48 protein-coding genes and 3 pseudogenes (2 of these 51 cut by a window edge) are annotated in these 57671 nt (G+C 40.2%); 40 read left to right on the forward strand and 11 right to left on the reverse strand.

What is annotated here, in order from left to right; genetic code table 11:
- From hdcC to JCM15074_RS10745, 3 genes are all read right to left on the reverse strand, one after another.
- Positions 1-885, reverse strand: the 5' portion of a protein-coding gene (hdcC, locus tag JCM15074_RS10735; protein ID WP_025821205.1) for a histidine-histamine antiporter. It extends 480 nt beyond the left edge of the window; only the first 885 of its 1365 coding nucleotides appear in the window; it begins with the start codon at positions 883-885; the stop codon falls past the left edge of the window.
- Positions 886-1969: 1084 nt separating this feature from the next.
- Positions 1970-2470, reverse strand: coding sequence for an arginine repressor (locus tag JCM15074_RS10740; protein ID WP_025821206.1), 501 nt, complete (start codon positions 2468-2470; stop codon positions 1970-1972).
- Between the two features lie 84 nt (positions 2471-2554).
- Entirely contained in the window at positions 2555-4006 is a 1452-nt protein-coding gene (locus tag JCM15074_RS10745) for a YfcC family protein (RefSeq protein WP_025821207.1), read from the reverse strand.
- A gap of 684 nt (positions 4007-4690) precedes the next feature.
- Between JCM15074_RS10745 and arcA the strand changes: the two genes are divergently transcribed.
- The 6 genes from arcA (at position 4691) to JCM15074_RS10775 (ending at position 12227) form a co-directional block, all read left to right on the forward strand.
- Positions 4691-5911: an arginine deiminase gene (gene arcA / locus JCM15074_RS10750; RefSeq protein WP_025821208.1), complete on the forward strand. Its 1221-nt coding sequence runs from the start codon at positions 4691-4693 to the stop codon at positions 5909-5911.
- A gap of 56 nt (positions 5912-5967) precedes the next feature.
- The gene (gene arcC, locus JCM15074_RS10755; RefSeq protein WP_025821209.1) at positions 5968-6879 is read left to right on the forward strand and encodes a carbamate kinase; all 912 of its coding nucleotides are present in this window, start codon (positions 5968-5970) and stop codon (positions 6877-6879) included.
- A gap of 47 nt (positions 6880-6926) precedes the next feature.
- Entirely contained in the window at positions 6927-7931 is a 1005-nt protein-coding gene (gene argF / locus JCM15074_RS10760; protein ID WP_025821210.1) for an ornithine carbamoyltransferase, read from the forward strand.
- Between the two features lie 92 nt (positions 7932-8023).
- On the forward strand, positions 8024-9436 hold the full coding sequence (locus JCM15074_RS10765; protein WP_025821211.1) for a basic amino acid/polyamine antiporter: 1413 nt from the start codon (positions 8024-8026) through the stop codon (positions 9434-9436).
- A 513-nt stretch (positions 9437-9949) separates the two neighbouring features.
- A complete protein-coding gene (locus tag JCM15074_RS10770; RefSeq protein ID WP_025821212.1) occupies positions 9950-10900 on the forward strand; it encodes a DMT family transporter in 951 nt (316 codons plus the stop codon).
- 16 nt (positions 10901-10916) lie between these two features.
- Positions 10917-12227 carry an MFS transporter gene (locus JCM15074_RS10775; protein ID WP_025821213.1) on the forward strand — a complete coding sequence of 437 codons (1311 nt, stop codon included), beginning with the start codon at positions 10917-10919 and terminating at the stop codon, positions 12225-12227.
- A 3-nt stretch (positions 12228-12230) separates the two neighbouring features.
- Here the strand turns inward: JCM15074_RS10775 and JCM15074_RS10780 are convergent, their stop codons facing one another.
- Entirely contained in the window at positions 12231-13079 is an 849-nt protein-coding gene (locus JCM15074_RS10780; RefSeq protein ID WP_159105282.1) for an AraC family transcriptional regulator, read from the reverse strand.
- A gap of 217 nt (positions 13080-13296) precedes the next feature.
- Between JCM15074_RS10780 and JCM15074_RS10785 the strand changes: the two genes are divergently transcribed.
- The 4 genes from JCM15074_RS10785 (at position 13297) to JCM15074_RS10800 (ending at position 15128) form a co-directional block, all read left to right on the forward strand.
- Positions 13297-13638, forward strand: a complete 342-nt coding sequence (locus JCM15074_RS10785) for a YkvA family protein (RefSeq protein WP_025821215.1) — start codon at positions 13297-13299, stop codon at positions 13636-13638.
- Between the two features lie 23 nt (positions 13639-13661).
- Entirely contained in the window at positions 13662-14252 is a 591-nt protein-coding gene (locus JCM15074_RS10790) for a hypothetical protein (protein WP_037469597.1), read from the forward strand.
- A 162-nt stretch (positions 14253-14414) separates the two neighbouring features.
- Complete coding sequence (locus tag JCM15074_RS10795) at positions 14415-14684, forward strand: hypothetical protein (protein ID WP_025821217.1); 270 nt, start codon at positions 14415-14417, stop codon at positions 14682-14684.
- Between the two features lie 114 nt (positions 14685-14798).
- Positions 14799-15128: a 50S ribosome-binding protein YggL gene (locus JCM15074_RS10800; protein ID WP_025821218.1), complete on the forward strand. Its 330-nt coding sequence runs from the start codon at positions 14799-14801 to the stop codon at positions 15126-15128.
- 69 nt (positions 15129-15197) lie between these two features.
- Here JCM15074_RS10800 and JCM15074_RS10805 read toward each other — a convergent pair whose 3' ends face one another.
- The 3 genes from JCM15074_RS10805 to JCM15074_RS10815 all read right to left on the reverse strand — a co-directional run bounded on the left by JCM15074_RS10805 (position 15198) and on the right by JCM15074_RS10815 (position 18496).
- A complete protein-coding gene (locus JCM15074_RS10805; protein WP_025821219.1) occupies positions 15198-17255 on the reverse strand; it encodes a S9 family peptidase in 2058 nt (685 codons plus the stop codon).
- A 339-nt stretch (positions 17256-17594) separates the two neighbouring features.
- Positions 17595-17975, reverse strand: a complete 381-nt coding sequence (locus JCM15074_RS10810) for a nitrous oxide-stimulated promoter family protein (protein WP_025821220.1) — start codon at positions 17973-17975, stop codon at positions 17595-17597.
- 161 nt (positions 17976-18136) lie between these two features.
- Positions 18137-18496, reverse strand: coding sequence for a DsrE/DsrF/TusD sulfur relay family protein (locus tag JCM15074_RS10815; protein WP_025821221.1), 360 nt, complete (start codon positions 18494-18496; stop codon positions 18137-18139).
- A gap of 159 nt (positions 18497-18655) precedes the next feature.
- On the opposite strand from JCM15074_RS10815, the gene JCM15074_RS10820 reads away from it, so the two are divergent.
- The 7 genes from JCM15074_RS10820 to JCM15074_RS10850 all read left to right on the forward strand — a co-directional run bounded on the left by JCM15074_RS10820 (position 18656) and on the right by JCM15074_RS10850 (position 24123).
- Positions 18656-19585 (forward strand): hypothetical protein, encoded by a 930-nt coding sequence (locus JCM15074_RS10820; protein WP_025821222.1) that lies wholly within the window; start codon positions 18656-18658, stop codon positions 19583-19585.
- A 57-nt stretch (positions 19586-19642) separates the two neighbouring features.
- Entirely contained in the window at positions 19643-19930 is a 288-nt protein-coding gene (locus JCM15074_RS10825; RefSeq protein ID WP_025821223.1) for a hypothetical protein, read from the forward strand.
- 38 nt (positions 19931-19968) lie between these two features.
- Positions 19969-21408: a protein adenylyltransferase SelO gene (locus JCM15074_RS10830; RefSeq protein WP_025821224.1), complete on the forward strand. Its 1440-nt coding sequence runs from the start codon at positions 19969-19971 to the stop codon at positions 21406-21408.
- A 7-nt stretch (positions 21409-21415) separates the two neighbouring features.
- The gene (locus JCM15074_RS10835; RefSeq protein WP_025821225.1) at positions 21416-21712 is read left to right on the forward strand and encodes a DUF3630 family protein; all 297 of its coding nucleotides are present in this window, start codon (positions 21416-21418) and stop codon (positions 21710-21712) included.
- Entirely contained in the window at positions 21705-22727 is a 1023-nt protein-coding gene (locus JCM15074_RS10840; protein ID WP_025821226.1) for a serine/threonine protein kinase, read from the forward strand. Before JCM15074_RS10835 ends, JCM15074_RS10840 begins: the two co-directional genes overlap by 8 nt.
- Before the next feature lie 170 nt (positions 22728-22897).
- Entirely contained in the window at positions 22898-23515 is a 618-nt protein-coding gene (locus tag JCM15074_RS10845; RefSeq protein WP_025821227.1) for a thiol:disulfide interchange protein DsbA/DsbL, read from the forward strand.
- Between the two features lie 386 nt (positions 23516-23901).
- Positions 23902-24123, forward strand: a complete 222-nt coding sequence (locus tag JCM15074_RS10850) for a DUF1107 domain-containing protein (protein ID WP_025821228.1) — start codon at positions 23902-23904, stop codon at positions 24121-24123.
- On the opposite strand, the gene JCM15074_RS10855 is transcribed toward JCM15074_RS10850, so the two are convergent.
- A complete protein-coding gene (locus JCM15074_RS10855) occupies positions 24120-24323 on the reverse strand; it encodes a cell division protein ZapB (RefSeq protein WP_025821229.1) in 204 nt (67 codons plus the stop codon). The two genes, JCM15074_RS10850 and JCM15074_RS10855, sit on opposite strands and share 4 nt — an antisense overlap.
- A gap of 216 nt (positions 24324-24539) precedes the next feature.
- Here JCM15074_RS10855 and JCM15074_RS21825 point away from each other — a divergent pair.
- From JCM15074_RS21825 to JCM15074_RS25400, 3 genes and pseudogenes are all read left to right on the forward strand, one after another.
- Positions 24540-25981 (forward strand): annotated as a pseudogene (locus tag JCM15074_RS21825) (Na+/H+ antiporter NhaC family protein).
- A 13-nt stretch (positions 25982-25994) separates the two neighbouring features.
- Positions 25995-27293 (forward strand): alpha/beta fold hydrolase domain-containing protein, encoded by a 1299-nt coding sequence (locus tag JCM15074_RS10865; protein ID WP_234400213.1) that lies wholly within the window; start codon positions 25995-25997, stop codon positions 27291-27293.
- A 65-nt stretch (positions 27294-27358) separates the two neighbouring features.
- Positions 27359-27916, forward strand: coding sequence for a type II secretion system protein (locus tag JCM15074_RS25400; RefSeq protein ID WP_025821231.1), 558 nt, complete (start codon positions 27359-27361; stop codon positions 27914-27916).
- Between the two features lie 71 nt (positions 27917-27987).
- Here JCM15074_RS25400 and JCM15074_RS10875 read toward each other — a convergent pair whose 3' ends face one another.
- The 3 genes and pseudogenes from JCM15074_RS10875 to JCM15074_RS21835 all read right to left on the reverse strand — a co-directional run bounded on the left by JCM15074_RS10875 (position 27988) and on the right by JCM15074_RS21835 (position 31002).
- Positions 27988-28728 carry a cupin domain-containing protein gene (locus JCM15074_RS10875; protein ID WP_025821232.1) on the reverse strand — a complete coding sequence of 247 codons (741 nt, stop codon included), beginning with the start codon at positions 28726-28728 and terminating at the stop codon, positions 27988-27990.
- A gap of 384 nt (positions 28729-29112) precedes the next feature.
- Entirely contained in the window at positions 29113-29481 is a 369-nt protein-coding gene (locus JCM15074_RS10880; RefSeq protein WP_025821233.1) for a cytochrome c3 family protein, read from the reverse strand.
- Positions 29482-29485: 4 nt separating this feature from the next.
- Positions 29486-31002, reverse strand: a pseudogene (locus JCM15074_RS21835) (flavocytochrome c).
- A gap of 250 nt (positions 31003-31252) precedes the next feature.
- Between JCM15074_RS21835 and JCM15074_RS21840 the strand changes: the two are divergent.
- The 20 genes and pseudogenes from JCM15074_RS21840 to JCM15074_RS10985 all read left to right on the forward strand — a co-directional run.
- A pseudogene (locus tag JCM15074_RS21840) lies at positions 31253-32058 on the forward strand (TetR/AcrR family transcriptional regulator).
- A 726-nt stretch (positions 32059-32784) separates the two neighbouring features.
- Positions 32785-33291: a type VI secretion system contractile sheath small subunit gene (gene tssB, locus JCM15074_RS10895; protein WP_025821234.1), complete on the forward strand. Its 507-nt coding sequence runs from the start codon at positions 32785-32787 to the stop codon at positions 33289-33291.
- A gap of 22 nt (positions 33292-33313) precedes the next feature.
- A complete protein-coding gene (gene tssC, locus JCM15074_RS10900; protein ID WP_025821235.1) occupies positions 33314-34786 on the forward strand; it encodes a type VI secretion system contractile sheath large subunit in 1473 nt (490 codons plus the stop codon).
- Positions 34752-35225: a type VI secretion system baseplate subunit TssE gene (tssE, locus tag JCM15074_RS10905; protein WP_234400214.1), complete on the forward strand. Its 474-nt coding sequence runs from the start codon at positions 34752-34754 to the stop codon at positions 35223-35225. The genes tssC and tssE overlap by 35 nt, the downstream gene beginning before the upstream one ends.
- Positions 35226-36992 (forward strand): type VI secretion system baseplate subunit TssF, encoded by a 1767-nt coding sequence (gene tssF, locus JCM15074_RS10910; protein WP_025821237.1) that lies wholly within the window; start codon positions 35226-35228, stop codon positions 36990-36992.
- Positions 36956-38002: a type VI secretion system baseplate subunit TssG gene (tssG, locus tag JCM15074_RS10915; RefSeq protein ID WP_025821238.1), complete on the forward strand. Its 1047-nt coding sequence runs from the start codon at positions 36956-36958 to the stop codon at positions 38000-38002. Before tssF ends, tssG begins: the two co-directional genes overlap by 37 nt.
- 10 nt (positions 38003-38012) lie before the next feature.
- A complete protein-coding gene (gene tagH, locus JCM15074_RS10920) occupies positions 38013-39413 on the forward strand; it encodes a type VI secretion system-associated FHA domain protein TagH (RefSeq protein ID WP_025821239.1) in 1401 nt (466 codons plus the stop codon).
- Between the two features lie 2 nt (positions 39414-39415).
- Positions 39416-39889 carry a type VI secretion system lipoprotein TssJ gene (tssJ, locus tag JCM15074_RS10925; RefSeq protein ID WP_025821240.1) on the forward strand — a complete coding sequence of 158 codons (474 nt, stop codon included), beginning with the start codon at positions 39416-39418 and terminating at the stop codon, positions 39887-39889.
- Between the two features lie 2 nt (positions 39890-39891).
- Complete coding sequence (tssK, locus tag JCM15074_RS10930) at positions 39892-41223, forward strand: type VI secretion system baseplate subunit TssK (protein ID WP_025821241.1); 1332 nt, start codon at positions 39892-39894, stop codon at positions 41221-41223.
- Positions 41224-41226: 3 nt separating this feature from the next.
- Positions 41227-42012 (forward strand): type IVB secretion system protein IcmH/DotU, encoded by a 786-nt coding sequence (gene icmH, locus JCM15074_RS10935; RefSeq protein ID WP_025821242.1) that lies wholly within the window; start codon positions 41227-41229, stop codon positions 42010-42012.
- Between the two features lie 14 nt (positions 42013-42026).
- A complete protein-coding gene (tssH, locus tag JCM15074_RS10940; protein ID WP_025821243.1) occupies positions 42027-44645 on the forward strand; it encodes a type VI secretion system ATPase TssH in 2619 nt (872 codons plus the stop codon).
- Between the two features lie 3 nt (positions 44646-44648).
- The gene (locus JCM15074_RS10945; RefSeq protein WP_025821244.1) at positions 44649-46184 is read left to right on the forward strand and encodes a sigma-54 interaction domain-containing protein; all 1536 of its coding nucleotides are present in this window, start codon (positions 44649-44651) and stop codon (positions 46182-46184) included.
- Positions 46184-46858, forward strand: a complete 675-nt coding sequence (gene vasI / locus JCM15074_RS10950) for a type VI secretion system-associated protein VasI (RefSeq protein WP_025821245.1) — start codon at positions 46184-46186, stop codon at positions 46856-46858. The genes JCM15074_RS10945 and vasI overlap by 1 nt, the downstream gene beginning before the upstream one ends.
- An 8-nt stretch (positions 46859-46866) precedes the next feature.
- On the forward strand, positions 46867-48282 hold the full coding sequence (gene tssA / locus JCM15074_RS10955) for a type VI secretion system protein TssA (RefSeq protein ID WP_025821246.1): 1416 nt from the start codon (positions 46867-46869) through the stop codon (positions 48280-48282).
- Positions 48283-48285: 3 nt separating this feature from the next.
- Positions 48286-51831 carry a type VI secretion system membrane subunit TssM gene (tssM, locus tag JCM15074_RS10960; protein ID WP_025821247.1) on the forward strand — a complete coding sequence of 1182 codons (3546 nt, stop codon included), beginning with the start codon at positions 48286-48288 and terminating at the stop codon, positions 51829-51831.
- Between the two features lie 13 nt (positions 51832-51844).
- Positions 51845-53128 (forward strand): type VI secretion system ImpA family N-terminal domain-containing protein, encoded by a 1284-nt coding sequence (locus tag JCM15074_RS10965; RefSeq protein WP_025821248.1) that lies wholly within the window; start codon positions 51845-51847, stop codon positions 53126-53128.
- A gap of 162 nt (positions 53129-53290) precedes the next feature.
- Positions 53291-53806, forward strand: coding sequence for an Hcp family type VI secretion system effector (locus JCM15074_RS10970; RefSeq protein ID WP_025821249.1), 516 nt, complete (start codon positions 53291-53293; stop codon positions 53804-53806).
- A 95-nt stretch (positions 53807-53901) separates the two neighbouring features.
- Positions 53902-56007, forward strand: coding sequence for a type VI secretion system Vgr family protein (locus JCM15074_RS10975; protein WP_025821250.1), 2106 nt, complete (start codon positions 53902-53904; stop codon positions 56005-56007).
- On the forward strand, positions 56004-56789 hold the full coding sequence (locus JCM15074_RS10980) for a DUF4123 domain-containing protein (protein WP_025821251.1): 786 nt from the start codon (positions 56004-56006) through the stop codon (positions 56787-56789). Before JCM15074_RS10975 ends, JCM15074_RS10980 begins: the two co-directional genes overlap by 4 nt.
- Positions 56776-57671, forward strand: partial view of a toxin VasX gene (locus tag JCM15074_RS10985; protein ID WP_025821252.1) — the start only. 2584 nt of this gene lie beyond the right edge of the window; 896 of the gene's 3480 nt are visible here — the first part of the coding sequence; its start codon is at positions 56776-56778; the stop codon falls past the right edge of the window. Before JCM15074_RS10980 ends, JCM15074_RS10985 begins: the two co-directional genes overlap by 14 nt.

Here is a 57671-nt window from a genome sequence, read left to right on the forward strand (position 1 = left end):
ACCAGAGATAGAACCGAAACATGCAATAATACTTAGTGCAGAAGCAACGTTACCCGCAGTATCACCAAACATATAGCGTGCTGCATCAGCAAATGGAGCGGCAGATTTGATTAGTACTTCGTGTGGCACAATACCCATGATTACAGTACAGCTACCTACATAACAGATAGAGGCAATAAGCAAACCATATACAGTTGCTTTAGGTACTGTTTTTTCAGGGTCTTTTACTTGGCCTGAAGAAACTACAGCAGATTCAACCCCTAAGAAGCCCCATAATGCGATTGATGCAGCAGAAAGGATTGCGTGAGTGTCACTTTGACCTGTTGCGTTATAAACAGTGTTATAAGTTGTTGGGTCAAACCAGAACCAGCCTAGAACACCCACACCTAAGATAACAACAAGGCCACAAATAGCAGTGAATGATTGTGAGCGGCTAGCAACTTTAGCACCGAAGCTTGCTAACATTACAAAGCCCCAAAGGATTGCAATAGCAACAATCGAACCTACAGATGGGTTTTTCAATGCAGGGAAGAAATAGCTTAAGTAACCGATACCTGCAACAAGAAGTGCAACGTTACCTACCCAAGCACTGATCCAGTAACAAATAGTACTTTGGAAACCGATAAATGGACCAAATGCATCATTTGCATAAGCCACAATACCACCGTTTCTTGGGTTAACTAGGCTTGTTTTGGCGAAAACCAATGCCAGAGCCATTACACCGATGATGGTAAATATCCAACCCCATAACGAGATTGAACCGACACCTGCCAAGTTAGTTGGCAGCATAAACACGCCAGAACCCATCATATTTGATGCGGTCACTAAGGTGAGGGCGATAACCCCCATCTTATGGGCTTGACTAGCACTCATTGTTGAAGACATAAAATATTCTCATTGTTAATGCGCTACAATTTAGTCGCTAATAAATATCGCTATTAAGACTAATATTTGAATAAGGCTATGTTATTAGTGGCAACAATTAATACGCGAAGCAAATCAACAATGAAATATTGAAATAGTTAATTCAATTTATAAGAGTAGCTAATTATTGAGTGAGTATAAAACATCCAATAGATAACCCAATTTAAATTGAAGACAAATTGGCTTAATATAGTTAAATCACAAAAAGTATATTAACTTTATTTAGACAACCTTATCTTTTTAACCTTAGCTTGCATTAAATGCTGCAATATTTTGCTATTGCTAGCGTAAATTCTCATTACAACAATAAAAGTAAAGAGAATAATGAAAATAACTTCTATCACAGGGTTTTAAATTACAAAGCGTAAGCATTGTACTTTGACAAAGTGCGATACTTTTATTCATAACCTAGCCTCCAATAGAAATTAAAAAAACAACTTACCTTTTGTTTTCGAAATCAGTGTAGGCCTCTAAAGTAAGAAAATTTTTGAACTAGGTCATACTTTTATGCAAGAAGAATGAATAAAAATTTAATTATTGCGTTGTTGATACGTAAAGGTTAATGGTAAACAATCAATGGGTTATGAATGATATTGCAATGTTTTTTGATGGTCTTCTTGATGTGATTTATTGTTTTTTAAATGAATACATGTACTGCTAAATGATGTGCAATGTGAACCTATGTGGGTAAAAGACGCATAAGTGTGTTGTCATTGCAGTAGATGTAACTCTTTATATTTTATTGGTTTTACGTGTGGCCTTTGAGTTTTTCTTTTATTTTAAGTAAGTAGGCGGTCTTGTTAGACTTGGATTGTATTTACGAAATAGCCGATAGAGGCATTAGTATCGTAGTGGGTAGTGAACTTCAGCGCCCTTAAATTGTAGCGTCAAGCGGTGAAGGATTCGAAGTTTATGCTGAATTGCATAAATCTACTATTATTGTGAGTGGGTTATGGTACTAGGGGGATGTCGTAGCTTTCACAAGGTGCTCTTTATATGTAAAGCACCTTGAATATTCGATTTTTAAGGGCAACAATCGTAATTGTTAACTTTGTATATTGCTCATAATTTTTAAATACCGCCTAATTTGCTGTTCACATTTTTTTGATGATGTATTTTTTGCTGGGAGCACTAACAGAGAATTAAAACCACTAATGCAAGCTAAAATAAAATCTTGGCAGTTATGTTTAAAAAATTGTTCTACGGGTTGAGCAAAGCCCTCTTCGGTTTTAACGATAACATACAAACTATTATGACTAATGCTGAGTATTTGGTGTTTGAGTGGTTGATTAATTGAATAAGATGGCAATGTATTCACCAGGGTATAAATTTTCTCACCTGTCGCATTATCTACCTTAGCGGCACCAAGACTCGTCAATAATTTTGAAACTAAAGATTGATTAATGTGTTCAAATCCTTGTTGTTCAAGTAAGTCTTTAAGCTGAATTTGGTTTGTAATTTTTTGCTGTTCTAATAAAAATAAGCAAGTGTCAGACAACGATCTATGATTAAGCTTTTCACCAGTGAATTCGACTTCAGTAATCATATAAACCTTCTCTTTTATTTAAAAATAAAAGCCTATATTCGATAAAGTGAGTAATAGGCTTTCTTTGTTTTTAATGACAAGCTTTTAAATCAATGCACCAATAGATAGCATAATCATGCTGATGATAGCGAGAACAGCAAGGAGTGGTGCCACCCATTTTATCCAACGAATATAAGATACGTGACCAATTGCCAATCCTCCCATGACGACAGCAGAGGTTGGTGTCATTAAGTTAACTAAACCAGAGGCAGACTGATAGGCTGTAACAACTAAATCTCTACCTACTCCGGCAAAGTCTGCAAGCGGTGCCATAATTGGCATTGATAGCACTGCTAAACCTGAAGATGAGGGTACAAGGAAAGATAATGCAATTTCAATCCAGTACATCACATTTATGAATACGACTGATGAAAGACCAGTAACTGCTTGTTCTGCAGCATTAAGGATAGAGTCGGTAATCATACCTTTATCCATAATGACGACAATACCACGAGCGATACCAATAATTAAGGCTACTCCCAGGAGATCTCTCGCACCATCGATAAAGGTACCAGTAAATTCTTCTTCACTCATTCGCGCAACAAAGCAAATAACAATTGAAGATGCTAAGAACATGGCTGAAATTTCTGCCATCCACCAACCATTAACTGATACTCCATAAATCATAATGGCGAATGAGATTAAGAAGATCCAAAGAACCGCTTTACGAGTTTTAGTAAACTCTAAAGCAATATCAGAGCGTTGACTTAAAAAGTGTGCTTGGTTTGCTTCATATTGGTCATAAACAATTGATTGTGTTTTGTCGGCACGTACTTTTTTAGCGTAACGCATGACGTAAGCGACACAGATCACCCAACCAATGACTAAAATAGCAAGCCTTAAAGCAATACCATCTGAAAATGGAATACCTGCAGCGTTGGCGGCGATTACCGTTGCAAAAGGGTTAATTGTTGAGCCTAAAGTACCAATACCAGCACCTAATAATACTGTCGCAACAGCTACTACAGGGTCAAAGCGTGCGGCAATCATGATGGGAACTAAGATTGAGTAAAAGGGCAATGACTCTTCTGCCATGCCATAGATGGTGCCGCCGGCGGCAAATAATGCCATTAATATTGGGATCATTAATTCTTCGCGGCCTTTTAAACGGCCAATAACTCGCTCAATACCAGCATCAATCGCATTAGTTTTATTGACGACGCCTAAGAAGCCACCAATAACTAAAATAAATAAGCAAACATCAATAGCACCCGCTTCATTTGTTTCATGATTATAAAAGCCATCAATAGGTGCAAATAATACGTCTACCCAAGTTTGTGGATTGGCTTCAACATGATGATAGGTTCCAGTGACAGGAACTTCTTTTCCAAGAGCATCATTCATTTGCCGATCATATTGGCCAGCAGGAATAATCCACGTTAAGGCTGCAATTATAATGATTAATAGAAATAGAATAGTGTGTGCTGAAGGAAATTTTAATCGACTAAAAAATCCTTTATTTTCTTTATTATCAGGTTTAACAGTTTCAGTGCTCATATAAAGCCCTCTGTATTTCAATATATTGGTGATTATTGAACTTAAATTAGATAAATAGAGTTTGATGTTGCGTTAGTTTAATTTTAAATAAAGTTAAACTTGATTGTGTGAAAAAGTGTATCAACCGAATTGTTACTATTCTTTGTCATTCATCACGTTTTTTAGAATAGGCAAATTTGTAAAAATATATTTTATTTCAAATGTAATATCATTAAAAAACAGTAGGTTACGTTGCTCTTAAAAATAAAGTAATCAATATAGTGATTAACTATTCAAATATTTTTTAAATATAAATATCAAAAATATTTGTTTTAATTTGAATATTTAAATGTGTGATCTCGATCAAACATGGGTATCAATTTAAATGTATTATTTATTTAGGATTTGAAACGAAGTAAATTATGTTGGGGTTAATTAAATTCTAACTAAACATTTTAGGTAATAATATTTGTTTTCATAGTGACTATTGTTTTAATAGCTGTTGGCTTTTATTCATGTTAACCATGTGGTTATTAGTGATTTTTGTTCTTATTTAAATATCTGAGACGCTAACTATATATTGGTAGTTTTGGGTATCATTAAATTAATCATTGAGTTATTGAGAATGAATATTTATTAATTTTGTATTGATGAAGCGTATTTCATACGCGTTCTTCTGTAATTTCTGATAATGAGAGAGTAAATATGAGTGATTTTTATGTTGGTTCCGAAATTGGACAATTACGTAAAGTTATTTTACATCGTCCAGGTAGAGATTTAGAACATTTAACACCATCTAACTGTCAAGATTTGTTATTTGATGACGTACTGAATGTTGAAGACGCACAGAAAGAACATGATGTTTTCTCCAATTTACTCAGAAATAACGGGGTTGAGGTCTTTCTATTACATAACCTGTTAACTGAAACATTAGCGATTCCAGCAGCTAAAGATTGGTTGCTAAGCAAACAAGTATCTAACTACCGTTTTGGCCTTACTTTTGCCAATGATCTTCGCTGTTATTTAGGTGATTTACCTAATAGTGAACTTGCAGATATTTTACTTGGTGGTTTGTCTTATTCAGAAATGCCATTGCCATCGTCTTCAATGATCCGCGCAATGCATAACCCGACTGATTTTATTATTAAGCCATTACCAAACCATTTGTTTACTCGTGACACCTCTTGTTGGGTTTACGGTGGTGTATCAATTAACCCTATGGCTAAAGAAGCTCGTCGCCGTGAAACTAACCATTTACGTGCTATTTATCAGTGGCATCCAATGTTTGCTAATAAAGATTTTGTTAAGTACTACGGTGATAAAGAATCTATTTATGACCACTCAACTATCGAAGGTGGTGACGTATTAGTCATTGGTCGAGGCTCTGTGCTTATTGGTATGTCAGAGCGAACTACGCCACAAGGTGTTGAGCATTTAGCGGCGAGTTTATTTAAACATGGCCAAGCAAAACAAGTGATTGCAATGGAACTGCCTAAACTACGTTCTTGCATGCACTTAGATACAGTGATGACACATATGGCAGAAGATACTTTCTCTGTTTATCCCGATGTGATCCGTAATGATATCAAGTGTTGGAGTCTAACCGGTTCTCAAACTGGTGATATCCATGCCAAACAAGAAGCTAGCTTTATTACCGCCATTGAAAAAGCCTTAGGTGTCGATCAGCTTAATTTAATTACGACTGGTGGTGATGAGTTTGAGGCTGAACGTGAGCAGTGGAACGATGCGAACAACGTCTTAACTGTCCGTCCTGGTGTGGTTGTAGGTTATGAACGCAATACTTACACCAATGAAAAATACGATAAAGCGGGTATTACCGTACTGCCTATTATGGGTGATGAGTTAGGCCGCGGTCGTGGTGGTGCTCGTTGTATGAGCTGTCCAATTCAACGTGATGATATCTAAATCCGTTTATTAGCCCCAGCATTTTTGATGCTGGGGAGTAAAGAGAGAATTTTTAAATGTCTAAAAAAACCGTTGTTGTCGCACTAGGTGGTAATGCGCTATTGCGTCGTGGTGAGCCTTTAGAAGCTGAGACTCAACGCCAAAATATTATTACTGCAGCAAAGACTATTGCTGCAATTGCTGAAGAATACAATGTGGTGTTAGTGCATGGAAATGGCCCGCAAGTTGGCTTATTAGCACTGCAAGGACTTGAATATAAAAAAGTCAGTCCGTATCCACTTGACGTATTGGGTGCAGAAACTCAAGGAATGATTGGTTATATGTTGATGCAAGAGTTAAAAAATATTTTGCCTCAGCAACAAGTTTCATGCGTATTAACCCAAATGAAAGTTGATCCTAACGATCCTGCATTTATTAATCCAACTAAACCGATTGGTCCTGTATATGCGGAGGCTGAAGCACGTCAATTAGCTGAACAATATCACTGGACTGTTAAGCCTGATGGTCAATATTTCCGCCGTGTAGTACCAAGCCCTCAACCTATTGGTATTGTTGAAAAAGAGACTATTGAGACCTTGATTGCTAATAATCATTTAGTGATTTGTACTGGGGGTGGTGGTATCCCCGTTAAGTGTGAAAATAACCAAATAATAGGGATTGAAGCTGTTATTGATAAGGATATGTCTTCGGCTTATTTAGCTCGCCAAATTAAAGCGGATGCTTTGCTTATTTTAACTGATGCCGATGCTGTTTATGTCAATTGGGGTACCGCTGAGCAACGCGCATTAAGTCGTACTACCCCCGCTGAACTTGCCCAAATTACTTTTGATGCAGGCTCTATGGCACCCAAAATTGAAGCTTCTTGTGATTTTATTAAGCAGGGCGGCGAACTGGTTGGTATTGGTGCATTACATGACGGTTTGCAGATCTTAAAAGGTCTTGCTGGAACCAATATTGTTGCAGATTAAAAATTGATAAACGTTTATTCAAATTTATAGTATAGAGGTAAATAATCATGGCTTTTAACTTACGTAACCGTAATTTTTTAAAACTACTCGATTTTGCACCACGTGAAATTCAATTCTTTTTAGATCTAGCTGCTGACTTAAAAAAAGCAAAATATAATGGCACAGAACAGCCAAGATTAACGGGTAAAAATATTGCGTTAATTTTTGAGAAAACCTCTACACGTACTCGCTGCGCATTTGAAGTTGCGGCTTATGATCAAGGCGCTAAAGTGACCTATATCGGTGCTTCAGGTTCACAAATTGGTCATAAAGAATCAATGAAAGATACTGCTCGTGTGCTTGGTCGTTTTTATGATGGTATTGAATATCGTGGGTTTGCTCAAAAAACAGTAGAAGAGCTTGGTGAATTTGCTGGTGTACCCGTATGGAATGGTCTAACGAATGAGTTTCATCCAACTCAAATTATCGCTGACTTTATGACGATGTTAGAGCACGGCCAAGGCAAACGTCTTAATGAAATTAAATTTGCTTATCTAGGTGATGCTCAAAATAATATGGGTAACTCTTTGATGGTAGGTGCAGCTAAAATGGGTATGGATATTCGTCTCGTTGCGCCACAAGATTTTTGGCCAGAAGCTGAATTAGTGGCTGAGTGTCGTGAAATCGCTGCATTAACTGGCGCTAAAATTACACTTACTGAAAATGTGAAAGAAGGCGTACAAGGTTGCGACTTCCTTTATACCGATGTTTGGGTTTCTATGGGTGAAGCCAAAGAAAAATGGGATGAGCGCGTTAAACTTATGACCCCATACCAAGTCAATATGGATGTGATTAAAGCGACGGGTAATCCAGCGGTTAAATTCCTACATTGTCTACCTGCTTTCCATAATGATGAGACAGTAGTGGGTAAAGAAGTTGCTGCTAAATATGGTATGAAAGGCCTTGAAGTGACTGAAGAAGTGTTTGAATCAGCATACTCTATTGCATTTGATGAAGCTGAAAACAGAATGCACAGCATTAAAGCTATTATGGTTGCTACGTTAGGTCAGTAAAAGCGAATTAATTGATTTAAGCGAGTTGATAGTCATGCTAGCAACTCGCTTTTTTTTAGCCAATTTTTGGCTGTTGGATAAGAAGCTATATTATGAAAGCAGAAGCGAAAGTCCCAACAAATAATAAATTAGGTTTAGGGGCGTTAAGTGCCCTAGTAATTGGTTCAATTATTGGTGCAGGTGTATTTAGCTTGCCGCAAAATATGGCTTCAGTCGCAAGCCCTTTAGCTGTTGTGATTGGTTGGATTATAACGGGTATAGGGATGATTTTTCTCGCGTTAACATTTCAACGGTTATGTATTTGTAAGCCCGAAATTAATACAGGTGTATTTGGCTACGCGAAGGCTGGATTTGGTGATTTAATCGGTTTTTTTTCTGCTTGGGGTTACTGGTTATGCGCCGTTATCGCCAATGTTTCATATTTAGTTATTATTTTTAGTACACTCGGATTATTCTTTGATACCCCTCAACATGTGATTTTTGGTGAGGGCAACAATATACTTTCTATCGGCTTGGCGTCGGTGTATGTCTGGGGCATTCATTTTTTATTATTAAAAGGGATAAAAACAGCCTCTGTTATTAATATTATTACGACAATTGCCAAGTTAATTCCCATCTTTATTTTTATTGTCGCTGCTCTTATCGCTTTTAAAGCCGATACATTTACCTTGGATTTAACGGGGGTATACTCCCATGCGGGTAAATCATTAATGGATCAGGTGAAAGACACTATGTTATTCACTGTGTGGGTCTTTATTGGTATTGAAGGGGCGGTGATCGTTTCTGGTCGAGCCAAAACGCAAAAAGAGGTCGGTACGGCGACAGTATTAGGGTTACTGACCACATTAGCGATTTATGTACTGATCAGTTTATTGTCGATGGGGGTGATTAGTACACCAGAGCTTGCTGCAATGCATAATCCATCAACCGCTAAAATACTAGAACACATTTTAGGACCTGTTGGGTTAGTGATCATTGGTATTGGTTTACTTATTTCAGTGTTAGGTGCCTATTTGAGTTGGACACTGCTTACTGTTGAGTCTCCTTATATTGCAGCTAAAGAAAAAATGTTTCCGCAAATCTTTGCCAGAACCAATAAAAATGGCACTTCACAATACAGCTTAATCATTTCAACCTTGTTTGTTCAGTTTGCATTAATCGCTATTATTTTCTTTGGCGGCACTTACACAACACTGTTAAATATTGCTTCGGTAATGGTCTTAGTACCTTATTTACTTGTGGCGGCATATGCGTTAAAAGTCGGTTTAGCGACTAAGAATAATACGACGATTTTTATCGGCACCATGGGAACTATTTATGGTTGTTGGCTAATTTATGCCGCGGGTATACACAACTTAATGGTGGCGTGTTTACTTTATTTACCGGGCATTATTTTCTTTATTATCACTAAACGTCAGCATGGTGAAAAATGGTTTTATGGTAAAAATCAGGCAATTATAATTTGTTTAATGATATTAAGCCTTCTTGGTTTTTGGTTATATTAAAAATAATATATCGAAATGGCTAGGCAGTTAATTGTCTGGCTATTTTTATGTTTCAAATAAATACTCTTCCTCAAACATATTATAAATAATTATATTTTTTATACTGTTGATTCAATGCATTACTTTATAGCGTTTAATTATTTTGTTTAAATATGCTTGTATTTTGCATATTTAGTCGATACGTGCTTTGTTATTATCATTGTTATGATATTTATTGTTATTTATCAATATCTTATTATTCATCCATTGTGTTGCAACTACACTGTTTAACCTCGTATGTAGGAATTTAAGTGACCTCTATAAATAATAAATTAATACGCTTGTTAATGTTAGGTTAATTAATTTTTTTTGAATTAAATTTGATATTTGTTAACCCTTTTATGGGAGTTAGCAAATTTATTGTCGTGTATAACTTAACTATCAAAAAATATAGATTCCAGAGTGATGGAGGAACCAAACCGCTTACTTGTAATGAAAATATTAGCTGTTGATATTTTAATATAAGGATATGTAATGAAATTTTTCGAGAATGCTAAATATGTAGGTTTTGCAAGTGCTTTTGGCGCCGCTACCCTGATGGGATTAGTTGGTTTTTTTGCTCGCCATATCAATGCTCAAGGAGATGTCATCGCTTTTTCTAGAATGTTATGTGGTGCAGTACTATTTTTTATTATTTTAAAATCGATGAATCGCGTCGGTGATTTAAAAAAATATAAATTATCACCTTCCATGATCGCCAGCGGCATATTTATGGGAACCTGTTTATCCGCTTACGTTGCTTCAACTCAGTTAACCTCAATTGCCAACGCTGTTTTCTTCATTTATATCGGCCCTATTATTTCAACTATTTTGGCGATTATCTTTTTAAAAGAACCACTAAAACCGATCACTATGTTTTCAATCGTTTGCGTATTTATCGGTATGATGTTGATTGTTGGCTTAGTTAGCTTTACGCCAACGGGGATCTCATTTGGGATTAGCTTCTCACAAGAAACCTTTATTGGAGACATGCTTGGTTTAGCATCTGGTGTAGGTTATGGCTTATTCCTGTTTTTTGGTCGTTATCGTACAGAAGTACCGGGTGATGTTCGTTCATTTTGGAACTTCTTATTCGCATTAGCGGGTATCTGTGTGTTGTTCTTCTTTACTAATCCATCAATTTCACAAATGACCAATAGCGATTGGTTGTGGTGGATTGCGATTGGTATTGTGTGTGGTTTTGGTGCGCTATCACTTTGTACTATTGCGACTAAGAATTTATTAGCGGTTGAATTCGCTTGTATCTCTTATTGGGAGTGTGTGGTTGCATCAATTATTGGTATTTTAGTATTTACCGAACCGCTTTCTGGGGTGCAGATGGTTGGTGGCCTATTAATTATTATGGGTGGCATGAGTGAGATGGTAATTAGTGTATTGCGTAATGTTAAAAACAAGCGCACTGCAGCCAATCTGAGTGTCCAATAATAATAGGTAGCAACTTATGAGTGTTGATATTAGTTCTCTCCCTATTGGGATTAAGATGCCAAAAAATGTCGATCAAAGTGCATTAAAACGAGCATCAACAGCCTGCTTTATTGGCAATTTTGTTGAATGGTTCGATTATGCGTCGTATGGTTTTTTGGCCACTATTATCGCAGTGTCATTTTTTCCTACCTATGATAAAACAAGCGGCCTTATGGCCGCTTTTGCTATTTTTGCCCTCTCATTTTTAGTTCGACCATTAGGTGGGATTTTTTGGGGGCATATCGGCGATAAAATAGGTCGAAAAACCGCACTGTCAGCGTCGATTATCATTATGTCATGTGCGACATTTTGTATTGGCTTTTTGCCCGATTATCACAGTATTGGCATTTGGGCACCGATATTACTGTTGGTCGCTAGAATGTTTCAGGGCTTTTCTGCATCAGGCGAATACGCTGGGGCTGCAACCTTTCTAACTGAGTTTGCACCAAAGCAACAGAAAGGTTTTTATGCCAGTATTGTGCCTGCAAGTGCAGCTGCAGGATTACTGTTTGGTTCTGTATTCGTATCTGGGTTATATGCATTTCTATCAACCACACAATTACATGAATGGGGCTGGCGTGTACCATTTTTACTGGCAGCACCTTTTGGGTTAATTGGCTTGTATATTCGTATGCAATTGGAGGACTCACCGCAATTTGTCAAATTCAAACAAGATAGCAAAGCTGAACAAGCACCCATTCCGATCAAAATCCTATTTAAGGAGCATAAAAGGACACTATTACTGGGGTTTATTATCACCAGTTTAAATGCCGTTGGTTTTTATCTGCTATTGAGCTACATGCCGACATATATGACGGTGCAGCTTCAGATTAAAGAAACCACTGCGTTTTCAATCTCATCTGTGGTGCTGATTTGTTATATCTTTTTTGTGTTTGGTGTTGGAAAACTGTCAGACGTATTTGGCCGTAAAAAGCTATTGATGTTGGCATCTTTTAGCTTTATGTGTTTGTCTATTCCAATATTTTCGATATTAGAATCAGCCAGTATTATTCAAATAACACTGGTATTGATTTTATTTAGTGCTTGTTTGGCCTTAAATGATGGTTGTTTATCTTGTTATTTATGTGAATTATTTCCAACGAAGGTGAGATATAGCGGCTTTGCATTATCATTTAATAGTGCCAATGCACTGTTTGGTGGTACTGCACCATTTATTGCAACCACGTTAATTTCAGTGACGGGACTGAGCATTGCACCAGGGCTTTATATCATGTTTATTTCCACCATCACCTTAACGGTGATGGTCGCGACTTATAAGCACCATTAATGACTAGATATGGGCGTTGGCAATTGTGAACGCCCTAAACTTACTCGGCGTGACGTTAAAGTAATCTTTAAAGACTTTTGAGAAATGAGAAGCAGAAGAAAACCCTAATAAATCAGATAACTCTTGAATCGAGTCTTCAGATTCAAGCAGGGTGCGAGATGCAATTAACATCTTTTGTTGCAGTAACCAAGCATGAAAGGACATGCCCATACTCTTTTTGACTAAGCGATTAAATGTCGATTTAGACATAAAGAAATGTTGTGATAGTGCATCGATATCACTGGTCATGGCGGGGTTACTTTGAAACATATAATTAAGCGATGAACATAACTCCAGCTCTCTTAATGTTTTCTTTTGTATTAACTGTTGTTCTATCGATTCTACGCCCGCTTGGTTAGTGATTTCGGTCGCCACCAATTCAATAATTTGAATAATGGCACTGACATTATTTAGTTCAAATTCATTTTTAATATCATTATAAATAGACGATATATACTGATTCGCTTGATTGGCTGGAATAATCTTTTGATTTTTCGTATTAAATAAATTGATTAGCGGTGCAGCATAAGGGCTAGGAGATAATAGATGATAAAGTTTATAGAGATTGATTTGTAAACTTCGGCAACTTAATTCACCGTTAGGGCGCGACACGCAATGGCGCATTTGTGGTGGAATAAATATGATTTCGTGGGCTTCGACAGTAATAGGCTGCTTAGTGTCTGAAATAACCAGTAGTGGGCTATCATCAGCAAACAGCAGTTCTGCAAATGAATGATAATGAGGTGTCAGTAACACTTCGGCTTCTGAAGAAAACAGAAAGAAATCATTATTGATATGAATATGAGAATTCATATTAACCATTTTATCATTCCGGCAATAGATTACTTACCGCAATTTATCATTATGTTAAACTTTAGAGGGTGAGCATGGTCAAATAAATCCACATGCAACTGTAAAACAGATTGTTTATCGATAGCGGTTACTCTATTAATGTGTGATTGATTTATGTACCGTAATTTATACCTAAGTAACTTGTTGTATTCAGGTTGTTTGGGTATAGGAGGAAACAATGGATAACAACACACAAGAATACTCAGACTCAGGCTTTTGGCATAAGCTAAAACACTATGCTAAACAAGCAGGTAAAGAGGTCGTTGAAAAAGCGCTGTGGCTTTATTATGCCGCACAGCGACCAGATACCCCAAAGTGGGCTAAAACTGCTATTTTTGGTGCTTTGGCTTACTTTATTTCGCCGATTGATGCCATTCCTGATATCACCCCGTTTGTAGGTTTTACTGATGATTTAGGCGCGATTGCTGCCGCAATTGCGATGGTGAGTGTTTATATTGACGATAACGTCAAACAACAAGCAGCAGAAAAAACAGAAGCTTGGTTTGGTGATCAACACTAACCTCGCATTACATGGAGATAATAATGATAAAAAATAACTCAGTTATGTACGGATTATGTGCTGTTACCAGTTTGTTCTCAGCTAATGTTTTAGCCGATATTGCCCCTGAGCAAGAGGTGTTTTTTGATGCGTTGCGTCAGCATTGTGGTCAAGCCTATGCGGGCACCATTACTGCAGGCGATAAAGATGATGCGACCTTCGGTGGCAAAACCCTAGTGATGCACGTACGTGAATGCAGTGATAGCGTGATAAAAATTCCATTTCATGTGGGGGAAGACCGCTCTCGCACTTGGGTGGTCACTAAGACCGAGACCGGGTTGCGTTTAAAGCATGATCATCGTCATCAAGATGGCAGTGAAGATAAAGTGACTCAATACGGTGGTGATACTGCAGTTGCGGGGATTGAGCATAAGCAATCATTCCCGGTGGATGAGTTTTCTAAGCAGATGTTGATTGCTAATAATTTGCCGCAAGCCGTCACCAATGTGTGGCATATGTATGTCACTGACGATATATTTGCTTATCAATTAACGCGTGAAAATCGCAATTTTAAAGTTGATTTTGACTTAACGACGCCAATCACTCCTCCGCCAGCGCCTTGGGGACATAAATAGTCCTCATCGTTGTCAATGTCACTTTATGTAGAACTCTTTTCATTATTGGTGAGAAGAGTTTTTTATTGGGGAAATGACTATCTAATCTTGCCAATTTATTATCCATCACTCCGCCTTACACTATGGCATAATGGCGCCAAATACATGACAGAGTTGTAATCAATGGATAATCAACAAGAAAGCTACATGACTGAAGCGACACTTATCGAAACAATCGAAAATCAGCTTGCTGATGGCGAGCCTAAGAAAGTCAAAGAAACGTTAATGCGATTAGTCATGACGGGTACGCCGCGTGAAGAAGCGATTGAGTGGATGGCTTGTGCGCTGGCTGTTGAAGTGATGGATGTGATGCAAAATGGCGCATCATTTAATGAAAAGCGTTACAGTCAACATCTTGATTTATTACCGAATATGGATTGGATGGAAGATTAAATCCGCATTGGTTAATCGTTTGCTATATCAAGTAAGTTTTCCCCCAAGCAATACTGCACGAATGGCCCATACTCTGGGTTGATCGTGATTGCTATATTTTAGATAGGTTTTACTATGCAAAAACAAAGAAATAGACGTTTAAGAAAGAAATTATATGTAGGTGAATTTGCCAAGTTTGGTTTTAGAGCTGATGCCCACTTTGATTTATTAAATCATGGTTGTAATGATCAATTCTTTGATGACTTTGCTGATTTCCTTGAGTCGCGAGAATTGTTATTTGTTGGCGGTGCTTCACAAGGCGCATTTGATGCTTTCGTGATTGCAGATGAGCGTTATGAGTCTACGACTGAAGACGATCGTCAAGCCGTACAGGCATGGTTAGCAGCTCACCCTAAGTGCTCAGAAGTGGTTGTGTCTGAAATGCAAGATATGAACGACTTCTAGTCGTGATTGCAGATTAAGTGGCAATAAAAAATGCACCTAATAAGGTGCATTTTTTTGTAATAAAGGGGTCTAATTAACCGCTTTACCTAGGACATAATGCTCGAACCATTTTTGATCCCAATCCATCTTGGTTTGGCGGTGATCATATTGGCTTAAACCATGGCCTTCATCTGGATAAACGACTAACTCAACGGGCACATTTAAATAGTGGTATAAGGTTCGATACAAACCTTGAGCATGACCGAGAGGCACTCGCTCATCGCCTTCGCCGATGTGAATTAAGGTTGGTGTTTTAATCTTATTGGCTTGGGTTAAGCTTGACCCCTTGTTATAAGCTTCAACTTGCTCCCACGGTAGCCCCTGCATAAAGTTAATCACATGGCCGGGGGTATCTTCTAAAATCCACTGCAGACGTTGATCAAATACACCGGCACCAGAACTCGCCGCTTTAAAGCGATCACTGTGAGTGATCAGGGCATTGGTCAGGTAGCCACCGTTGCTCCAGCCCATCACTGCCATCTTATCGCCATCAACAATGCCTTGCTCAATCAGGTAATCGACGCCTGACATAATATCTTGTACTTCAATATCATGCTCATGGCCAACCAGATCGGTTAAGAACTTATCGCCATAGCCAGTAGAACCGCGGTAGTTAGGAGAGAATAATGCCCAACCATTGGCGGCAAAGGTGCTACGGCCATAGCTGCGATGTTGCAAAGCATAAGGTGTTGCAGCCGTTGGTCCACCATGAATTTGCACTACTAATGGCAGTGGGCCTTGGCTTTTGTCATATTTAGGTGGCAACTCTAAAATACCTTCAAGCAGGGTGCCGTCAGGTGCTGACCATTTCACTATTGATATTTGTGGCAATAACCAAGTATCGACTTGTGGATTAATTGAAGTTAGGCGAATTTTATTGGTTTGTTGCCTATCGGCACTGGCGGTAAATAGATCATAAAAATGGTCGAGGCCATTATGGCTAAACAGTACACGGCGGCCATCTTTACCAAAGCTATAACTGCCAATCACATTATCACCAGCAATCAAGCTACGTGTATCACCTTGTAAGCCATTTTTAACTTCGCTACAGAAGAGATTAACGCGGCCCATATCCGCGGCTCGGTAGCAGATCTCATCGCTATTTGGTCGCCATTGGATGTCATTACTGGTGAGGGTGACTTGTTTTGGGCGCTTTAACTCAATCTGACTTTGGTCGTTAATATTGGCGACAAATAAACGACCTGGATGACCATCAAAATCTATACGGAATGCCAATTGTTGGTTATCTGGATGCCAATCAAGGCCTAATAACCAGCCATAAGGAGAGGCGGCTTGGCTACGCCATGTGGTGTCAGCCAGTTGGCTATTTTGTTTGGTTTTGGTGTTATAAATATCAATATTTGACCAGCCTTCTAAGAAGACTAATTCATTATCTGTTGTGGTAATACGGGCGATTTGTTGTTGATCATTACTGACATCAAATTCCCATACGACTTTGTCATCGTCGAGTACGAGTTGCTGGCGGTAATTGTGTAAGTCGAGTTTATAAAGTGGGTTAACTTTACGTTCACCATGGCCATACTGAGGTTGTTTATGCTGACTGCGCATGGCTGACCATTTATCCTCGTCTTTACTATTACGATAACCGAGGAAATATAATTGATGACCATTATGATTAAGCTCAAAGGCTTTGACGCCTAAAGGCTCTTTCGTCATGGGGACGGCATCACCACCATTAATTGGGATCCTAAAAACTTGGGTTTTGCCATTAAATGGCGCTTTTGCATCGACTTTGCTTTGTTTGCCAAGAAAGTAAATAAATTGACCATCAGGACTCAATTGCAAACTGGATTCACTTTCATTACTAAATGTGAGTCGCTTGATTTGTTTAGAGGCCAATTCGATTTGCCAAATATCACGTTGGGCATGATTTAACTCTTTATCCCAACGGTTTTCTAGCCAAATAGCATGACGCCCATCCGGGCTGGCAAGCACATTGCTCATATTACTAATTTCAAAAAAATCATCGTTATTAATTTGATGCTCTCTTTGGGCTGCATTGACGTTTGTTGATAATAAAGTGGTACTACAAAAAAGGGCGAGCCAAGTCAGTTTATATTTATCCATGATTTACTGGTTCCATTAGTAAAGGATAGAGCTTAATTGCGATAGGTGGTCGTAAAACGAACAGTAGTATTAATATATCGTAAGAGATTATTTTTGCTATAGGAAAGTAATCAAAATGATAAAAATAATGGAATTATGACGAAATGAAGCGAAGATGGATAAATTTGAAAGGTTCCAGCCACCAAAGTGATTAATAACGCAGATGGCAACTGACGCAACCACAGTGATGACTGGAGGTAACGACCGCAGTCGTTACCTCGCTAATTTAAGCTGGCTTTGCTTAATAAGTAAAGCTTAAATAGTGAAATAGCGATTTAAACAGAATATTGTCGTTATAAATTAGGCTTTATTATTACGTAAGTGCCGATTTGAAACATTTTGCTCCGGTTTACTCGGTACTCGACGTTGCTCATTAACTAAATGTTTAATCGCTAATATAGGATGTTTTAATAACATTCTTGGGCCAGCATAGCTCATAATTTGCCGTGCTTGTTCGCGCATGGCGGGTTTATAACAATGGATCGGGCATTTATTGCAAGTGGGTTTTTGTTCGCCATAGGGGCAACGATCTAATCGCATTAATGCGTATTGATTAAATTCCTGACAGGTCGGACATTGGCTTAGGTGAGGATGATGTGCTTTGCAGTGGATATGGACCATCGCTTTAATGGTTTTATATTCTGATTGCAGTGAACCTTGTAATATATCGTGATCTGCCATTGCAACTCCTCTTTAGCGATTTCTATGACTCAAACTAACCGCATATTCGGATAGCTTGAGTATGCATAGTAGGTTGCTAATATAGGCCGACACAAATTGAGATGTTATTTTTTTGAGCTAACTCTCCAAATTCTCAACTCAGTTAACCCAAAGTATATGCGTTAAATATGAATTACTTTATCTGCATCAAGTGTCCAGAGGGTTAAATCTGTTAAAGTACCAATCTGACATTCAGGAATAAGCATATCTGTTGTAACACCTCGTGCTTCTGCGCAGGTTTTACATAACTTAATTTCAACCTGTTGCGCGAGTAAGATCTCTAACATTTGTTGAATGTTATAGCTGAGGTCGGGTGTTTGTTGGCCGGGTAATGCCGCAAAAATAGCATCTGACATTAGAAATAACTTGAGTTCAACGGCTTGTTGAGACTGATCTTTTAATGCAAGCGCAATACGTAAACTATTGAATAGTTTTTCTGTGCCATAAGGACTGGCGTGGGCGACAATGACTATTTTTTGCATCGTTAAGGTCTCGAATTTGTAGTGAGTTAGTAGTAGATTAAATCATTCTAACTCGATGTTGTAATAGGTTTTTTGATACCTATGGCAAAATAGGATATAAATTATCTTGGATAAAAATAAAGCATATTAATTGAGTTCATTATTTAAAGGTGAGACACCATGGAAATCATCGTCATTATTGTGTTGGTTTTAATCGGCTTCTATTTATTTAAACGCGCCCAACGTGTTGCCCGTGAAGAGCAACTAAAAGCGTTTAATGAGAAGGTAAACACTAAGGCAGAGCAAGAGACTGTCACAGAACCTGCAATGGTTGTTGATGATAACATCCCACCATTATCGGCATCGGTTACTCCCGCTGTACAAGATATAGCGTCTACCCCTATCACCATGAAGGTGCCAACAGAGCCTCTTGAGCAAGTGATGGCGTATGAGCCTGAGATTGCTGATCCGGTTATTGATGTGCAAGCACAAATTGCAGCTCAAGCTGAAAAAGCGCGTGAGCCTTCTGCAGTTAAGCATAATGAACCCGATCTAACATTAGTTGAAAATGATATTAAAGATGTACCATTAACGGTTGTTGATGAGCATCAAGTCACTGATACTGCAGTTGAAGCAGTTGAAGCAGTTGAAGCAGTTGAAGCAGTTGAAGCAGTTGAAGCAGTTGAAGCAGTTGAAGCAGATAACGCTGTTGCAGCTAATCAGCCTATTCCACAGTGGGCTAACGATAAATTGCAGCAAAGTATGAGCCACTATTTACAGGCCACAACCCCAGATAGCCGCTTACTTGGGTTAACGGGCGCCATCAAAGAGTGTTATAAGCTGCGCAAACAAGCGCAATATAGTCAGTATGGCTGCGAGTTATACCAACAGTTTGACCAATTAGTGCTTGAGAACCAAAAGGTGGTAGCGTTACTTTCTGGTGAAGTATTTATGCAATTATCAACTTTGCTAAGTGATAATGGCCAATATGCACAAGCGATAGCATTATGTGAGCAAGCTCAGGGCTTGCAATTAACTGATGGCACCGTGACTGGTTTTGAAGGTCGAATTACGCGAATTCAACGTAGCCAAGCAAAAGCTATGCGTTAATCACTAATTGCTTATAATAAGCGGACATTGGTTCCGCTTTTTTTATGGGTAAAAATAATGAAAATGATATTAAAAGGCGTATTTGTCTTTTCAATAGTACTATTAAGTGGTTGTACTAAAACGCCTGAGTGGACTTTGTTTTATTATTCTGACCATAGCGTAGTCCCTAAAAATGTTGATGATTTTTCCTATATTGAAGGCTATTACGATAGCCTAGAACATTGCCAAATTAAGGCGCGTGGTATGGAACGTATTAGTGAATATAAAAACAATGCATATAAGTGTGGTTTACGCTGTAAGTTAGATGCCAATAAACAAGTTAAATGTGAGCAATACAGTCAGTAACTTATTAGCTGATTTAACCTGAATATTAAGGAGTGATGATGCAATTTAAATATGATTTTTTTGAGCAGTTAACATCACTCTATCAAGTGGTGAGTCCTAGTGCGATAGATAATCCATCTTGGTTAGCATGGAGCGATGATGCGGCGCAGTTAATTCATCATTGCCAACAAAGTGATCACTTACTGCAACAGTTTGCAGGGCAACAACCTCTGCCGCAAGCTCACTATTATGCGCAAGTCTATAGCGGCCATCAATTTGGTGGTTATAGTCCCAGATTAGGTGATGGTCGCTCTATTATTGTAGGTGAAGTGTTAGGGCCTCAAGGGGCGTTTGATATGGCGCTTAAAGGGGCCGGCAAAACGCCTTTTTCACGCCATGGTGATGGCCGCGCAGTGATGCGCTCAAGTATTCGCGAGTTCTTAGCCAGTGAGGCGATGTACCATCTTGGTATTCCAACTTCACGCGCGCTAGCTGTTGTTGGCAGTGATACACCTGTATTACGTCAGCAGATGGAAACCGCAGCGATTACAGTGCGTTTAGCCCGCAGCCATATTCGTTTTGGTCACTTTGAATATCTAACACATACCTTACAAGCAGGTAAATCTGAGCTAAAACAGCTAGTCGATTTTTGTATTAAGCAGCATTATCAATATAGCTGTGATAGTGCGGGTTATCACGCGTGGTTTCATCAAGTGGTGCAAGATACCGCGAGAATGATTGCTCATTGGCAAGCTGTTGGCTTTTGTCATGGCGTGATGAATACCGACAATATGTCGATTCTGGGTGATACCTTTGATTATGGCCCGTTTGCTTTTCTTGATACTTACCATGAAGATTTTATTTGTAATAAGTCAGATGGTGAGGGTCGTTATGCTTTTTCACAGCAAGTGTCAGTTGGTTTTTGGAATTTACAGTGCCTCGCACAGGCATTAACCCCCCTGCTTGAATCTGATGTTTTGGTGCAAGCATTACAGACTTATCAGCCGTTAGTGGTTGAGCATTATTTATATTTGATGCGCCAAAAGTTAGGGTTAGCCATCGTTGCTCGAAACCAACAACGTGATTTTGAAATTATTGGTCAATTAACCCATGTGATGCAAACTCAGCGCTTAGATTATACGCTAACATTGCGGCAATTAGCTGAAGAGGAGCCATTCATCACAAAACATCCGGTACGTGATCACTGTATTGATCCACAAGCCTTTGACGCTTGGTATGATAACTACCTTGAGGCTTTACCGGAGGTGACTGATACCGCGCAATGGCAACAACAGCGATTGGCAGTGAATCCTAAATATGTGCTACGTAACTATTTAGCGCAAGAAGCCATTATAGGATTGGAGCGAGGTGATAAGCGTCCATTTGAGTTGCTATACCAAACACTTAGGCAACCCTATATTACACACACTGGCGCAGAAGCATTAACTCAGCGACCGCCAGATTGGGGTGAAGGTTTAATTTTATCTTGCAGTAGTTAGGGATGATATGAAGATAAAGAGTATTGAAATAATTGAACAAAATCTTTGTTTGTTGATAAATACAGAGATTGATTTTGAGCAATTTAATAATTTTGCAGACAGTTTATGCCAAGCCATAGATTGTACTGTAATTGAGCGTCAATGGGGCGCAGATAGACATCAATGGTTACTCGATTTTGAGGGGACTCGTCTCGAGTTACATTATGAGTTTTATAGCCAAGCATGTTGGTTAACTGTAGCCGATGTCCAAGATCTTGATGTTTTACAATATTTAGCTCAATTATTGAGACCCTTTTATGAATAGTTCAGAGCAACAAGCTCAAGCAAGTGGTTTTCACTTCCAATCACTTACCCCTGATTTGATATTAGATGCGATTGAAAGCCTACAGATTTACCCTGAAACAGGGCTATTGGCACTCAACAGTTATGAGAATCGTGTTTACCAATTTCGTTGTGATCGTGGTCAGCGCTATGTGGTGAAGTTTTACCGTCCAGAGCGTTGGACTGATGCGCAAATTATAGAAGAGCATCAGTTTGCCTTAGATTTATTGAGTGAAGAGATCCCCGTTGCTGCGCCATTAGCAATAGATGGTCAGACATTGCATCATTATCAAGGTTATCGTTTTACCCTGTTTCCATCAATTGGTGGCCGTAGTTTTGAGGTGGATAATCTAGATCAGTTAGAAGCCGTTGGCCGCTTTATTGGCAGAATACATCAATGGGCTGGCAGTAAGCCCTTTCAATACCGTGAAAGTTTAACGCCGCAAAATATGGGGCGTGACTCGGTAGCATGGCTGCGTGAGTCTGGTCATGTGCCTGAGTCATTGCAGTTGCCTTACTTTACCGTGGTCGAGCAAGTGTTAGCTTTAGTCGAACAACAGTGGCAGCAAGTCAATGCACCTATGATTCGATTACATGGCGATTTGCATCCCGGTAATATCTTATGGACACCTGATGGCCCAGGTTTTGTTGACTTAGATGACGCTAAAATGGGGCCGCAAATCCAAGATTTATGGATGATGTTAGCAGGTGATCATAATGAACAGCGATTACAGCTAGATGTGTTGCTTGAAGCTTATGAAGAGTTTTGCGAGTTTGATACGCGTCAGTTAGCGCTAATTGAGCCTTTACGTGCATTGCGTATGATCCAACAAACGGCGTGGGTGAGTCGTCGCTGGCAAGATCCTGCATTTCCGATGAGTTTTCCATGGTTTGGGCAGGAACAATATTGGGAGCAGCAAATTTTAGCTTTCAAGGAGCAACTCAGCACCTTACAAGCGCCGCCGATTACATTATATTCTGCTGGATTTAATGGTTAGATACCTAGCGGGATTTAATGGTTAGTCCAAGTGGCTGATTGATTTTTGTGCGACAAGATTAAATAATTTATTACTATTTATTTACAATTGAACTCTCTAGAGTAAATACACTCCAAAAGAGATTATGATAATATTGCCTCAAATATATAGGTATACCTAAAGGAATAAACATGAAAAAAGCACTTTTAATGGCATTTGCTTTAATTTTAGCGCCAATGGTTGCAATGGCTGCACCTAAGTATCAAGAAGGTGTGCATTACACAGTGATCAATGATGGTCCTGGTACACCTAAGCCAGAAATTACTGAGTTTTTCTCATTCTACTGTCCACATTGTTATACTTTTTCAAAGACAGTTGTGCCAGAAATTAAAGCTGAACTGCCAAAGGGTGTTGAGTTTAAGCAAGATCACGTTGACTTTATTGGTGGTCAAATGGGCGTAGAGTTATCACGCGCATTCGCAATTGCTCACCAATTAAATGTTGAAGATAAGATGGATAAAGCACTGTTTTATACCATTCAAGTTGAGCGTAAGCCTTTAACTAGCCTAGATGATATTCGTGCAGTATTTGTTGCTAACGGTGTTGATGGTAAAGCATTTGATGCTGCTGCAAACTCATTTATGGTGAATGCACAAATGGCACAAATGAAGCGTGCGACTGAAAATGCTAAAATTTCAGGTGTTCCTGCACTAGTCGTTAACGGTAAATACCGTGTTGAAACTGGCGCGATTAAGTCTTATGACGAAATGTTAGATATTGCATTTTGGTTAGCTAATAAAAAGTCATAGTCATTAATCTGATTAGACTCAATTAAATAGAAAGAGACCTTCGGGTCTCTTTTTTTATGGATTGGTTTAGGGATAGCTTTATTAGTTGTAAATGAGCAAGAATGCTTTTTAAACTCAAATGTTAAATATTGGTTAAAATAAAAACGGTTAAACGCTCATTAAAAGGAATGATTTGCTATTTTGTTGATGAAAAGTTAACTTTCTCTCGCAACTTTTAGGCTAAAGTTGACTCAAACAATAGTGCATCATTGAAATGCACATTGAGTTTAATAATGAGAATTATTCTGTGCCGTGTTAGTGAGTGAGCTTTTGGGGATGAATATCAACTGTTCATAGCTTGAGCTATCATGGTACAAAAATCGCATTGTTTGACACTAGGAGGTCTTATGCGTTTTTTCCCGATTTATGCACCCAAGTTAATTGTAAAACATGCTCGAATTTTCTTTTCTGGCGTGGTGTGGGTCAAAGATCTTGGTAAGCTTGAATTTGAACACGGACGTTTCTTAATGCCAAGAAAAAGCCTGCCAAAAGTTAAGCAGGCTATTATCGAATTGAATGAGCTAATTACAGCTCAATCCCACCAAGAAGCAACTTACAGTTGTTCTTAGTTTACTTCGCTGTTTAGCAATCCAACTAAACCAGTAACTTTTTCATTCCAAGCGTGTAGCTCTTGTTGAAGTTGCTGGTTTTGTGAGTCTAGCTCACCATTTTTTTGCTTTTCTTCTTCAAGCTCCATTTTTAACAACTCGATTGATTCAAGTGCTGTCTGGATCTTGGTTTCCAGTTGAGAAAGTAATTCGAGGCTCATAGTGTGGAGTCCTATCCTAAATAGATTAAATGGATCAGATTCTGATTCTAGCAGCGACAATGGCGGCTGAATAGCGAATAATTCCAACAGATTAAAAAATAATCTCAAATTAGTCATAATCGTGTTTTGTTTGTCTTTTTTAGTAAGGCATAGGTATGCTTAGCGTTACTTTTATTAATGGAATGAGTATTTGTGACTAATTCTTATGCAGTGTTGATGTTGCCTATTATTATCACGCTCGTGATGGCATTTACACTTCGTAAAACCCTATGGGCACTGGCAGCTGGTGTGATTAGTGGTGCATTTATTATTTCTCAGTATTCACTATCAGCTAGCATCTCTTATATTGCGACGACTGCAAGCTCACAATTTTATGCCGAGGGTAAATGGCAGCTGTGGCACCTTAATGTATTGATGGCCATGTTATTACTCGGTGCGCTAACGCAATTGCTCGCCAGAGGCGGGGCGGTGGCTCAATTTAGCCAATGGTTAACTCAACGATTACACTCGGCGAGACAAGCTCGGCTGGGTATTGTGTTGTTGGGTTTTGTGGTGTTTATCGATGGTATTTTTAGTTGTTTAGCGGTTGGTCATGTTTGCCAACCATTGCAGCGTGGCTATGGTATTAGCCGTACTCAGTTAGCGTATCTCGTTGATTCAACCGCATCACCATTATGTTCGTTATTACCTTTTTCGAGCTGGGGTCCTTATGTGATGGCAATTCTGGCAGGATTGACCATGTTACATGAGTCGCCAGTATCTGCATTTGTTGAAATAGCCCAATTAAACTTTTATGCCATTGCGGTATTGCTGTTAGCGATTTGGGTGGCGTGGTCTGGGGTGGGGTTTAGCTTAGATAAGGTTGAGCCTATTGAGGCGGATGTGACAAGTAAGGATGCAGGTAATCCTTGGTTATTGGCATTGCCCATGTTGAGTCTGTTGGTGTTATCTATGGTGCTGACATTGGTTTCCGGCGCACAACACTCATCAAGTCATAGCATTATGCAATGGTTAGCTAAAGCTGATATTGGCGGCGCAATGCGTAATGCATGTTTATTATCATTGGCATTATGTTGTGTATTGTTATGGCGTTCTGGTCGAACGGTTTGGCAGTTGTTGATTGATTTGAGCCATGGCTTGAAATCGATGATATTTGCTATCGCTATTTTGATATTTACTTGGTTAATTGGCCAAGTGATTAAAGACCTACAAATCGCTTCTGTATTAGCTGGACTAGCAAAAATCTATTTAGCGCCACAATTTATGGTGGCAGGCTTATTTATCTTATGTGCCGTGATGGCGTTTGGTACAGGCTCGAGTTGGGGCACGTTTGCTATAATGTTACCGATTGGTGCGCAAATAGCACATACGCTTGAGCCTAATTTATTGTTAGTGGCATTAAGTGCGTGATGGCGGGCTCTGTATTTGGTGATCACTGTTCGCCTATTTCTGATACCAGTGTCTTAAGCGCGACCAGTAGTAATTGCGAACCACACCAACATGTTATTACTCAATTGCCTTTTGCCTTAATTGCTGCAAGTTCGGCGATACTTGGGTTTCAGTTAATTAATCTTCAAGTCAGTAATTGGCTGGCATGGATAGCTGTTTTATTGTTTTTGAGTGTTGCCATGGTGCTGATGCGATTACGGCAACTCTAACGAGGGATAAGCCATGGAAAATAATAAATGTACCTCAATGACTTTATTATTTGTCCATGGTTGGGGCGCTGATATCGCTAGTTATGGTCAGTTGCCGCAAATTATTAGTGATCATTTAAGGTCGACCTCATGGCGCATTGAGCATCTATATTTAGGCCAATATATCTCGGTTAATGACGAGGTTGATTTAGATGATATTGCTAACGCATTTGAACTGGCTAAAAACAACATTATTGGCGATAGTCGCTTTAGTGTTATTTGTCATTCAACTGGCGCTGTTGTCATTAGACAGTGGTTACAACGCTATTTTAGTGTGAACCAATTACAGCGTTGCCCTTTAAAACATCTTATTATGTTGGCACCTGCTAATCATGGCAGTGCTTTAGCACAACTAGGTAAGTCTCGTTTAAGTCGCGTTGCGGCATGGTTTAGAGGTCATGAACCAGGCATTAAAATCTTGCACTGGTTAGAACTTGCAAGCCTTGGTCAGTGGCAAACTAATCGCGCCAGTTTAGATTATGATTTATCTGCTCATGGGATTTATTGCGCCGTATTAACTGGCGAAACCATCGATAAGTCTCTGTATGATTATCTTAATAGTTATACGGCTGAGCCGGGTAGTGATGGCGTTGTGCGCAGCGCTGCGGCAAACATGAATTACCGTTATTGGCGTATTGAACAGCATTTATCTACCCGCGATGGTTATCAGCTCTCAATGCAACAAATGCCCCTAAGTGCATTTGAAGTGCTTCCTAAAACCAGCCATAGTGGTAAGCGTTACGGCATTATGGCATCAATTACTCGGCGTAATTATCCCAACAAGCCTCTACTTAAACGGATCCAGCAAATTCTACGAGTCGACTCATTAGAGCAATATCAGCAGTTAACACAAGCGATGCTAATGAACAGTGATGAACAATCACGACCAGCGGGATATGCAATGTTGGTATTACGAGTATGGGATGATAAGCAACAAGCTGTAACTGATTTTGACTGTATCTTATTAGCGGGAAAAGATTATCGTGCCGATAAATTTGGGCGTGGATTTTTAAGTGATAAGCAATTTAATCAAAAAGCGAATAATGGCCTAACGTTCTATTTTAATATGGCCAAATTGGGACCCGCTAAGCAATATTGGGGCTTCAAAATTGTAGCAAGACCTAATCAAGGTGTCTGTTTCTATCAAACGCTAGAATGTCATTTTAGTGTCGAGCAACAGCAAGTGCTTATTGCTCAACAAACGTTAATTATCGATCTTGTTCTTAAGCGACAACTTTCTACAGAGTTGTTCACATTTCAGAAAAAAGGCTAATAGCTTTTGTAACCGCGCTATTTTATTGTAATTAACAATATTCATGGATGAGTTGTTGGTATTTTATGAAAAGTAAGCAGCAAGGATTTACCTTAATTGAATTGGTTGTAGTGATTATTATTCTTGGTGTATTAGCCGTGGTTGCTGCCCCTAAATTTATAAATTTACAAGATGACGCACATAAGGCGACCCATCAAGGGTTTGCTGGCGCATTAGCCTCTGCCATTAATCTGGCGCATTCTACTTGGTTATTACGCCAAGGTACTGCAGAGCCTGCAACTGCGGGTGAGGGAGGATATATTGATTATGCTGGTACTAAAATTGGATTTTGGGCGGGGTCCGGTTATCCAGAATGTCAAAATGGTTGTACGCTTAATGGCTCAATTGCAAATGCGGGCGGCTGTAATGGTGGCATTCCCAAGCTCCTAGATGATCATCAAACTTTTTTAGATTTATACAGTACTGCAGCACTGCCCAGTGCTGGTGGTGATTGCGTGTTCACTTATAAGCAAAGCGATAATTTAAAAATTCGATATAGTGCTAAAAATGGCAAAGTGCGAGCTTGCACTGATGCTGCTAGTTGTACTGCCCTTACCGCAAGTACTGTTGCTGGCGATTTTTAATTGATGTCATTATCCTAAAATAAAAGGCAGCGAATTCGCTGCCTTTGTTGTGTAGGGGGGAGAGATATTAGTTACTTGGTAAATACGGCTTCATTAGTACCGTATGGGCCAAGGTTTAGATCACGCTTACGGATTTCATCTACGCGGTCAAATGCTTCTTCAGCAACACGTAGGTTCTTCACGTCTTTACGCCAATAGTACTTGAAACCAGCAAAGTTTGAGTTATTTGGATACCAGTACATTACACCTAAGCCACGCTCTTCAAGAATTGGGGTGTTATGAATTGCGTTGCCTGGAATATAGAAATATTGACCTTTTTCAAGGCTACGGAATTTGTTGTCCGCTAATGTCTTACTGCCACCGGTTACGACGTAGTAACATTCAGGTTGGCCGTGGAAATGGGGTTCATGATCTGATTTACCACCTTCGGTAATACCGATAGTTACAGGGTAGTCAGATAGATCTTTCCACATATAGCCAACAGGTGCATTTTTAACGTCACAGTCTTTAACTTCAAGAATGTTGCCGTCATTGTCTAGACCCTTACAAAAGCGTTGGTCTTGGGTAATGCTTTCGTTTGGTTGAATAGTGCTGAAGTTAATTTCACCGGCTTCCCAAGCTTTAATATAAGCTTCAACCTGTGGATCACTACACTGTGCAGGCATAGTGTCTTGCGGTAAGTAAGGTGAGCTGTCAAATGGTACTGGCGTTGCTTGCTGGTAAGGTAATTGAGCATGGTTACATTGTGGACCAGTCGCCATTGCGCTTGTAGAAGCTAGGGCCGCTAAACCAAATAGCATTTTCAGTTTCATCTTATTTATCCTGTGCTGTGATTTTATTATCAGCTAGATAGCAGTAATTGCATCTAGGCTTGAATCTTGAGTTAACAATAATGATTAGCGAATCACGTAAAGTTGAATTGGATCACGCAAGGTTAGGTAGGGAAAACATATTCGTGATCTAGTTGGTGAATATTATTTCTATTTATCATCAATTAGACTAGTCGAATGTAATTATAACTTGCTGTTTATCAAAGTTTTAATTGCTTTGTGAACTAGGTTTTATTTATGTCTGATATATGATTTATAACTGAAAAACCGTAAAACTGATAACTGTAGCAACCAGTGCAGTAGGGATAAAAAAATACCGCTAATAGCGAACTATTAACGGTATTTGGAGGACCTTGTAAATAAAATTTACATCACTTCAAACCAAGTACGATGACAATCTGCACATAGAGGGGCTTTTTTCTCATGCTCAGCATGACAAGCTAGACAGCTTGCACCTTGGCCAAAGTGAATTGATTTATGCGGATGTGCTTCTGGTACCGCTAACTTGGTTTCATCCATATCAATGCTAGTCACATCACCGTGACATTCAACACAAGCTGCATCCGTGGTGTTTTTCTTACCGCCACCTTGGTGACAGGCATTACAACCATCTTCATAGATAAAACTGTGGTTCTCACGGCCTTCTAACTTGCCTTTAACTTTGACTAAGTCACCTGCAACTGCAGTGCCAGTGATAGATAAACCCATTAATAGAGTGATAAGAAACTTTTTCATGTGATTACCCCTGCGCATCAGCTTTAATGGTTTCAGATACAACAATACCCATGACTAAGCACTCAAGACATGAGGTTGAACTTAAACGGGTTTCACCATGGATACCGCCAGTTGCTTCGCCAATAGCGTATAGGTTTTTCATCGGAGCTAAGTTTTTAGACGCGATAGCACGAGCGCCTAAATCTGTCTTTAGACCACCCATGCAGTAATGCACTTTTGGCCATACACGAGATACGATAAACGGGGTTTTAAGCTCGCGCGCAGTATCCATCTTACGGTTGAATAGCGGATCTTTGCGATCTTTAACATGCTGGTTGTGCTCAGCAATAGACTGCTTTAATGCTGCTAGTGGTACATTAAACTTAGCAGCTAGCTCTTCAATGCTATCAACTTTCCACGCCATCTCATCGCGAACGGCACGAGTAACTCGGTCGTCATTTGGATGATCGTTATAGTTGAAGAAAGCAATTGGATAAGCTGGAGAGCCGTCTTCATAACGGTTCTTCATAATCGCTTCTGAACAAGTCTTACGGTCAGCACGCTCATCCATATAACGCTTACCATTGAGGACGCTTACAGACATACCTTCGTGCCAAGTGATAGACAATAGTGCGTTTGACCAACCAAATCCGCCTTCATCAGGGCTACCCCAGTGACCCGTTTGGATCATGTTCATATGCATTGGTAACACACCATGTGACATAGCGGTCATGGTTACTTCACCCGTTGCACCTAATGCGTTGGTGCAATCTAATGTTGGATCCAGTGATGGGTCAAACATTGCTCGTAGTTTCATGTTACGTGCGAAACCGCCGCTAGCGATGACGACAGCTTTATTCGCTTTGATAAATACTGTGCTGCCGGTTTTCATGTCTGGGTAACGGAAGTTTTTACGTACTTGAAGACCAATAACTTTATCGCCATCCATAACGAAATCTTCTACATAGTTTTGTAGACGATATTCAACGCCAGCTTTCAGGCTGATTCATATAACTTAGTGGTGATGTCGCCGCCGGTACCGTGTTTAGTACGGATAGCACGCGCTTTGTTGTGACCACCTACTTGAATATTAAAGTCTTTACGGAAGATAACACCGTTATCGATACACAGTTGATAAGCATCTAAAGAACGGTTAGCTATCATCTCTAAATAAGGGATGTCAGCCATACCGCGACCTGAAATAATCTGGTCTTTTACCAGTTCAGCTGGAGAGTCATCGTTAACGCCTTGGGCTAATTGAATCGGATTTTTAGGGATCGCTAACCAACCGCCGTTGATGGCTGAGTTGCCACCAATAACCTGCATTTTTTCTAATACTAAAACAGAACCTAAACCTTGCTTTTTGGTATTTAATGCTGCTGATAACCCCGCAAAACCTGAACCAATTACGATGGTGTCAAAGGTTTCATCCCATTTAATTTCTGTTGCACATGATGCATTTGCCATGGTTGGTATCGTTGCGGCTATGCCACCCAATGCTGCACCAGCACCGAGTTTTAAAAAGCTTCTTCTGTTTTGCATTTGTAGACCCTCACTTTAGGAATACGCTAAAGATAAAGGCTATTGCATCAGTAGAGGGTGAACTGGGTCACGCCATTTTTTCAGTGACAAACTTGTTCGTGAGCAAGCTCTCGAAAAAGTTTTTTATATTGAACTATTGCAGTGATATGACGATATTTCGTGAACAGCCTCGCGGAACCTGAGTGATTGAATATCCATTAGCTTGCAGCCAATGCATAATTTAGCTTAGTTAAATTTAGGAATTTTAAAAATGCGTTGCCCTACCGAAGCATTATCAACAATAAGATGTAACCAAATCTTAGATGCGGCTGAACACCTGATTGAGTCTCAAGGGATCGTCTCGTTTAAATTTTCACAGTTGGCGAAAGAGGTTGGCTGTTCTACTGGCACGCTATATAAGTTTTTTGAACGCAAGGAAGATGTTTTAGTTTGCTTATTTCTACGCAATGCAACTTCAAATCATTTATCAATATTTTTAGCGAAATATCCTGATTTAACGGCACAAGAAAAAGTCCTGCTACCTATTTTATTTACGTTTGAAACGATTAAACGTAGTAAAACCTTTTTTACCCTACGTTCAGTTTCAACCAATGCGATGGTGTGGCAGCTAGCAAGCCTGAAAAGATTGAACGCTTCAAAAAACGTATCAATGTTTTTTGGCAATGGTTTACCGATGGGCTAAACGAAGCAGTAGCCAATGGTGAAATTAAGGCAACTCCGTTGCAGGTTAAAGAGCTAGTACAGGGAATTACCTTCTATCTTACAGGTGTACTTACCCAGTTTGAGAGTCAATTGGTGAGTCATGAGTTTCTGTCTAATCGCCGCGAAACCAGTTATCGTCATTTGGCTAAATTGATGGGACAGTATGATTGGAAATACGCTGTTAATCAGCAGTTATTTGATAAGTTAGAAGCTCAAACGGAGCAGTTCTTTAATGAACATTATCGTTCGCATCGAAGTTGTGCTGCATGTAATGCCTTGGCTGACTCGACTAATAGTAAGCAAGCCAATTGCAGTAGAGATAATAAATTAAAGGGAAAATGTGCTTTAAGTTAATTTTTTACAGCATACTAGCCAGAGTTAAGTATTGTTGCTAAAAAATAATTTAATATCAGTAATACTTAATTGTTTTGTTTTTAAAACAAGGTTTAATTTATTATTTATAATTTTTAATTAATCAAGTGATTAAGTTGAAATAGTGGTTTTATTATTTTGTGTTAGCCTTATTTCATGTGTGTTAATTTAAGGAATCACCATGAAACCACAAAAAAATTATATAATCCTCATCTTAAATGTTAATAAAGTGTGATATCTCTTGCCATTCGCTTAATCCTTTCTAACTAGTTGTGTGAGATATTCGCCACATATCCATAAGGTGTATTGCTACTTATTATTTTGTAATTAACCTCTAATAAAAATATCGCTGTGATAATTGAATAAAGAACAAGATCTTAGTTGCGAAATAAATTTAAAGTTAATACTTAAAACTGCCATTTAATTTGTGGCTATAAAAATATAAATAAAAAACCCGCCTATGCAATATTCCTCAAATAGATAACATGAATTAAGCAAGGTATAGCCATATATTATTTTATCAATTATCCGTACCCGTATTACGGTTAATGAGTGGATGTATAAGTTAATTAAATTTAGCAGTGATGAGTTACATCAATATGAAATCATTAGCTATTTTTAGATATTTCAAGTTTAAAGTTATTAACTTAACACCTTTAGATGACGTATGGCCTACTTTCTAAATCAAATAACTTGATGGGGGATAATATGTCAAAAGATGGCAGCGTCGCACCTAAAGAGCGTATTAATATTAAATATGTTCCAGCCACTGGTGATGCACAAGCTGAAGTCGAATTACCATTGAAAATGATGGTGTTAGGTGACTTTAAAGGACACGAGGAAGATAGCCCTCTTGAGAATAGAGATGCTGTATCTGTCGATAAAACCAATTTTGCTGCAGTCATGCGTGAAAGTAATTTATCAGTCGCTACAACCGTCCCTAATAGTTTAGTGGATGAAGATGGTGCTGAGTTAAGTGTGGATTTAAAGTTTGAGACATTACAAGACTTTTCTCCAGATGAAATTGCTAAACAAGTTCCTGAATTAAATAAACTAATTGAATTACGTGAGGCCTTAGTCGCATTAAAAGGGCCATTAGGTAATATCCCCGCATTTCGTTCTCGTCTACAAGAATTACTTGCCTCAGCTGACTCAAGAGAAAAATTATTGGCTGAACTGCAGCAAGTGAGTGACGAAGATAATCCAGCAGATTAATGACTACGGAAGGATGCTATCAATGTCTTTACAAGAACAACAAGCCGATAGTGCAGTCACAGTTGAAGGCGGCTTACTCGACGAAATTATGGCGCAAACTCGGATGGCGCCAACAGAAGAAGCTTATGATATTGCCAAAAAAGGTGTTGCGGCATTTATTGGTAATTTAATCGGTACAGATAAAACTGAAGAGCCAGTTAATAAAGCGCTTGTAGACCAAATGTTGGTTGAACTTGATAAAAAAATCAGTTCACAAATGGATGCTATTTTGCATACCGAAGCGGTACAGCAAATGGAATCTGCATGGCGTGGTTTAAAGTTATTAATCGATCGCACTGATTTTAGAGAAAATATTAAAATTGAACTGCTGCATGTGACCAAGCAGGAGTTATTAGATGACTTTGAGTTTTCACCAGAAACAACGCAATCTGGATTGTATAAACATATTTATTCATCTGGTTATGGTCAATTTGGTGGTGAGCCTGTAGGTGCAATCGTTGGTAATTATGCATTTACGCCTTCTAGCCAAGATATGAAGTTGCTGCAATATGTCGGCGCTGTCGGCGCAATGGCACACGCACCATTCCTCTCTTCCGTTGGGCCAGAGTTCTTTGGTGTTGATTCATTTGAAGATCTGCCTAACTTAAAAGATCTTTCTGCCACGTTTGAAAGTCCTCGTTATACCAAATGGCGCGGTTTACGTGAATCAGAAGATGCTCGTTATATCGGTCTAACTGCACCTCGTTTCCTATTACGAGTGCCTTATTCGCCAGAAGATAATCCAGTACGTAGCTTTAACTATAACGAAACAGTGAGTGATTCTCATGAAAGCTATTTATGGGGTAATACAGCATTTGCTTTTGCATCGCGATTGACAGAAAGCTTTGCTAAATATCGTTGGTGTCCAAACATTATTGGCCCACAAAGTGGTGGTGCGGTTGATGATTTACCCGTGCATCTGTTTGAATCACTAGGCGCATTGCAAGCTAAAATTCCAACCGAGGTATTAATTACTGACCGTAAAGAATTTGAACTCGCAGAAGAGGGCTTTATCTCTCTGACGATGCGTAAAGGCAGTGATAATGCCGCATTCTTCTCTGCTAACTCTATCCAAAAACCAAAGCATTTTCCAAATACCCGTGAGGGTAAAGAAGCTGAAACTAACTATAAGTTAGGCACCCAGCTACCTTACATGATGATTATTAATCGTCTAGCTCACTATATTAAGGTGCTGCAACGTGAACAAATTGGTGCGTGGAAAGAACGACATGATTTAGAGCGAGAGCTCAATATCTGGTTACGCCAATATGTAGCCGATCAGGAGAATCCACCTGCAGAAGTGAGAAGCCGTCGTCCACTTCGAGCTGCCAAAATCGAGGTGATGGATGTAGAGGGGGATCCAGGTTGGTATCAGGTGTCGTTAGCGGTTCGACCTCACTTTAAATATATGGGGGCTAACTTTGAGTTGTCGCTCGTTGGTCGCTTGGATCAATAGTGATGGCAAAGCATCTGTAGAGGATAGTGCTTACGGTGTCAGTCTTTTCGAGCGGTTAGAGACTGACGCTCCCAAGCGTTCTATCACTTATGGCCCAGCACCAGATGATGTTATCGAGTCAATTAAGCGCAGTATTTCACGTTTGTTAAATACCAGAGTGGGTGAGTCATTGAGCGCACCTGAACTGGGACTGATTGACTTTAATGATGCATCACTTGGTGCTCATGACCTAGCAGTACAAATAAAACGTGCGATTAAGCAATGTCTTTATCGATACGAACCCAGAATAAAAAGCTTAGACATCCATTATTTTAATGATGAGTTTGCACCATTAAATTTACGCTTTGAAATCATTGCCGACATAAATACAGGTGCGCTGCACCAACAAGTGCAAATTGATTTAGTACTGGATAGTAATAAGCAGTTTCGAGGTATTTAAGTGTCAAATAATCGGTATTTCAGAACAGAGCTTGCCTTTTTAAAAGAGCAGGGCGAGGAGTTTACGGAAGTTTATCCGCAGCTTGCCCGTTTTTTAAATGGCACTAACACAGATCCAGATGTGGAAAGGTTGTTAGAAGGCTTTGCATTTTTAACAGGTCGCTTACGCGAAAAAGTTGAAGATGAATTTCCCGAGTTGACCCATTCAATAATTAACATGCTGTGGCCTAATTATTTAAGGCCTGTGCCGAGCACCAGTATTGTACAGTTCACCCCTTATGATAAAGCGATTAGTACGGGACAAAGAGTTAAAAAAGGCACTCAATTAGATGCGAATCCTGTATTTGATACTGTTTGCCATTTTCAAACGTGCCGTGATATCGATGTTTATCCATTAAAGCGGCAACGGGTGATTACCACCCATACCCGTGAAACATCATATATTGATATTGAACTGCAGATATTAGGGGATTTGCAGTTTGATAAATTAAATATGAATTCACTGCAGTTTTTTTTAGGGGGGCAGGAATATAGCGCCCAAATGCTGTATTTATGGCTGAGTCATTATCTAGATAAAATTGAAGTGGTCGTTAATGGTGAGGCGTTAACCCTGCCTAAACATAGCTTTAAAACTCTTGGCTTTGAGTCTGATGAAGCCATTTTACCGTATCCGACCAATGTGTATGAAGGCTATCGCATCCTGCAAGAATTCTTGTCATTTGAGCATGCCTTTTTATTTTGTGATGTGGCCAATATTGCCCAAGTAGTTACTGCAGATACTCGCCATGGATTCTCATTGCGTTTTTGTTTTTCAAAGCCTTTACCGGCTGATGTTAGGGTCAGAGATGAAAGCTTTCAACTCTATTGTACCCCTGTAATCAATCTATTTGATCATGATGCCGATCCTATCGATCTGAATGGCAAAAGTGCTGAATACAGAGTAACCCCATCGAGTCGTTACCCCTCTCACTATGAAATCTTCAGTGTCGACCAAGTTCAAGGTTGGCAAGAGAAAAATAGTGGTCGTGTTAGAGGGCAAGTGCGTCACTATTCCGCTTTTGAAAGTTTTCAGCATCAAATTGAACGTGCCCAACATCGTTTGGCTTTGTATTACCGAGTGCGTGTAAAAGAAAGTATTCGCGATGATGGCTTAGAGCATTACATCTCTTTTGTGCGTAGCGATGAAACTGATAACGTCGGTTTTAGTGAGGCGATCTCGTTAAAATTAACCTGTACTAATCGAGACTTACCGTTAGAGCTTGGTCGAGGTGATATCTGTGTTGCAACTGATACCTCGCCGCCATTTGCTGCCTTTGCCAATATTACCGTGCCATCACATGCTTTACGTCCAGCCTTAGATGGCAGCCTGTTATGGACCCTTATTTCTAATTTATCGCTGAACTATCTTTCGCTGTTATCTAAAGATGCACTGTGCAGTGTGTTACGTGCTTATGATTTTAAAGCCTTAGTTGATCGACAAGCGGAGCGAATTTCAAAACATCGTTTAGAAGGCATTATTGATATCCAATCAAAACCGATAGAAAAACTGATTAAAGGCCTGCCAGTTCGAGGCTTAAGTTCACGTATTACTTTAGCGCAATCAAGCTTTAGTTCTGAGGGGGAGTTATACCTTTTCGGCACTATTTTAAGTCGTTTCTTTGCTTTATACGCTGGCATTAACTCGTTTCATGAGTTGATCGTGATTAATTCAGATAATCAGGAAACCTATACATGGGGAATACAGATCGGCCAACAGCCACTGATTTAGTGAAGGACTTGCCTGCAGGTCATGCTGGATCAGAGCAACGGCATGGCAGGATCCCTCAGCATTTAATGGATGATGTTGCTTCTTATAACTTTTATCAGTTAGTTGAGCTTATCCATCAGCTTAATGACGAAGATGTAGAAAGTGATGATTGGGAGCGTAAATGCCGTTTGTTATTTAGCTCGAAAGCGGGCTTAGGGTTTGCCGCCAGTGATGTCAGTTTTTTAGCCTCAATGTCAGGCGTGAGGTACCAATTAGAAACCACATTTTTTGGTATGACAGGTTCGCAATCGCCACTGCCCGGATATTTACTCGAGCAGATAGCAACAGAGGGTGAAACTGGATTACGTAAACAATTTTTAGATTTTTTTAACCATAGATTAATCGCTTTAATCTACCGAATTTGGCGCAAATATCGCTATTACATCCGTTTTCAAGATGATGCGAGCGATCAGTTTTCAGCGCAATTATTTGCATTAGTGGGCTTGGGGGATGAGCACCTTCGTGGCGAAACACCCATTAACTGGTGCAAGATGCTCAGCTACGCAGGAATGTTGGCAGGGCGTAGCCGTTCACCGCAGGTGGTTTGTGGCATTTTAGCAAATTGTTTTGATTTAGAAGATGTCTCAATTGAGCAATGGCAATTAAGACAAGTGCAAATACCTGCGGAACAAAAATGTCGTTTAGGGATGGCCAATGTACAGCTGGGTCATGATTGTGTCATTGGTGATCAAGTCGCTGATCGTACAGGCAAATTTATGATCTGTATTAAAGGGTTAGATCAGCAAAGGTTTAGAGCTTTTTTACCTTCTGGCAGTGAGCATAAATCTTTATTAACTGTGGTTGAGTTTATTTTGCGAGAGCAAATGGCATTTGATTTACAGCTTGAGTTAATGCAAGAGCACGCCATGCCTGTACAGCTCAATAGTCGTAACCCAGCCTCTTTGGGCTGGTCTTCATTTACAGGGCAGGCAAGCACCAATCGAAGCGTTCGAATTCAAATAAGGCAGTGAGAAAATTTCTATGTCAAACAAGAGTAAGCAAGCAGAGCAAGCACAAAAATTTTTAACCTTAGTTGTAACTAATACTCAGGATTTAGAAGCCGGCTTATCAGCTTCTTACAGTTTTGATCAAGATGGTGGCAGTGTGGGTTCTGCTGCATCAAGCAGTTGGTTACTCAAAGATAAGCAAGCAAAAGTGAGAGCGACTCACTTTGAAATATCCATGGTTGATGGTGCTTTTTCTTTGAGGGATACCCATGGTGCTTGTTTTATTAATGGCGCCACCATCGCAGTGGGGAAAAATAAACTGGTCCGTTTAAATGAGAACGATGTGATTGCGACAGGCCCTTATAAATTGCGTGCTCATTTCAGTGACAACATTGATGAAGTGATGGGACAGCAGCATAGCTTGGAGCAGGTATTTAGTGGTGAAGAAGACCTGATGGATGTGGATTTATCCGAGTTTAACAAGCCGCAAGCGAGTCTTGCTGATGAACACGCATTAGACGATCCATTAGCTGCATTAGATCAGTATGAAGGCGTTGGCAGTATTACCGATACTAACGATCTAGTACAGGACGCGAATGATGATGGTGAAACTCAACAAAGTGATTATTTACTCGCAAAAGATCAGCAATGGCATGGACAAGAGCAAACCGTTCATGCTGACAGCGAGCATGAAATTAGTTCAGCTATCGTATTAAAACAAGCTGCATCGACAGGGGAGCATGCAATGGATGATAAAAGTTTAGAAAGTCTAGAACAGGAATTAAGTCGTGATTTTGGCCATTTTGACAAGGATAGCCTCGATTTAGATTTAGACGAGAATAATCATCTATTAACGGGTCCCATGCTACGGGGCTTAGGTGTCTCTGCTGGTAATCCTGACAATATGGTGGAAATGCAAGCCATGTCAGAGGAGATGGGCGCGTCGTTACAAGCTGCAATTAAAGGATTATTAGCACTGCATCAACAGGTTGAAGATAGCCGTTACGGCGTAATGAATAAGAATTTGCAACCGATTGAAGATAATCCATTACGTTTAGGTCAACCTTATCAAACCACAGTTAAAACTTTGTTTAATGCTGAGCGTAGCGCCGTTCATTTGTCTGCTCCATCTGCGATTGAAGAGAGTCTCACCTTAATCAAACACCATAATGAGGCGGTGCAGCAAGCCACTATTGAAGCATTAAGTCAGATATTAGGAGCGTTTTCTCCTGAGGTGTTGATGCGTCGCTTTAGCCGTTATCGCCGTCCTGGTACGGCCAAGCCAGAATCTGAAGATGCTTGGTCATGGAAAATGTACCAAAGCTACTACAAAGAGCTGACTTCAGATCGACAAAAAGGCTTTGAGAAGCTGTTTTGGGAGATTTTTGACCAAGCATACGATAAGCAATTGCGCCAAAAGCAGCAGGAGATCTAGCCATGAATAAATTACTCATAATGCTGATGTTAATGTCGTTGAGTGGTTGTAGTTTGCTGGGATTTGATGATGAAGACTTACCGCCATCAACTATCGCCTATAGCTTGTATGCAACTGATAGTGTGAATCCTAATGTCAGTGGTGATGGTACTCCTGTAGAAATTCAAGTTTTTGAATTAGAAGATGATTCGATGTTTCAGTCTGCAGAATATGACCAGCTGGTGGATGATGCTGAGGAGGCATTAAAAAGTAACTATTTAGACCATCGTGATTACATGTTGGTACCGGGGCAATTTAAGGTGGTTGCGCCTTTTGAGCTTGATGACGATACCGCTTATATCGGTGTGATGGCCCGTTTTGCAGAGCCAGATAAAAGTGAATGGAAGAAAGTGGTCAAGGTGACTCCCGAGGATAAGCAATACAGTTTGCTTATTCATTTCAGTGACAAAGCCGTAGTGCTTAAGAAAGTGGAGTAACTATGTCGGCCAGAAATCGAGTCGTTTGGAATGAAGGGCTATTTATCAAGCCACAACATTTTCAGCAACAACAGCGAAATAGCGAATATCAATTAGATGAGCGTATCGCTTCGGTCAGTCGTTATTTATATGGCATTACTGAGATGAGCCTTAATCCAGAGTATCTAAGCTTTGGCCGAATTGCGTTAGATAGCGCATCTGGCGTAATGCCTGATGGCAGTGTATTTAAAATACCGCAAGAGGATAGCTTACCCGATGCGCTTGAGATTGCGGACAGTTCGCTTGCTAATCAAATTATTTATCTTGCCATCCCATTACGTAGTGATTCTATCGCTGAGGTGAGCTGGAGCGCTGGTAATTCTGGTCGTTATCAGTCAATGAAACACGATGTGCGTGATATTCATACCGAGCAAGGTGATATGGCAGCAATTGATGTCAGTCCCATGAAGCTACGGCTGATGTTAGAAAAAGAAGACCGAAGCGCATTTGCATCGATTGCTATTGCCAAAATTTTAGAAAAACGCCCAGATGGCAGCGTCTTACTTGATCCTCACTTTTTCCCTTGTCATTTAAATGTGACCTCAGTGCTTACGCTACATCGCTTTATTGAAGAGATGGCTGGGTTAATGCGTGAACGCGCTAAAAATATTGCCCAGCGTATTGGTGCCCCTAGTCAAGGTGGGGTTGCGGACGTGTCTGATTTTATGTTGTTACAAGCATTAAATCGGATCCAACCGCAACTGCAACATGTCGCACGTTTACGCAGTTTACATCCTGAACGTCTATATGAGTTATTGACCTCTATTTGCGGTGAGCTGGCGACCTTTACTGATGAGAGCCGTATGTCGCCGCAATTTGGTAGTTATCAGCACGATACGCCATCGGCTTCATTTAGTCCGTTGATGAATATGCTGCGTCAGTCACTTAGCATCGTACTTGAACCTCGTGCGGTATCCATCCAACTTCATAAACGTAAGTTTGGTTTGATGGTCGCGCCAGTTCAAGACCCGTCTCTTATTCGAGATGCCGACTTTATTCTTGCCGTGCGGGCTCGTATGCCAATGGATGAGTTACGTCGTTTATTTGTTCAACAAACCAAAGTGGCTTCGGTTGAGAAAATTCGAGAGCTTATTTCGCTGCAATTACCGGGGATCCCTGTATCACCTCTACCCGTGGCACCAAGGCAGTTACCTTACCATGCAGGCTATACCTATTATCAATTAGATAAGACCAGTTCGGCTTGGGCAATGTTGGCTAATTCGAGCGGCTTTGCATTCCATGTGGCAGGTAATTTTTCTGAACTCGATCTGCAATTTTGGGCAATAAGGAGCTAATTTATGGCGGAGCATAGTATTGCAACTAATGAGCCTCATTTTGATGAGCTGCTGTTTGAAAATGCAACCAAAGTCGATGCGGATCAGGATTACTGGTTTAAGTTACGCGGCAATAACAGCAACATTTTAATTGATGTTTCCACGCCATTGTTGGGGATGGCGCTTAGAGTGCGTCGTTTGAGCCGTTGCGATAACGTGGATGAAATCTATAAGCAGGCGGTTGAAGAAGTTAAAGCCATTGAAGTTGAACTTAATGAGGCAGGCTTTGAGCGGGCGTTAATTTTAGCTTACCGCTATGTTTTATGTTCATTTATTGATGAAGCGATTATGAGTACTCCATGGGGTGCTGATAGTGCTTGGGCTGAACATTCATTATTGACCCGTTTTCATAATGAAACTTGGGGCGGAGAAAAGGTATTCGTTATTTTATCTCGCCTAGAAAGCGATCCTGAACGTTATAAGCCACTGCTGCAATTTATATTTTTATGTCTCACGCTCGGTTTTGAAGGTCGCTATAAAGTGATGAGTAAAGGGCGTGAAGAGTATGAAAAAATCATTTCAAATCTACACCAAATCCTAAAACGGTTAGATGAAGAAGATCAAACACCGTTAACCAATGCAACTGAGCATGTGGTCTCGACCAAGTATCGGTTAAGCAAACAGATGCCGATTTGGAGTGTGTTTCTATTTTTCTTTTCAATATTAGTGGGCGTGTTTATTACCTATTCGGTGCTGTTAAACAATAAATCCATGAGCGTACTTGAGCAATTAAACCAAATTTTGCAGTAAAAGGATTAGCTATTGTGATTAGAATTGAATTACCAACATTAATTAGTAAATTAAATAATCAAACCAAGTTGGCTCTTGAGCAGGCGGGCGCGTTGAGTGTGACCCGTGCTAATCCAGAGGTCACCATTGAACATTTGCTGTTTACCTTACTCGATAATCCATTATCGGATATTAGGTTAATTCTTAAGTCTGCAGATATAGAACATAGCCATTTTAAACATCAAGTAGGTGAGGCGATTACCCGAGAAGATGGGCACGATACTACGCCGGTGTTTTCGCCACTGTTAGTTGAGCTATTACAAGATGCATGGTTATTAGCATCAACTCAGTTGTCCCATTCTGAACTGCGTTCAGGTGTCATTTTTTGCGCCGCATTAATGTGTAAAGAACGTTATTTAAGTCGTCATTTAATTGCACAAGTTGATGGCATTAATCGAGAGAATTTACTTAAGCAATATGCTCAGATAACCGCTGATTCATCAGAAAACCCGGTCGCCACTCAAACTACAGCAACCAAAGCCGCGGTCATAGCATCAGAAAGTGCCTTAGCCCGATTCTGTACTAATTTTAGTGAATTAGCGCGTGATGGTGAGCTAGATCCCGTGTTATGTCGTGATGACGAGATCAATTTAATGATCGATATTCTGTGTCGTCGCCGTAAAAATAATCCTATTGTTGTGGGCGATGCCGGTGTGGGTAAAAGTGCGGTAGTTGAAGGATTAGCGCTGCGAATTGCAGCTGAAAATGTGCCTAATTCTTTAAAGAATATTGAGTTAATGTCACTGGATTTAGGCTTACTACAAGCTGGTGCGGCGGTTAAAGGCGAGTTTGAAAAACGACTTAAAGCCATTATTGATGAAGTTAAAAGCTCACCGACACCCATTATTCTATTTATTGATGAAGCACATACCTTAATTGGTGCGGGTAACCAAGAGGGCGGTGGCGATGCAGCCAATATGCTCAAACCTGCGCTGGCACGTGGGGAATTACGCACTGTTGCTGCAACAACATGGAAAGAATACAAAAAGTATTTTGAAAAAGATCCCGCGCTAAGTCGACGTTTCCAGTTGGTTAAGCTTGATGAGCCTTCAGTTGAACAATCGTTGGCTATCTTACGTGGACTGCGCCAAGTGTATGAACAATCACATCAGGTGCTCATTACCGATGACGCCTTACATGCGGCCGCTAAATTATCGGCGCGTTATGTGTCAGGTAGACAATTGCCAGATAAAGCGATTGATGTACTGGATACGGCATGTGCGCGCATTGCTATTAATTTGAGTTCACCGCCAAGGCAAATTGCGGCGCTCGAATCACAATGTTATCAACGCCAACTTGAGATAGACATGCTAGAGCGTGAGCAATCTCTTGGGCATGAAATTGATCTTGATAATTTACAGCTGCTTATTGATGCCGAGCAGGCTGACTTATTAGAAAAAGAGTTACTAGAGCAAGCATGGTTACAACAAAAGTCATTGGTTGAGCAGATTATTGCTTTACGTCTACAAGTGCTCAATGCAGATGATGATGTTATTGATGAAGGCCAATCTGATAGCGATGAGCAAGCGATTAGCTTAACCGCACAGCTACAGCAATTATATAAAGAATTAGCCGAGCTTGAGCAGCAGTCATTAATTCATGCGCAGGTGGATGCAAGCCAAATTGCGACCGTTATTGCTGATTGGACTGGGGTGCCATTAGATCAAATGGACACAGATGAACTGTATAAAATTACGCAATTACCACAAATTTTAGCTGAGCAAATTAAAGGACAAGACGTTGCGCTAGCTTGTATTCATCGTCACCTGTTAACCGCAAGAGCGGATCTGCGCCGCAGTGGCCGCCCGAAAGGGGCTTTTTTACTAGTTGGGCCCAGTGGCGTTGGTAAAACAGAGACCGTTGTCCAAATTGCCGAGCAACTCTATGGTGGCAAGCAATTTTTAACCACGATTAATATGTCTGAATATCAAGAGAAGCATACTGTTTCTCGCTTGATTGGTTCGCCACCGGGTTATGTTGGTTATGGCGAGGGGGGAGTGTTAACCGAAGCCATTCGTAAGATGCCATATTCAGTGGTATTGCTAGATGAAGTTGAAAAGGCACATCCAGAAGTTCTCAATATTTTCTATCAAGCGTTTGATAAAGGCGAACTGGCAGATGGTGAAGGGCGGGTTATTGATTGCCAAAATATCGTGTTCTTTATGACTTCCAATTTAGGTTATCAAACCATTGTTGACCATGCTGAAACCCCAGAGTTATTAGAGCAGGCATTGTATCCAGAGCTTGCTGATTTCTTTAAACCTGCACTGCTTGCCCGTATGGAAATCGTGCCGTATTTGCCATTACCTGAAGCGGTATTAAAGCAAATTATTGTGGGTAAGTTAGCAGGATTACAACAGCTTTTACAACATCGCTATAAAGCCGAAGTTACCCTAGATGAGCAGTTATTTGATGAGATTATGCGCCGAGCAACGCGTTCTGAAAATGGTGCACGGATGCTGGAAGCGATTATTGATGGTCAAGTACTGCCACCATTGTCGCTACAAATTCTTAATCGTATGGGCTCAAAGCAAGCGATCAACCAAATACGTGTTGGAGTCGTTGAAAACCAGTTTATTGGCGAGGTGAGCTAACTGATGGTGGATTGGCTGTCTTATCTTTCGCAAATGGCTGTAATTCGAGATGCCAGCAGTCTTGCCCAGCAATATGCTCAGGCAGTTACTGAGTATGCTGCTGCCACACATGTTTGGCTAATTGCGCCGGAGCAGTGTGGTCGTAAGCTGGGAGTCGTGAATGACTTGCCCTCATTAGCGTGGCAAGTAAATGAGTTTTCACATCCATTTTCGCATGTATTGCAGTCAACCAAGCCGATGATTCTTGATGATGAAAGTTTAGTTTACTGGCAACAAAATAATGACTTTGAGCAACTCACTCAGGTTGTGAGTCACGGTCAATCGGTGTTAGTGATGCCATTACCCCCAGCGCATCGTCGTATTGAGATGATGCTGGTCATCGTCAGTAACGCCACTCAGTTAGCACAATTAATTGATGATAATCACTGGCAAAACTTCAGTAAGGTGTTTATTGAGCAATGGCGAATTATCCGAGAATTAAGAGTTGAAAGCCAACAAAAACATCAACTTGATGATTCTATTAAACAGCTCAAGCAGGATGAGCGCAAAACTGAATTAGCGTTTGAATTATCAAATCAACTTATTGGCCAAAGTGAGCCAATGCAGAAGTTAAGACAACAAGTTGCGACGGCTGCACAGTCAGAGCTATCCGTTTTAATTCAAGGTGATACTGGCACGGGGAAAGAGTTGGTCGCACAAGCTGTGCATCAAATATCTTCACGTTCACATCGCCCCTTTGTTGCCATCAATTGTGCCGCAATACCTGAAAACTTACTCGAAAGTGAACTATTTGGTTATGAAAAGGGGGCATTTTCAGGCGCAGATACGAGTAAGCAGGGGCTTATTGCCGATGCTGATGGCGGCACGCTATTTCTTGACGAGATTGGTGACATGCCATTGGCACTACAGGCTAAATTATTGCGGGTTATTGAAAATAAGAGTTATCGCAGGTTGGGTGGCAGTGATGAGTTTCAAGTTGATTTTAGGTTGGTTGCTGCGACGCATGTTGCCTTAAAGCAGCGCTTTCAACAGGGCGATTTTCGTCAAGATCTCTATTACCGCTTAAATCAATTTCCGTTAAAAGTACCGGCATTAAGTCAGCGAAAAACTGATATAGAGCCACTATGTCGCTATTTTATTGCGCAATATAACCAAGTGCATCAAACCCATGTGGTTGGGATGCGCTATGCCGCGCTTGATGCCATCAAGCATTATGACTTCCCTGGTAATGTTCGTGAGCTTAAGAATTTAGTTGAGTTTGCTTGTGCTCATACCGCGGATCATTGCGAAATTGAAGCAGAGGCATTTGCAGAGCGATCATTAACTAACGAATCTCATCAAGATATTCATCACCAAACTAATGAAAATAGTGATTTTGAAAATATTATTGATTTAAAACAGGCTGTTAATGAGTTTGAATACGATGTTATTCGTTCAAGACTTGCCAGTTTTGATGGTGACCGAGCTAAAGCCGCTGCGAGTTTAGGGTTACCTAAGCGAACTCTTGCGCATAAGTGCCAAAAAATGGAGATAGATTAATGTCAAAACGCTTTATGTTATCGCTCACTTTGATGGCTTTTTCAGGACTGTTATACGCAGAGCCTGAACTTAACCGCGCTGCTGATAATGTCACTACGCAGTTAACAGATGCAATGCAATGCACTCATATTAGTGCTCGATTTGAACGTTTGGCTTGTTTTGATCATGTGTTTAATACGCCGACAGCAGCGGAAATTAAACAAGGCCAAGTTCTCACGCGATCAGCGGCATGGCAGCGAGCGGTATCGAGTGAAAAACAACGCCTAAATAAACAAGGTTTCGCTATTTTTTATCACGATCAGGCTGAGGTCGAACAAGGCGTGTGGATAACCGCAACGGCGCTTGATCGTGATAACAATAAAGCTATCTTAATGTTGAGCTGTTTTGACAACATTACCCGTTTGGAATTGGTGCTACCTGAGCCCATTCGCGCCGGTAAGGCTAATGTTACTGTTGCAGGTAAAACTCAAGATACTCAGCGCTGGTTAAGCGATGAAACGGGGACTATTTTAAGACCCGGTCGAGGCATCCCTGCAATAGCCGCTATTACGGCGCTATTGTCACTTGATAAACCCTCGTTGCGCACTGATTTAGTTGAAGTGAATGGCTTAACTTTTGACGCTTCAGAATTAAATTCATTGATTTTTCCACTACGCAAAGCATGTCATTGGTAGGGGGCTTAATGGATATCAAAGCTTATAGAAATCAGATCACCCAAGCTATCTCGAAAGACAATACTATTGGTATAAAGCTTGATGATGATAGTGGTTTAGATTTTATTGAGAGCCAAATGATGAAAGTGGGTTCTTTGGCGCATACGCAAGTGCAATGGGTCGAAACGGAGCAAGCCGCTTTAGATATTTTGGCTAATAAAAGTAAAGACTTAAAAGTTTTAACTCATCTATTGATGTGCTTACAGCATCAAACTACACCAGAACGATTTATTTTATCGATTTATTTACTGGCGGATTTTATTGTCCATTATTGGCAGTTTTGCTACCCCATTCCAGGGCCTCGAGGGGCGTTACCAAGACGAAAGTTTTTTGGTCAAATAATTCAACGAACCAGTCTATCGGTACAAAAAATAGATTTGAGTATGTTTACTCAAGAACAGATTGAGCAAACTAATAATGCATTGCGTATTTTATTGAATGCTGCGGCCAAAGAAACCTTACCTGTTGAAGGCGTGATGGAGGTGATTGAGCTGTTTAAATCTCAAATCAATAAGCGTCAAAACAGCATCCCAACACAAGTTATTCCTCCTAAAAAAACGGTATCAGCAACTGAGAAATCGACTGCGCCAATAAGTGCCATTGAAATTGATGGCAGTAATGAGCGCGCCACTAAACAAACCTTATTAAAAGTCGCAGATTTTTTATCTGAACTTGATAGCGGCCAGATGATGGCGATGCGACTAAGGCGGTTTGCCATTTGGTGTGTCATCACTGCGATACCTGATGCAGAAGAAAATGGTGAAACACAGTTAATGCCCGTTTCAGCTGATCGGGTGAGTGAGTATGAGGAGCAGTTAAAAAGGGGCGCGGATTTAGCGATTTTAGCTCGGGTGGAGCAGAGCATTAGCGTTGCACCATTTTGGCTTGATGGTCATTTTTTAAGTTATCGAATTTGCCAAAAAATGGGTAAAACGGCATGGGCCGAAGCGATTTTGCATGAAACCCAGCAGTTTCTACAGCGGTTGCCTGAATTAGCTAGATTGAGTTTTAAAGGTGGACAGCCATTTGTTTCAGAAGCTTGTTTAAATTGGCTTAGTGCCTCAGCAAATAACAGCAGTATGAGCGTGGCAAGCTGGGAAGGGGTACGTGATAAAGCGTTCTCAACAGCTAAAGAGCAAGGACTCGGGGATGCCCTTATGCAGTTAAATCGGGGACTTAAATCTGCGGTGGAACCAAGAGATATGTTTTATTGGCGTTTAATCGCTGCGGATTTAATGAAGCAACATCAGCTAACGTCAATGGCGTTACAAGAATACAAAAACTTGTTAGAGCAAGTGCAAGCAATGCCTTTAATTGAATGGGAACCGTCATTAATCAAATGTCTTGAAAATAATAGTAAAGACTGTCAAGCGCAGGGATCTTAATACATGTTTAGCAAAATAAAATCATTATTCAGTAAATTAGCTCCCGGCTTTAAAGCGGCGATTCCAGCATTAGTCATCGTCATTATTGTTTTGGTTAATGTGGCGATTTGGTGGGCTGGCCCATGGTTAAAGGTGGGCGATGAATATCCATTAAAGCCGATGCAATCCCGAGCGATTGCGAGCGTTATTTTTACACTGGTTTGTTTAGCTATTTGGGGCTTGGTGCAATGGCGTCGACTGCAAACATTCCATGCTGAAAAGTTGCGTGAAAAACAGCTACAAGAAGACCCTTATCTAGAATATGAACAACGCCAAGAAGCGCAGTTTAATCAGGTGATGAGTAATATGAAACAAAGCCTGAATCAGCGTAATTATCTCTATGCGCTGCCATGGTATTTATTACTTGGTGTTGAGAATTCAGGCAAAACCAGTTTAATTAACCGTTCTGGACAAAACTTTGTTTTTTCATCTGTGATGCGTGCCTCAGGCAAGCAGCAAGAGAATCCATTTACCTTTGATTGGTGGATTGGTGATGATTCAGTATTGATTGATCCTGATGGTGAATTACTGACGCAAAAGTCGACCACAGAAAATGAAGACGGTGAGTTAGAGCGTCGCTTGTGGCTGCACTTTACTCATTGGTTAGAAAAGACCCGTAGTCGCCGCCCTTTAAATGGTGTGGTAGTGGCACTTGATGTGGCGCATTTAGCCACTTCAACTACGACGGAGCGTCGTGCTTATGCCAATCTTATTCGAGCAAGATTGCGTGAGCTAATGGAAACCTTAACCACGCGTATGCCTGTGTATATCGCGCTAACTAAGCTTGATCTTTTACACGGTTTTGAACCCTTTTTTAGGCAATACACTAAGGCCGAACGTGAAGAGGTACTCGGCTTTACCTTTGAGTTAAAAGCGGGTGATGATCTCGATAGCTGGATTAAAGAGTTTGAACAACAATTTGCTGAGTTTGTAGGCCGAATTAATCAATTATTACCCGATGCTTTAATCCAATGTTTTGATGCTAAAGATCGCACCGCTATGTATAGCTTTAGTCGCCAATTGTCTGGATTGCATGATGTGATAAGTCAGTTTTTACATGATGCATTTGGTAGCGATCAGTTTTCAACGTCAGCATTAGTGCGCGGTGTGTACTTTACTTCGGTGTATCAACAAGGGGTACCAACTAATGCATTTGTGGACTCTGCCTCACGTCGTTATAGCCTGCCACATTCTGTAAATAGCGCCCAAAATGCTAAAAACTCGACCACTTACTTCACTAAAAATTTATTTAAGAAGGTGATTTACCCTGAGGCGGGGATTGCTTCTGATAACTTTAGAGTGGCTAAAAATAAGCGCCGTATTTTGATGTTATCAACGCTTGCATCTGTGATTGCAACAGGCCTGATTATTGTCAGTTGGCAGCAATTTTACCAAAAGAATATTAATCAAGCCGATGCGGTACTCGCTAAGGTGAATACCTTCCAAGACAACTATGGCGATCAGGTTTTACTTGATAGTGGTGATGATATTTTAGGGCCACTGAATACCATTCGTGATGCCACGTTAGAATTTGGTTTTTTCAGAGATAAGCCAAAATACATCTCTGATTTAGGCTTATATCAAGGCCATTTGATTGGTCCTGAAGTTGAGCAAACTTATCTACATCTGCTAGAAAACCGTTTTTTACCTGCGTTAATGAAAATTGTGGCTGCTAATATTGCCAGTGCCGAAACAGAAGAGCAGCAATTAGGGGCATTGCGTGTATTTAGAATGATGACAGATCAAAGTGGCCGCTATCAGCGGATGGTACAAAATTATTTTTCTGAGCGCTGGCAGCAACGTTATGCCGGAGATCGTCAAACTCAAGAGCGATTAATGCAGCATCTAGATTATGCGATGCAGCATACTAACTTAACTGCGAAAAGAGTCGCGGGTGAAGAGGAAGCTGAGCTTGTATTGGTGCCATACGATCAATTGATTGGTCAGACTCAAGCCGAGTTAGGCCGCTTACCTGTTGAGCAAAGGGTATATCGTAATCTTAAATTAGCAGCGTCAGGCACGTTAGGGGCATCGCTTGATATAGGTACTAATATTGGACCAATTTTTGATGTGGTATTCAGTCAGCGTACCGAGACTGAAGATGGTTTAAGTGTACCAGCCATGCTGACTAAAGATGGTTTCGAAACTTACTTTATCCCGCGTTCAGATTCGGTTTCAGAGTTAGCATTAGTGGATAGCTGGGTGCTGGGGCAAACAGAATCAGTTGATTATTCAGAAGAAGATAAACGGGTATTACGCGAAAAAATCCGTGGTTTATTTGTTGCTGATTATGCCAATACATGGCGCAACGCGATGAACGAAGTGGATATTAAGTATTTTCCTGATATCAATAGTGCCGTAATGGTACTTGAGAACATTGTCGGTAATAACCAACCCTTTACTCGGCTGCTTAATGAAATTACTCAAAATACCATGCTGTTCCCACCTTTACCGAGCAGTGATGCCGCGCGTGATGAGTTAATGAAATCGCCGCAGTTTAAAGTTGCTGCCATGGTTGATAAGCAGTTTTCTGCATTAAATGATCTGATTAATACCGAAGAAAACGAACAAGCTTATATGGATGAAGTGATGCAAGCAGTTATCCAATTACAAGCTTATATGAAAGCCATTAATGATGCGCCAGATGTCGGTAAAGCGGCATTAGAAGCGACCAAATCTCGCGTGAAGTTAAGTAATGCTGATCCTATTTATGTGTTGCAGCGCGTGGCTGCCGGCATGCCGCAGCCATTTGAGTTAATGCTGAATAAGTTGGCTGATGAAAGTTGGTATGTGATTAGACAGGAAGCCATTCGTTATTTAGAACAACGTTGGGTTAATGATGTTTATCAAATCTATCAGCAGAAGCTCGCATCACGCTATCCATTTTCAATGCAATCGAAAAAAGATGTGGCATTAGATGACTTTGAAGCATTTTTTGCACCCAACGGCACCTTAAATCAATTTTATGAAGACCATCTGAAATTGTTTTTAGATGAGGGCGGGAGTTTAACCAATAGTGCCAATGGTCAGTCTTTTATTCGTAAAGAAGTACTGCAACAACTTGCCTCAGCACAAGCGATTCAACAAGCCTTCTTTAATCGAAAAGGCGTGTTGGATGTGGAATTTACGTTAGAGCCAATTGAGTTAAGCCCTAATAAGCGTCGCAGTGTCATTAATGTGGATGGTCAATATGTGGAATATAGCCATGGTCCTCGTAAAAATGTGGGATTGATTTGGCCTAATACATTGCGCACTGCAGCGGTCAGTAAATTAACACTCGTCCCTGTTAAGAATAATCAATCGCCACGCAGCATCAATATTCAAGGGCCTTGGGCATTCTTTAGATTATTAGATGCGGGTGAGGTGGTGGGCTCTACCGCGACCAGTGTTGATTACCGCTTTAATTTAGATAAAGGCAATGTGGTTTATCGTCTGCACTCAGAAGCAGATGCTAATCCATTTACTTCATCTCTATTCAAGTCGTTTAACTTATCTAAAGCACTTTACTAATGGGAGCCTTGTAGTGAATCAGTTGTTGTATTCAGAGGTCGATCATTTTCGAGTGGCAACCGATGTAGATAAGCTACGTCAGTTGCCCAAGTATGAGCAAATTAGAGAGGAGATTAATCGTAGGCATATGCCGTTATTTGGCGTAACCAACTGGGAGCAAATTCGCAAGTTGTGCGCTCAAATTGCGGTTAAAGAAGGCGCAGATATTCTGCTTGCTATTTATTATACCGTTGCAGCAATTAAAACCATGGGGCTGGATGGCTTGGCTAATGGCTTGGATTTACAAGTGGCTGTGCTGCGGCAAATGCAGCCTAAAAAAGCCAGTTCATTTGATAAAATTCAAGGGCTTTATCAATGGATGATGGCACGTATAAAAGTTGATATTCAGTCGGTTAGTCCATCACGTCAGCATTTGCGTGAATTATATCGTTGTGATCGGGCAATCCATTTAATCGAATCTAAAATTCAACAGTTGTACCCTGAAAAAAGTATCGATTTAGAGTTATTGTCATTTACGATTTATGGGCATATAGAGCGACTTGAACAACCGCCTAAGTCTGTTGTAACTGACACGGATAACGAAGTGATTGCCAGTAAAGATAGAGGCTTTAGTATTTTAATGTTGCTGGTGGGCTTAACACTCGGTGCAGTGGGGTTAAAGTTGATTCAAAGTCAGTTTGAGCCAGCAAAGCAGATAAATTTAACGGCGCAGCAGCAAATATTTGCCGATACGGTTCAGCCCAAAGTGGTGACGGTCAATGATGCTGAATTATTTAGGCAGAGTTATCAGCCACAACAATTACAGCAAATAGAGCAAGAAGTGAGTCAAGCTTATAGCCAACAAGTTAAAGCTATATTTGAGCGTGATGTGATTAAGCAATATCTGCATGCGTATGATTTAGTTGATAGTTTACAAGCGCTATACCCTGATTCAGATCCCGCTATTAGGCTGCAACAAACCAGACTGCAATGGCAACAACAGATGCAGTCCGAATATGCGTTTTTACAGCAGCGCTTTATTAATGCGCGAACTAAAGCGGCGAATATTAATGATTATATGCAAACGAATAATCTCACTGGATTGAGTGATTTTAGTCAGGGGCTTGAGAACTACGCGATAAGTTTATCGCCATTGGTTGGACGCTTAAATTATGCAGAGCAGTTAATTGAGCAGCAGCAATATGAGCAAGCGATGCAGTCTCTCACTGTCTTAGAGCAAAAGTTAAAAGCGGTGTTATATCAAAAATCAGAGTTACAAAAACAACTCGAGCAACAGCAAGTGGTTGCCACCAATTGAGCAACATTTTGCCTACTGAGCAAGATGTTGCCTGAAATCGAGCGATAATTTGCTTAAATATAAGGCAGCTTGTAAATATCATTAAATATCAGATGGTTAAATTTGGCATAAAGCTTGTTACTTAATCAATGAATGACTCAATAACTTGTTAAGGATAAGACTATGCCAACACCGTGTTATATCGCAATTGAAGGAAAAACTCAGGGAAATATTACTGCGGGTGCATTCACTGCTGATTCTGTGGGTAATATTTATGTAGAGGGTCATGAAGATGAAATGCTAGTACAAGCATTTGATCATATTGTGACCGTACCAACCGATCCACAGAGTGGTCAACCTGCTGGGCAACGTGTACATAAACCATTTCAGTTTACAGTGGCACTGAATAAGTCAGTACCCTTGTTATATAACGCACTTTCATCTGGTGAGATGCTGCCTAAAGTGACGTTAAATTGGTATCGCACCTCTACCGATGGTAAGCAGGAGCATTTCTTTTCAACGCTACTGACCGATGCCGTTATCGTTGATATTGATTGCCAAATGCCACATTGCCAAGATGGCCAAAAGAAAGAATATACCCAGTTGGTTAAGGTTTCGTTGGCATATCGTAAGATCGATTGGGAACACACAGTAGCAGGCACTTCAGGTGCTGATGATTGGCGTGCCCCAATCGCTTAATAACATCAATTAAGTGATCGTTTTATGACCCGTAGATAATTAATTTTGGTGTGCGGGTCTTTTTGCTTTTCTGTAAAACGAGGTGGCAATAAATTATGGCTGCAAATAAGCAATTGCATTTTACATTGACCATTGATGGCTTAGCTGAAGATAAGCTAAAAGTGGTTGAGTTTACAGGCCATGAGGGTTTGTCTACGTTATATGAATATCAGTTGCAGTTAGCGAGCCGTGACCCAGATATAGATGCCATGATGACGGTAGATCGCCATGCTTGTTTGACTATTTATGAGCAGGGTCAAGTGAGTCATCGAATCAGTGGTATTGTTAAACGTTTTAGCCAAGGTGATACAGGGCACCATTTCACTCGATATCAATTAACGCTTGTTCCTGCCATTGCCCGTTTAGGCTTGCGTCATAATAGCCGAATATTCCAACAACTATCTGTACCTGAAATCATCAGTGTTTTACTGCAAGAGATGAATATTGATGATTATGCCTTTTCACTTTCAAGAACATTACCTGTGCGTGAATATTGCGTGCAATATCGAGAAACAGATCTCGAGTTTATCGCACGTCTTGCCAGTGAAGAGGGCATTTTCTACAGCTTTTTGTTTGAACAAGATAAACATAGCGTATTGTTTAGTGATGATAGCCAAAGCAGTTACAAACTGGCGCAACCGCTACCATATAATGGCATTGCTGGTGGTGTCAGTGAACAGCCATTTGTTTATGGTTTTATTGACAGTAAACAGATTGCCAGTTCCAGTGCTCAGTTGAAAGATTACAGTTTTAAAAAACCAGCGTTTAGTTTTTTAAATCAGCAACAAGGCATTGAGATGGATTATCAAACTGGGGAATACCCATATTTTGATTATCCGGGGCGTTATAAGGACGATGAATCCGGCAAAGCTTATACCCAAATACGATTAGAATATTTACGCAGAGCCGCGCAAACCGCATCAGCACAAAGTAATGTTGCTGGCGTACAATCAGGTTGCAGTTTTGATTTACAAGATCATCCAGATAGTCAATATAACCGAGATTGGTTAGTTACCGAATTAACTTGCCAAGGCGCGCAGCCGCAGTCACTCGAAGAGGAAGGTGGCGAGGGAGCAACCACCTATAATAACCAGTTCGAGCTTATTCCCGGCCATTTACAATGGCGTCCTATTCCGAATCCCAAACCTAAAGTGGATGGACCGCAAATTGCTACTGTGGTTGGTCCTGAAGGCGAACAAATATTTTGCGATGAATTTGGCCGCGTTAAGGTGCAGTTCCCTTGGGATCGTTATGGCAATGGTGATGACCTTTCCAGTTGTTGGGTGCGAGTGTCACAGGGCTGGGCGGGGGGGCAGTATGGCATGTTAGCGATACCTAGAATCGGCCACGAGGTGATAGTCAGCTTTTTAGAAGGTGACCCAGATCAACCCATTATCACCGGTCGAACTTACCACGCGGTGAATCAACCGCCGTATCCGCTACCCGATCATAAAACCCGCACCGTTATTCGCACGCAAACGCATCAAGGCGAAGGCTTTAATGAGCTTAGGTTTGAAGACCAAGCAGGGCAGGAAGAGATCTATGTACATGCTCAAAAAGATCTCAATCTATTGGTGGAACATGACCGGATTGATCATATTAAACACGATAAACATGTAACGGTTGAGAACGACCGTTTTAGTCATATCAAGGGTAATGAACATATCACTGTTGATGGTGAAAGCCGCGAGTTTGTAAAAGGCGAACGCTCACTTGTGGTTGAGGGCGCACTGCACATTAAAACGGGCTCAGTATGGGTCAATCAAGCCGGAGATGAGATCCATATCAAGGCAGGTCAAAAAGTGGTGATTGAGTCAGGCGCTGAAATTACCGTTAAAGCTGGTGGCAGTTTTATTAAACTCGATCCTGCAGGCGTACATGTTGTTGGCAGTACCGTCAAGATTAATGCCGGTGGTAGCGCAGGTTCCGGCTGTGGCTATGCAGGCAGATCCCCAGAGTTACCAAAACAAGTTGATAAGGCCAAAGCACCCGCAGCAGTCGAATCGATAAAGCAGCAAGCTAGTGAGAGTGCGTTAACTCCTGCATTAAAACATAAGGTGATTGCAGATCTGATGAATAACAACGGCATTACAGAGGTATGTCAAAAACAAACAGATGGTAGTTGCCCCTTAACGGATTGCCCATGTAGGAACAATTTATGATATTGCAGCATCCTCAGCTTAGTAGTTTTAATTACTTTAGCGATGATCGCCATTTTTATCTTCTTACTCATTATGCGGCTGGTGGACTGCAACAGATATACCAGTACGCAGCCAATAAATCCCTAGAGTTTTTATATATAGAGACAGCACTCAAAGATATGCTTGAGTACAGTCCTGTATTAATCAAGGTTGATGAATCCGATCCAATTTTAGAGCGTTTTATTGAAAACAATCAAAACCAGCAAGATTGGAGCGGGATATTAATTTCAGTTGCAGCACAAACCACATTATTAGAGTTGATAGCTCATTTACGTAACCGAATGAATATTAGTTTTGGTACACAACGTAAAGGACTGCTTCATTTCCAAAACCCATTTGTGTTGAGTTATTTATTAGCTGAAAGCAACAGTGAAGATAATGCTAATTGGTTAGGGATGATTAAATCCATGGAGTGTTATGACCATCGATTTTCAAGTGCGCAAAAGCAGTGGTTGTTATTTGATAATGAACACGCTAATAGGGCTAATTTAACACCTGAATGGTTACTGACAATATCACAACAACATGCACTTGAGTTGATGTTTGATGATAAACAAATACAGCAATGTTTTGATCTCTTGAACGATAAAAATATGCATTTTGATGTAACTAGGATATTCGAATATCGGCGTTGGTATAAGCAAGCTGAAATTGAAGGAATGTCGAGTCAGTCAGATATTGCACGATATTTTTATCAACAACGATTAGTACAGCAGGAGGCTATAGTAAATGGCAACGGATAAGTTAAGTTCTGGTGTAGCTTGTGAAGGTAAAAAGTTGTTTATCGAAGTTGTTGGCCTTGCATTGACTGATGAACATAAGTTTCAGTTTTATGATGCGACTGATATGAAGCAGCAAGAGTTCTTAGAAACATTACAACAAACAGAACAGTTAGAAGACACTACTATTTTTAGTTGGGATTGGAGTGAGCAACAAAGTGCGCGAGATGTGTGGCTGAGTATTGATGGTGATGAAGGTGAGATAAAACTGCCGTTATATTTAGATGTTCAAGCTAAGCCAAGACAAGATGAGCAGCAAGCCTATCGCCTTTATCCTATTTTGCCATTGAGCTTATTACCTACCTACGAGCAAGATTTAGATATTAAAAGGCGTTTGGCGCCGACACGAAATGGTTATTTATATGTGTTTTATAATGGTCTTGCATGGCGTGAAATTGAAATTAGTTCTACTCAAGAACAAATGATTTTTAAAGACATCGATTTATATCAATATCGAGAAGCTCGTGATAAACCTTTTATCTCTAAAAAACGAGAAGCGACAGGGAACCCCCTTACCGATATTTGGCTTCCGTCCCATGAAAACAATCATGGTGTACGTTTAAGCGTGGCTTATTCTGAGGTGCAATGGAGTGCTGAATACTTAAATTATTTAGAAACGAATCAATCATACCAACAGCAAAGGCTAACGGCATTTCATCAATTAAATACCATTGATAATTTTGATTTACTTAAAACAGAGAGTTTACCTGAGATGCGAATTAGGCAGATTGACATTGAGTTTAATCTGGCAGAATCACATCTATTTATTCATGATCTTTCTGGTCAATCATTGAACCAACGTTTTAATGCGCTTAAAGAGATAATTAAATCAACTCATGATAATCC

Origin of the sequence: Shewanella marina JCM 15074 (genome assembly GCF_000614975.1) — a bacterium.
GTDB lineage: Bacteria > Pseudomonadota > Gammaproteobacteria > Enterobacterales > Shewanellaceae > Shewanella > Shewanella marina.

Excerpts from the sequence above, each read along its gene's own strand:
- JCM15074_RS10810 (WP_025821220.1), bottom strand. The coding sequence starts at position 17,975 with ATGGCAGATCACGATATATTACAAGGTTCACTGCAATCAGAATATAAA.
- JCM15074_RS10835 (WP_025821225.1), top strand. The coding sequence starts at position 21,416 with ATGAAGATAAAGAGTATTGAAATAATTGAACAAAATCTTTGTTTGTTG.
- JCM15074_RS10745 (WP_025821207.1), bottom strand. The coding sequence starts at position 4,006 with ATGAGCACTGAAACTGTTAAACCTGATAATAAAGAAAATAAAGGATTT.
- JCM15074_RS10880 (WP_025821233.1), bottom strand. The coding sequence starts at position 29,481 with ATGAAAAAGTTTCTTATCACTCTATTAATGGGTTTATCTATCACTGGC.
- arcA (WP_025821208.1), top strand. The coding sequence starts at position 4,691 with ATGAGTGATTTTTATGTTGGTTCCGAAATTGGACAATTACGTAAAGTT.
- JCM15074_RS10770 (WP_025821212.1), top strand. The coding sequence starts at position 9,950 with ATGAAATTTTTCGAGAATGCTAAATATGTAGGTTTTGCAAGTGCTTTT.
- JCM15074_RS10775 (WP_025821213.1), top strand. The coding sequence starts at position 10,917 with ATGAGTGTTGATATTAGTTCTCTCCCTATTGGGATTAAGATGCCAAAA.
- tssM (WP_025821247.1), top strand. The coding sequence starts at position 48,286 with ATGTTTAGCAAAATAAAATCATTATTCAGTAAATTAGCTCCCGGCTTT.
- JCM15074_RS25400 (WP_025821231.1), top strand. The coding sequence starts at position 27,359 with ATGAAAAGTAAGCAGCAAGGATTTACCTTAATTGAATTGGTTGTAGTG.
- argF (WP_025821210.1), top strand. The coding sequence starts at position 6,927 with ATGGCTTTTAACTTACGTAACCGTAATTTTTTAAAACTACTCGATTTT.
- tssK (WP_025821241.1), top strand. The coding sequence starts at position 39,892 with ATGTCGGCCAGAAATCGAGTCGTTTGGAATGAAGGGCTATTTATCAAG.
- JCM15074_RS10845 (WP_025821227.1), top strand. The coding sequence starts at position 22,898 with ATGAAAAAAGCACTTTTAATGGCATTTGCTTTAATTTTAGCGCCAATG.
- JCM15074_RS10765 (WP_025821211.1), top strand. The coding sequence starts at position 8,024 with ATGAAAGCAGAAGCGAAAGTCCCAACAAATAATAAATTAGGTTTAGGG.
- JCM15074_RS10800 (WP_025821218.1), top strand. The coding sequence starts at position 14,799 with ATGCAAAAACAAAGAAATAGACGTTTAAGAAAGAAATTATATGTAGGT.
- JCM15074_RS10970 (WP_025821249.1), top strand. The coding sequence starts at position 53,291 with ATGCCAACACCGTGTTATATCGCAATTGAAGGAAAAACTCAGGGAAAT.
- tssA (WP_025821246.1), top strand. The coding sequence starts at position 46,867 with ATGGATATCAAAGCTTATAGAAATCAGATCACCCAAGCTATCTCGAAA.
- JCM15074_RS10850 (WP_025821228.1), top strand. The coding sequence starts at position 23,902 with ATGCGTTTTTTCCCGATTTATGCACCCAAGTTAATTGTAAAACATGCT.
- JCM15074_RS10855 (WP_025821229.1), bottom strand. The coding sequence starts at position 24,323 with ATGAGCCTCGAATTACTTTCTCAACTGGAAACCAAGATCCAGACAGCA.
- JCM15074_RS10875 (WP_025821232.1), bottom strand. The coding sequence starts at position 28,728 with ATGAAACTGAAAATGCTATTTGGTTTAGCGGCCCTAGCTTCTACAAGC.
- tssC (WP_025821235.1), top strand. The coding sequence starts at position 33,314 with ATGTCTTTACAAGAACAACAAGCCGATAGTGCAGTCACAGTTGAAGGC.
- JCM15074_RS10840 (WP_025821226.1), top strand. The coding sequence starts at position 21,705 with ATGAATAGTTCAGAGCAACAAGCTCAAGCAAGTGGTTTTCACTTCCAA.
- tssG (WP_025821238.1), top strand. The coding sequence starts at position 36,956 with ATGGGGAATACAGATCGGCCAACAGCCACTGATTTAGTGAAGGACTTG.
- arcC (WP_025821209.1), top strand. The coding sequence starts at position 5,968 with ATGTCTAAAAAAACCGTTGTTGTCGCACTAGGTGGTAATGCGCTATTG.
- tssB (WP_025821234.1), top strand. The coding sequence starts at position 32,785 with ATGTCAAAAGATGGCAGCGTCGCACCTAAAGAGCGTATTAATATTAAA.
- vasI (WP_025821245.1), top strand. The coding sequence starts at position 46,184 with ATGTCAAAACGCTTTATGTTATCGCTCACTTTGATGGCTTTTTCAGGA.
- JCM15074_RS10740 (WP_025821206.1), bottom strand. The coding sequence starts at position 2,470 with ATGATTACTGAAGTCGAATTCACTGGTGAAAAGCTTAATCATAGATCG.
- JCM15074_RS10980 (WP_025821251.1), top strand. The coding sequence starts at position 56,004 with ATGATATTGCAGCATCCTCAGCTTAGTAGTTTTAATTACTTTAGCGAT.
- icmH (WP_025821242.1), top strand. The coding sequence starts at position 41,227 with ATGGCGGAGCATAGTATTGCAACTAATGAGCCTCATTTTGATGAGCTG.
- JCM15074_RS10790 (WP_037469597.1), top strand. The coding sequence starts at position 13,662 with ATGATAAAAAATAACTCAGTTATGTACGGATTATGTGCTGTTACCAGT.
- JCM15074_RS10815 (WP_025821221.1), bottom strand. The coding sequence starts at position 18,496 with ATGCAAAAAATAGTCATTGTCGCCCACGCCAGTCCTTATGGCACAGAA.
- JCM15074_RS10830 (WP_025821224.1), top strand. The coding sequence starts at position 19,969 with ATGCAATTTAAATATGATTTTTTTGAGCAGTTAACATCACTCTATCAA.
- JCM15074_RS10795 (WP_025821217.1), top strand. The coding sequence starts at position 14,415 with ATGGATAATCAACAAGAAAGCTACATGACTGAAGCGACACTTATCGAA.
- tssJ (WP_025821240.1), top strand. The coding sequence starts at position 39,416 with ATGAATAAATTACTCATAATGCTGATGTTAATGTCGTTGAGTGGTTGT.
- JCM15074_RS10975 (WP_025821250.1), top strand. The coding sequence starts at position 53,902 with ATGGCTGCAAATAAGCAATTGCATTTTACATTGACCATTGATGGCTTA.
- JCM15074_RS10865 (WP_234400213.1), top strand. The coding sequence starts at position 25,995 with ATGGAAAATAATAAATGTACCTCAATGACTTTATTATTTGTCCATGGT.
- JCM15074_RS10785 (WP_025821215.1), top strand. The coding sequence starts at position 13,297 with ATGGATAACAACACACAAGAATACTCAGACTCAGGCTTTTGGCATAAG.
- JCM15074_RS10820 (WP_025821222.1), top strand. The coding sequence starts at position 18,656 with ATGGAAATCATCGTCATTATTGTGTTGGTTTTAATCGGCTTCTATTTA.
- tagH (WP_025821239.1), top strand. The coding sequence starts at position 38,013 with ATGTCAAACAAGAGTAAGCAAGCAGAGCAAGCACAAAAATTTTTAACC.
- JCM15074_RS10780 (WP_159105282.1), bottom strand. The coding sequence starts at position 13,079 with ATGAATTCTCATATTCATATCAATAATGATTTCTTTCTGTTTTCTTCA.
- JCM15074_RS10805 (WP_025821219.1), bottom strand. The coding sequence starts at position 17,255 with ATGGATAAATATAAACTGACTTGGCTCGCCCTTTTTTGTAGTACCACT.
- JCM15074_RS10825 (WP_025821223.1), top strand. The coding sequence starts at position 19,643 with ATGAAAATGATATTAAAAGGCGTATTTGTCTTTTCAATAGTACTATTA.
- JCM15074_RS10945 (WP_025821244.1), top strand. The coding sequence starts at position 44,649 with ATGGTGGATTGGCTGTCTTATCTTTCGCAAATGGCTGTAATTCGAGAT.